The sequence below is a fragment of the Rhodoferax sp. WC2427 genome, assembly GCF_040822085.1.
GTDB lineage: Bacteria > Pseudomonadota > Gammaproteobacteria > Burkholderiales > Burkholderiaceae_C > Rhodoferax_B.
Window position 1 is genome coordinate 2652365 of the sequence record NZ_CP162006.1, and the last position, 52277, is coordinate 2704641.

67 protein-coding genes, 2 tRNA genes and 2 riboswitches (2 of these 71 running past the window's edge) are annotated in these 52277 nt (G+C 64.9%); of the genes, 16 read left to right on the plus strand and 53 right to left on the minus strand.

The features are described 5' to 3' along the window. On the plus strand, positions 1-1080 hold the 3' portion of the coding sequence (locus AB3G31_RS12455; protein WP_367846402.1) for an ABC transporter ATP-binding protein. It extends 369 nt beyond the left edge of the window; 1080 of the gene's 1449 nt are visible here — the last part of the coding sequence; its start codon lies beyond the left edge, outside the window; it ends in the stop codon at positions 1078-1080. A 67-nt stretch (positions 1081-1147) separates the two neighbouring features. On the opposite strand, the gene AB3G31_RS12460 is transcribed toward AB3G31_RS12455, so the two are convergent. Further along, the gene (locus tag AB3G31_RS12460; RefSeq protein WP_367846403.1) at positions 1148-1924 is read right to left on the minus strand and encodes an IclR family transcriptional regulator C-terminal domain-containing protein; all 777 of its coding nucleotides are present in this window, start codon (positions 1922-1924) and stop codon (positions 1148-1150) included. Between the two features lie 124 nt (positions 1925-2048). Between AB3G31_RS12460 and pobA the strand changes: the two genes are divergently transcribed. Continuing rightward, a complete protein-coding gene (pobA, locus tag AB3G31_RS12465) occupies positions 2049-3236 on the plus strand; it encodes a 4-hydroxybenzoate 3-monooxygenase (protein WP_367846404.1) in 1188 nt (395 codons plus the stop codon). Between the two features lie 74 nt (positions 3237-3310). After that, positions 3311-3931: a DUF1294 domain-containing protein gene (locus AB3G31_RS12470; protein WP_367846405.1), complete on the plus strand. Its 621-nt coding sequence runs from the start codon at positions 3311-3313 to the stop codon at positions 3929-3931. A 225-nt stretch (positions 3932-4156) separates the two neighbouring features. On the opposite strand, the gene AB3G31_RS12475 is transcribed toward AB3G31_RS12470, so the two are convergent. Next, a complete protein-coding gene (locus AB3G31_RS12475; protein ID WP_367846406.1) occupies positions 4157-6505 on the minus strand; it encodes a YgiQ family radical SAM protein in 2349 nt (782 codons plus the stop codon). A gap of 239 nt (positions 6506-6744) precedes the next feature. Between AB3G31_RS12475 and AB3G31_RS12480 the strand changes: the two genes are divergently transcribed. Next, the gene (locus AB3G31_RS12480) at positions 6745-8076 is read left to right on the plus strand and encodes an HD-GYP domain-containing protein (RefSeq protein WP_367846407.1); all 1332 of its coding nucleotides are present in this window, start codon (positions 6745-6747) and stop codon (positions 8074-8076) included. A 59-nt stretch (positions 8077-8135) separates the two neighbouring features. Here AB3G31_RS12480 and AB3G31_RS12485 read toward each other — a convergent pair whose 3' ends face one another. After that, positions 8136-9293 (minus strand): acyl-CoA dehydrogenase family protein, encoded by a 1158-nt coding sequence (locus tag AB3G31_RS12485; RefSeq protein WP_367846408.1) that lies wholly within the window; start codon positions 9291-9293, stop codon positions 8136-8138. Between the two features lie 138 nt (positions 9294-9431). On the opposite strand from AB3G31_RS12485, the gene AB3G31_RS12490 reads away from it, so the two are divergent. Together AB3G31_RS12490 and AB3G31_RS12495 are read left to right on the plus strand one after the other, a co-directional pair. After that, on the plus strand, positions 9432-10028 hold the full coding sequence (locus AB3G31_RS12490; RefSeq protein ID WP_367846409.1) for a chromate transporter: 597 nt from the start codon (positions 9432-9434) through the stop codon (positions 10026-10028). Next, on the plus strand, positions 10025-10609 hold the full coding sequence (locus AB3G31_RS12495; protein WP_367846410.1) for a chromate transporter: 585 nt from the start codon (positions 10025-10027) through the stop codon (positions 10607-10609). The genes AB3G31_RS12490 and AB3G31_RS12495 overlap by 4 nt, the downstream gene beginning before the upstream one ends. A 16-nt stretch (positions 10610-10625) precedes the next feature. On the opposite strand, the gene AB3G31_RS12500 is transcribed toward AB3G31_RS12495, so the two are convergent. Further along, complete coding sequence (locus AB3G31_RS12500) at positions 10626-11222, minus strand: hypothetical protein (protein WP_367846411.1); 597 nt, start codon at positions 11220-11222, stop codon at positions 10626-10628. A gap of 113 nt (positions 11223-11335) precedes the next feature. Next, the gene (locus AB3G31_RS12505) at positions 11336-11890 is read right to left on the minus strand and encodes an ABC transporter ATP-binding protein (protein ID WP_367846412.1); all 555 of its coding nucleotides are present in this window, start codon (positions 11888-11890) and stop codon (positions 11336-11338) included. Positions 11891-12092: 202 nt separating this feature from the next. Further along, a riboswitch (TPP riboswitch) is annotated at positions 12093-12211 on the plus strand. Positions 12212-12280: 69 nt separating this feature from the next. Between AB3G31_RS12505 and AB3G31_RS12510 the strand changes: the two genes are divergently transcribed. Further along, a complete protein-coding gene (locus AB3G31_RS12510; protein ID WP_367846413.1) occupies positions 12281-13570 on the plus strand; it encodes a cytosine permease in 1290 nt (429 codons plus the stop codon). Between the two features lie 35 nt (positions 13571-13605). Here AB3G31_RS12510 and thiD read toward each other — a convergent pair whose 3' ends face one another. Beyond that, the gene (thiD, locus tag AB3G31_RS12515) at positions 13606-14463 is read right to left on the minus strand and encodes a bifunctional hydroxymethylpyrimidine kinase/phosphomethylpyrimidine kinase (protein ID WP_367846414.1); all 858 of its coding nucleotides are present in this window, start codon (positions 14461-14463) and stop codon (positions 13606-13608) included. A 41-nt stretch (positions 14464-14504) separates the two neighbouring features. Further along, a riboswitch (TPP riboswitch) is annotated at positions 14505-14612 on the plus strand. Between the two features lie 79 nt (positions 14613-14691). Here thiD and AB3G31_RS12520 point away from each other — a divergent pair. The 6 genes from AB3G31_RS12520 (at position 14692) to AB3G31_RS12545 (ending at position 17885) form a co-directional block, all read left to right on the plus strand. Further along, a complete protein-coding gene (locus AB3G31_RS12520) occupies positions 14692-15717 on the plus strand; it encodes an FAD-dependent oxidoreductase (RefSeq protein ID WP_367850341.1) in 1026 nt (341 codons plus the stop codon). Next, positions 15714-15911 carry a sulfur carrier protein ThiS gene (gene thiS, locus AB3G31_RS12525; RefSeq protein WP_367846415.1) on the plus strand — a complete coding sequence of 66 codons (198 nt, stop codon included), beginning with the start codon at positions 15714-15716 and terminating at the stop codon, positions 15909-15911. Before AB3G31_RS12520 ends, thiS begins: the two co-directional genes overlap by 4 nt. Positions 15912-15914: 3 nt before the next feature. Beyond that, on the plus strand, positions 15915-16715 hold the full coding sequence (locus AB3G31_RS12530) for a thiazole synthase (RefSeq protein ID WP_367846416.1): 801 nt from the start codon (positions 15915-15917) through the stop codon (positions 16713-16715). Between the two features lie 38 nt (positions 16716-16753). Beyond that, positions 16754-17584, plus strand: a complete 831-nt coding sequence (locus tag AB3G31_RS12535) for a thiamine phosphate synthase (protein ID WP_367850342.1) — start codon at positions 16754-16756, stop codon at positions 17582-17584. Positions 17585-17615: 31 nt separating this feature from the next. Then, a tRNA-Asn gene (locus AB3G31_RS12540) sits at positions 17616-17691 on the plus strand. Between the two features lie 118 nt (positions 17692-17809). Beyond that, positions 17810-17885, plus strand: a tRNA-Asn gene (locus AB3G31_RS12545). On the opposite strand, the gene AB3G31_RS12550 is transcribed toward AB3G31_RS12545, so the two are convergent. From AB3G31_RS12550 to AB3G31_RS12655, 22 genes are all read right to left on the minus strand, one after another. After that, on the minus strand, positions 17844-19421 hold the full coding sequence (locus AB3G31_RS12550) for a recombinase family protein (protein ID WP_367850343.1): 1578 nt from the start codon (positions 19419-19421) through the stop codon (positions 17844-17846). The two genes, AB3G31_RS12545 and AB3G31_RS12550, sit on opposite strands and share 42 nt — an antisense overlap. Further along, positions 19418-19735: a hypothetical protein gene (locus tag AB3G31_RS12555; protein WP_367846417.1), complete on the minus strand. Its 318-nt coding sequence runs from the start codon at positions 19733-19735 to the stop codon at positions 19418-19420. Before AB3G31_RS12555 ends, AB3G31_RS12550 begins: the two co-directional genes overlap by 4 nt. A gap of 457 nt (positions 19736-20192) precedes the next feature. Beyond that, the gene (locus tag AB3G31_RS12560; RefSeq protein WP_367846418.1) at positions 20193-21218 is read right to left on the minus strand and encodes a tyrosine-type recombinase/integrase; all 1026 of its coding nucleotides are present in this window, start codon (positions 21216-21218) and stop codon (positions 20193-20195) included. After that, on the minus strand, positions 21208-21624 hold the full coding sequence (locus AB3G31_RS12565) for a hypothetical protein (protein ID WP_367846419.1): 417 nt from the start codon (positions 21622-21624) through the stop codon (positions 21208-21210). Before AB3G31_RS12565 ends, AB3G31_RS12560 begins: the two co-directional genes overlap by 11 nt. A gap of 212 nt (positions 21625-21836) precedes the next feature. After that, a complete protein-coding gene (locus tag AB3G31_RS12570; RefSeq protein ID WP_367846420.1) occupies positions 21837-22067 on the minus strand; it encodes a hypothetical protein in 231 nt (76 codons plus the stop codon). Further along, on the minus strand, positions 22064-24895 hold the full coding sequence (locus AB3G31_RS12575; RefSeq protein ID WP_367846421.1) for a toprim domain-containing protein: 2832 nt from the start codon (positions 24893-24895) through the stop codon (positions 22064-22066). The genes AB3G31_RS12570 and AB3G31_RS12575 overlap by 4 nt, the downstream gene beginning before the upstream one ends. Before the next feature lie 324 nt (positions 24896-25219). Then, complete coding sequence (locus AB3G31_RS12580) at positions 25220-25348, minus strand: hypothetical protein (protein ID WP_367846422.1); 129 nt, start codon at positions 25346-25348, stop codon at positions 25220-25222. A gap of 68 nt (positions 25349-25416) precedes the next feature. After that, on the minus strand, positions 25417-25803 hold the full coding sequence (locus AB3G31_RS12585) for a hypothetical protein (protein WP_367846423.1): 387 nt from the start codon (positions 25801-25803) through the stop codon (positions 25417-25419). Positions 25804-25808: 5 nt separating this feature from the next. Beyond that, complete coding sequence (locus tag AB3G31_RS12590; RefSeq protein ID WP_367846424.1) at positions 25809-26126, minus strand: hypothetical protein; 318 nt, start codon at positions 26124-26126, stop codon at positions 25809-25811. Beyond that, positions 26123-26500 carry a hypothetical protein gene (locus AB3G31_RS12595; protein WP_367846425.1) on the minus strand — a complete coding sequence of 126 codons (378 nt, stop codon included), beginning with the start codon at positions 26498-26500 and terminating at the stop codon, positions 26123-26125. The genes AB3G31_RS12590 and AB3G31_RS12595 overlap by 4 nt, the downstream gene beginning before the upstream one ends. Positions 26501-26820: 320 nt before the next feature. Further along, positions 26821-27273 (minus strand): hypothetical protein, encoded by a 453-nt coding sequence (locus AB3G31_RS12600; protein ID WP_367846426.1) that lies wholly within the window; start codon positions 27271-27273, stop codon positions 26821-26823. Next, positions 27270-27512: a hypothetical protein gene (locus tag AB3G31_RS12605; RefSeq protein WP_367846427.1), complete on the minus strand. Its 243-nt coding sequence runs from the start codon at positions 27510-27512 to the stop codon at positions 27270-27272. Before AB3G31_RS12605 ends, AB3G31_RS12600 begins: the two co-directional genes overlap by 4 nt. Continuing rightward, on the minus strand, positions 27509-27880 hold the full coding sequence (locus AB3G31_RS12610; protein ID WP_367846428.1) for a DUF4406 domain-containing protein: 372 nt from the start codon (positions 27878-27880) through the stop codon (positions 27509-27511). The genes AB3G31_RS12605 and AB3G31_RS12610 overlap by 4 nt, the downstream gene beginning before the upstream one ends. 13 nt (positions 27881-27893) lie before the next feature. Next, positions 27894-28184, minus strand: coding sequence for a hypothetical protein (locus tag AB3G31_RS12615; RefSeq protein WP_367846429.1), 291 nt, complete (start codon positions 28182-28184; stop codon positions 27894-27896). After that, a complete protein-coding gene (locus AB3G31_RS12620; protein ID WP_367846430.1) occupies positions 28184-28645 on the minus strand; it encodes a hypothetical protein in 462 nt (153 codons plus the stop codon). The genes AB3G31_RS12615 and AB3G31_RS12620 overlap by 1 nt, the downstream gene beginning before the upstream one ends. Next, a complete protein-coding gene (locus AB3G31_RS12625; RefSeq protein ID WP_367846431.1) occupies positions 28645-28872 on the minus strand; it encodes a hypothetical protein in 228 nt (75 codons plus the stop codon). The genes AB3G31_RS12620 and AB3G31_RS12625 overlap by 1 nt, the downstream gene beginning before the upstream one ends. Then, on the minus strand, positions 28863-29078 hold the full coding sequence (locus AB3G31_RS12630; protein WP_367846432.1) for a hypothetical protein: 216 nt from the start codon (positions 29076-29078) through the stop codon (positions 28863-28865). The genes AB3G31_RS12625 and AB3G31_RS12630 overlap by 10 nt, the downstream gene beginning before the upstream one ends. A 2-nt stretch (positions 29079-29080) precedes the next feature. Next, positions 29081-29515 carry a hypothetical protein gene (locus AB3G31_RS12635; protein ID WP_367846433.1) on the minus strand — a complete coding sequence of 145 codons (435 nt, stop codon included), beginning with the start codon at positions 29513-29515 and terminating at the stop codon, positions 29081-29083. After that, complete coding sequence (locus tag AB3G31_RS12640; RefSeq protein WP_367846434.1) at positions 29512-30225, minus strand: tyrosine-type recombinase/integrase; 714 nt, start codon at positions 30223-30225, stop codon at positions 29512-29514. Before AB3G31_RS12640 ends, AB3G31_RS12635 begins: the two co-directional genes overlap by 4 nt. 102 nt (positions 30226-30327) lie before the next feature. Beyond that, positions 30328-30573, minus strand: a complete 246-nt coding sequence (locus AB3G31_RS12645; protein ID WP_367846435.1) for a hypothetical protein — start codon at positions 30571-30573, stop codon at positions 30328-30330. Between the two features lie 119 nt (positions 30574-30692). Continuing rightward, the gene (locus AB3G31_RS12650) at positions 30693-31163 is read right to left on the minus strand and encodes a phage regulatory CII family protein (protein WP_367846436.1); all 471 of its coding nucleotides are present in this window, start codon (positions 31161-31163) and stop codon (positions 30693-30695) included. A gap of 74 nt (positions 31164-31237) precedes the next feature. Continuing rightward, positions 31238-31414 (minus strand): Arc family DNA-binding protein, encoded by a 177-nt coding sequence (locus tag AB3G31_RS12655; RefSeq protein ID WP_367846437.1) that lies wholly within the window; start codon positions 31412-31414, stop codon positions 31238-31240. Positions 31415-31476: 62 nt separating this feature from the next. Here AB3G31_RS12655 and AB3G31_RS12660 point away from each other — a divergent pair, with 62 nt between their 5' ends. Continuing rightward, positions 31477-31857, plus strand: coding sequence for a hypothetical protein (locus tag AB3G31_RS12660; protein ID WP_367846438.1), 381 nt, complete (start codon positions 31477-31479; stop codon positions 31855-31857). A 4-nt stretch (positions 31858-31861) separates the two neighbouring features. Here AB3G31_RS12660 and AB3G31_RS12665 read toward each other — a convergent pair whose 3' ends face one another. The 23 genes from AB3G31_RS12665 to AB3G31_RS12775 all read right to left on the minus strand — a co-directional run bounded on the left by AB3G31_RS12665 (position 31862) and on the right by AB3G31_RS12775 (position 49758). Beyond that, positions 31862-32206: a hypothetical protein gene (locus AB3G31_RS12665; RefSeq protein WP_367846439.1), complete on the minus strand. Its 345-nt coding sequence runs from the start codon at positions 32204-32206 to the stop codon at positions 31862-31864. A gap of 22 nt (positions 32207-32228) precedes the next feature. Then, on the minus strand, positions 32229-32606 hold the full coding sequence (locus AB3G31_RS12670) for a hypothetical protein (RefSeq protein ID WP_367846440.1): 378 nt from the start codon (positions 32604-32606) through the stop codon (positions 32229-32231). An 8-nt stretch (positions 32607-32614) separates the two neighbouring features. Then, positions 32615-33133 (minus strand): hypothetical protein, encoded by a 519-nt coding sequence (locus AB3G31_RS12675; RefSeq protein ID WP_367846441.1) that lies wholly within the window; start codon positions 33131-33133, stop codon positions 32615-32617. A gap of 2 nt (positions 33134-33135) precedes the next feature. Continuing rightward, the gene (locus tag AB3G31_RS12680; RefSeq protein WP_367846442.1) at positions 33136-36867 is read right to left on the minus strand and encodes a host specificity factor TipJ family phage tail protein; all 3732 of its coding nucleotides are present in this window, start codon (positions 36865-36867) and stop codon (positions 33136-33138) included. Next, positions 36864-37283, minus strand: a complete 420-nt coding sequence (locus tag AB3G31_RS12685; protein WP_367846443.1) for a hypothetical protein — start codon at positions 37281-37283, stop codon at positions 36864-36866. Before AB3G31_RS12685 ends, AB3G31_RS12680 begins: the two co-directional genes overlap by 4 nt. An 8-nt stretch (positions 37284-37291) precedes the next feature. Continuing rightward, entirely contained in the window at positions 37292-37768 is a 477-nt protein-coding gene (locus AB3G31_RS12690; protein ID WP_367846444.1) for a DUF1833 family protein, read from the minus strand. Next, the gene (locus AB3G31_RS12695) at positions 37765-38133 is read right to left on the minus strand and encodes a hypothetical protein (RefSeq protein ID WP_367846445.1); all 369 of its coding nucleotides are present in this window, start codon (positions 38131-38133) and stop codon (positions 37765-37767) included. The genes AB3G31_RS12690 and AB3G31_RS12695 overlap by 4 nt, the downstream gene beginning before the upstream one ends. Continuing rightward, complete coding sequence (locus AB3G31_RS12700) at positions 38133-40484, minus strand: phage tail length tape measure family protein (RefSeq protein WP_367846446.1); 2352 nt, start codon at positions 40482-40484, stop codon at positions 38133-38135. Before AB3G31_RS12700 ends, AB3G31_RS12695 begins: the two co-directional genes overlap by 1 nt. Further along, entirely contained in the window at positions 40477-40689 is a 213-nt protein-coding gene (locus AB3G31_RS12705; RefSeq protein WP_367846447.1) for a DUF1799 domain-containing protein, read from the minus strand. Before AB3G31_RS12705 ends, AB3G31_RS12700 begins: the two co-directional genes overlap by 8 nt. 185 nt (positions 40690-40874) lie before the next feature. Continuing rightward, on the minus strand, positions 40875-41249 hold the full coding sequence (locus AB3G31_RS12710; protein WP_367846448.1) for a hypothetical protein: 375 nt from the start codon (positions 41247-41249) through the stop codon (positions 40875-40877). Positions 41250-41301: 52 nt separating this feature from the next. Next, entirely contained in the window at positions 41302-42237 is a 936-nt protein-coding gene (locus AB3G31_RS12715) for a hypothetical protein (RefSeq protein WP_367846449.1), read from the minus strand. Further along, positions 42221-42400, minus strand: coding sequence for a hypothetical protein (locus AB3G31_RS12720; RefSeq protein WP_367846450.1), 180 nt, complete (start codon positions 42398-42400; stop codon positions 42221-42223). Before AB3G31_RS12720 ends, AB3G31_RS12715 begins: the two co-directional genes overlap by 17 nt. After that, positions 42387-42740, minus strand: a complete 354-nt coding sequence (locus AB3G31_RS12725) for a hypothetical protein (protein WP_367846451.1) — start codon at positions 42738-42740, stop codon at positions 42387-42389. The genes AB3G31_RS12720 and AB3G31_RS12725 overlap by 14 nt, the downstream gene beginning before the upstream one ends. A gap of 24 nt (positions 42741-42764) precedes the next feature. After that, positions 42765-43379: a hypothetical protein gene (locus AB3G31_RS12730; protein WP_367846452.1), complete on the minus strand. Its 615-nt coding sequence runs from the start codon at positions 43377-43379 to the stop codon at positions 42765-42767. Continuing rightward, positions 43380-43853, minus strand: coding sequence for a glycoside hydrolase family 108 protein (locus AB3G31_RS12735; protein WP_367846453.1), 474 nt, complete (start codon positions 43851-43853; stop codon positions 43380-43382). It lies immediately after the preceding gene. Then, positions 43850-44275 (minus strand): hypothetical protein, encoded by a 426-nt coding sequence (locus AB3G31_RS12740; protein WP_367846454.1) that lies wholly within the window; start codon positions 44273-44275, stop codon positions 43850-43852. Before AB3G31_RS12740 ends, AB3G31_RS12735 begins: the two co-directional genes overlap by 4 nt. Further along, the gene (locus AB3G31_RS12745; RefSeq protein ID WP_367846455.1) at positions 44272-44829 is read right to left on the minus strand and encodes a hypothetical protein; all 558 of its coding nucleotides are present in this window, start codon (positions 44827-44829) and stop codon (positions 44272-44274) included. The genes AB3G31_RS12740 and AB3G31_RS12745 overlap by 4 nt, the downstream gene beginning before the upstream one ends. Continuing rightward, positions 44826-45443, minus strand: a complete 618-nt coding sequence (locus AB3G31_RS12750) for a hypothetical protein (protein WP_367846456.1) — start codon at positions 45441-45443, stop codon at positions 44826-44828. Before AB3G31_RS12750 ends, AB3G31_RS12745 begins: the two co-directional genes overlap by 4 nt. 35 nt (positions 45444-45478) lie before the next feature. Next, entirely contained in the window at positions 45479-45811 is a 333-nt protein-coding gene (locus tag AB3G31_RS12755; RefSeq protein WP_367846457.1) for a hypothetical protein, read from the minus strand. Between the two features lie 86 nt (positions 45812-45897). After that, complete coding sequence (locus AB3G31_RS12760) at positions 45898-48498, minus strand: phage protease (RefSeq protein WP_367846458.1); 2601 nt, start codon at positions 48496-48498, stop codon at positions 45898-45900. A 162-nt stretch (positions 48499-48660) separates the two neighbouring features. After that, positions 48661-48879, minus strand: coding sequence for a hypothetical protein (locus tag AB3G31_RS12765; protein ID WP_367846459.1), 219 nt, complete (start codon positions 48877-48879; stop codon positions 48661-48663). Next, a complete protein-coding gene (locus AB3G31_RS12770; RefSeq protein ID WP_367846460.1) occupies positions 48876-49499 on the minus strand; it encodes a phage antirepressor N-terminal domain-containing protein in 624 nt (207 codons plus the stop codon). Before AB3G31_RS12770 ends, AB3G31_RS12765 begins: the two co-directional genes overlap by 4 nt. A gap of 85 nt (positions 49500-49584) precedes the next feature. Then, entirely contained in the window at positions 49585-49758 is a 174-nt protein-coding gene (locus AB3G31_RS12775) for an Arc family DNA-binding protein (protein WP_367846461.1), read from the minus strand. 110 nt (positions 49759-49868) lie between these two features. On the opposite strand from AB3G31_RS12775, the gene AB3G31_RS12780 reads away from it, so the two are divergent. After that, positions 49869-50249 (plus strand): Arc family DNA-binding protein, encoded by a 381-nt coding sequence (locus tag AB3G31_RS12780; protein ID WP_367846462.1) that lies wholly within the window; start codon positions 49869-49871, stop codon positions 50247-50249. Positions 50250-50252: 3 nt separating this feature from the next. Here the strand turns inward: AB3G31_RS12780 and AB3G31_RS12785 are convergent, their stop codons facing one another. Further along, positions 50253-50873: an SOS response-associated peptidase gene (locus AB3G31_RS12785; protein WP_367846463.1), complete on the minus strand. Its 621-nt coding sequence runs from the start codon at positions 50871-50873 to the stop codon at positions 50253-50255. A 109-nt stretch (positions 50874-50982) separates the two neighbouring features. Between AB3G31_RS12785 and AB3G31_RS12790 the strand changes: the two genes are divergently transcribed. After that, positions 50983-51294 (plus strand): hypothetical protein, encoded by a 312-nt coding sequence (locus AB3G31_RS12790; RefSeq protein WP_367846464.1) that lies wholly within the window; start codon positions 50983-50985, stop codon positions 51292-51294. A 43-nt stretch (positions 51295-51337) separates the two neighbouring features. On the opposite strand, the gene AB3G31_RS12795 is transcribed toward AB3G31_RS12790, so the two are convergent. Beyond that, positions 51338-52277: the 3' portion of a hypothetical protein gene (locus tag AB3G31_RS12795; RefSeq protein ID WP_367846465.1), read on the minus strand. 158 nt of this gene lie beyond the right edge of the window; only the last 940 of its 1098 coding nucleotides appear in the window; its start codon lies off the right edge, out of view — the gene reads right to left on this strand; it ends in the stop codon at positions 51338-51340.

A 52277-nucleotide genomic window follows, 5' to 3' on the forward strand; every position in this document is an offset into this window, starting at 1 on the left:
GCCTTCCACATCTTCTTCGAGCTGGTCTACGAACTGGAGGCCGACCTGAAACTGCTGTTCGGCCTGCTGTTCAACGCCGCCGTGCTGGGCGTGGCCATCGACGCGGGCCTGCCCATCGTCTACGCCGCCGTGTTTGCCGTGCTGCTGCTGCTGCAGTGGCTGGTGCGCAAGCCGGTGGCCGCCGCCTACCTGGCCCACCAGCGCAGCACCAACCGCATGACGGCCCACACCTACAGCGCCTGGGAAAACATCTTCAGCGGCAACCGCTACAACTTCCGGCTCTGGCACAGCGGCTTCAAAACCCGGCTGCGCGACGCGCTGGCAGCGCAGATCAAGGCGATTCTGGCCCGCGAGGGGCTGGCCACCGTCAACGGCATCGTCTCGCTGGTGGCCTTGTTTGCCTACCTGGCCTGGGTGGCGGGCGAGAACGTGGGCAACACCAGCCTGCTGGTGGCCCTGGCCGCCACGCTGCCGCGGCAAATCTCGCTGTCTGGCGACATGCACGGCCTGGCTTCGGGCTGGAACGACCTGGCCGCCGTGTGGACGCGCATCGGCGGTGCCTGCAACGCCATGCGGCCCGCGCCGGATGCGGGTTTTGTGCAGCGCATTGGCTTTGACCGCCTGCACCTGCAGTGGGCGACGGGCGACAGCGCCCGCTGCGACAACCTGGATGCTGCGCTGGCGGTGCTGGCTGCCCGCCCCTGTGGTTGGCTGCAGGTGCGCGGCGGCAACGGCTCGGGCAAGTCCACCCTGCTGGCCGCGTTGAAAACCCGCCTCGGCCACCAGGCCTTCTACTGGCCCACGCACGACAAACTGGCGTTTGCCTTTGCCGCCGGGCTGCCTTCGGACGATGGAGACGACGAGGATGAAGACGGCGACGCCCCCGCCGCCAACGGCTTCTCGTCCGGCGAGCGGCAACTGCGGGCGCTGCAGGAAATTGCCCAGACAACCCAGGCCCGCGTCTACCTGCTGGACGAATGGGATGCCAACCTGGATGCCCGTAACCGCGCAGCCGCCGAAGCCCTGGTGCAGCAGCTCGCCACCCGGGCGGTGGTGGTGGAGATTTCGCACCGCGGCTGAAAACGCCAAAGCTACATTTTTAGTAGCTGCTTACGCCGATAGAATGGGCGTGAGAGGCACTTTTTACCTACAACAAAGGCCGCAGCTCCCGCGCCGCCTCCAGCAGCAGCGGCAGCAGGTCCCGGCGCAACACCTCCTGCTCCAGCCGCTGCGGCGTGGTCACCACGTTCAGGGCGGCAACCGTCTTGCCCTGCAGGTTGCGCAGGGGAATGGCCAGGGCGTGCACGCCGAGTTCGTGCTCTTCACTGGCCACACAGAAGTCGTCGGCGCGCGCTTGGGCGATCTTGGCGCGAAAGGCCTTGGGGTCGGTGGTGGTGTGGGCGGTCAGGCGCGGCACGGTGCGGTTTTTCATCCAGGCGTTGAAGGCCAGCCGGGGCTCGTTGGCCAGCAGCACCCGGCCGGTCGAGGTGGCATGGGCGGGCAGGCGTGCGCCCAGGTGCAGGCCGTAGGCGAGCACGCGCAAGGGCCCGCCGCTGCGGTCGTTGCCACTGCGGGCCACGATGACCACCTCGTCGCCGTCGCGCACCACCGCTGAAAACGACTCCAGCGTCTGCGCCGCCAGCCGGTTCAGCGTGGGCTGCAGCACCCGCGGCAGCTGGGCCGATGCCAGGTAGCTGCCCGAAAAGCGCAACACCTTGGCCGCCAGCCAGAAGTAACTGCCGTCGGTATCCAGGTAGCCCAGGTGCGCCAGCGTCAGCAGGTGGCGGCGGGCTGCGGCACGGGTCAGCCCGGCGCGCTGGGCGGCCAGGGTGGCGTTGAGGCGCTGGCGTTCGGTGTCAAAACTCTCCAGCACCGCCATGCCCTTGGCCATGCCTTCGATTAAATCGGCTTTCTGAATGGCCATTGAAACCCCATCATTGCGCGGTGATCGCACATTGAGGCCGATCATCGCACAGAAGCGTGTTGGACGACTGGCAAATGGAGGCGCTGAAACTTAAGCTTGTAAGCATCAATTTCAGGAGACAAAAATGCGTACCCAGGTTGCCATCATCGGTGCAGGCCCATCCGGCTTGCTGCTCGGCCAGTTGCTGCACAAAGCCGGCATCGCCAACATCATCATCGAGCGGCAAAGCCCCGAATACGTGCTGGGCCGCATCCGCGCCGGCATTCTGGAGCAGACCACGGTGGACATGCTGCATGCGGCGGGCATCGGCGAGCGCATCCAGGCCGAGGGTGTGGTGCACCACAGCATCGAGCTGGTGTTTTCGGGCATACGCCATGCCATCGACGTGCACGGCCTCACGGGCGGCAAGGTGGTTACCGCCTACGGGCAGACCGAAGTGACACGCGATCTGATGGATGCCCGCAGCGCCGCCGGCCTGACCACGGTGTACCAGGCCGCCGAGGTCAGCGTGCACGACTTTGACAGCGCCACGCCACGCGTGCGGTTCCAGAAGGACGGGCAAAACTTCGAGCTGGAGTGCGACTTCATTGCCGGGTGTGACGGCTTCCACGGGGTCTGCCGTGCCAGCGTGCCCGAGGGTGCCGTCACCGAGTACGAGAAGGTGTATCCGTTTGGCTGGCTGGGCGTGCTGGCCGACGTGCCACCGGTGTCGCCCCACTCCATCGTCTACGGCAACAGCGAGCGCGGGTTTTCGCTGTGCTCGATGCGCAGCCTGTCGCGCAGCCGCTATTACGTGCAGTGCCCGGTGGACGACAAGGTGGAAGCCTGGAGCGACCAGCGCTTCTGGGACGAGCTGCGCAGCCGCCTCGACCCCGAGCTGGCCGAGCGCATCGTCACCGGCCCCACGCTGGAGAAAAGCATTGCCCCGCTGCGCAGCTTTGTGGCCGAGCCGATGCGCTTTGGCCGCATGTTTCTGGCCGGGGATGCCGCCCACATCGTGCCGCCCACCGGGGCCAAAGGCCTGAACCTGGCGGCCAGCGATGTGAAATACCTCTCAAACGCACTGATCGAGTTCTACACCGAGAAAAGTGCGGCAGGCATCGACACCTACTCGCAGCGCGCCCTGGCCCGCATCTGGAAGGCCGAGCGCTTCTCGTGGTGGCTGACGACGCTGATGCACAAATTCCCCGACACCGGCCCATTTGGCCAGCGCATGCAGGAGGCCGAGCTGGAGTACCTGGTGAATTCCACCGCGGCATCTACGGTACTGGCAGAAAATTACGTCGGACTGCCACTCTATACAGGCGGGTAAAAGAATGTAACCAACCGTATACACGGCAGAGTACAGGGCCAGAATTCCATCTCGGTACACATTGGAGTGACGAGATGAAAAAGAAGGGAAAGATCCACCAGTGGAACACCACGCGGGGCATGGGGCTGATCCGCAGCCCTAGAACTGGACACGACATCTTCTTCCACATCAAGGATTACCGGGGGTCGACGGCTCCACGCGAAGGTGAAACGGTGTGGTTTGACGAGGTTACCTCGCGCCACTCCAGGCCCCGCGCCATCGAAGTCAGCACCGTCAGCGGCAACGCCGATGTGCATTCCAATCGGCCGCGCCGCTACATCGGGCGCAGGTCCAATACCCGCTCATTTGTGCTGCTGCTTTTTCTGTGGGTTGTTTTGGGGGCCTGGGGGGTGTGGAGTTACCGCCTGCCACTGTGGTTGATGGCGGCCGTGCTGGCCGTGAATGTGCTCACCGTGCTGCTCTACGCCAGAGACCCGCAGGGCACCCGCAACCGCGGTTGGCGCCCTTCGGAATCCCTCCTGCACTTGCTCAGCCTGCTCGGCGGCTGGCCGGGCGCGGGCCTGGCGCAAACCATTCTGCGCTACCGCTCCCACAAGCCGTCGTTCGCCACCCGGTACTGGGGCACGGTGGCGCTGCATTTCGCGATGCTGCTGGGCTGGCTGTTTTGGTTGCAAGCACAGTTGGCTGGCTACTGAGTGGCAGCCCATCCAGGTGAAGGGCATGCATACTGCCTAAATAACAGGCAGCGCAAGCTTTCTCTTTTAAAAACAACGGCTTAACGTTGTCATACAAATAAAGTACAGAGTTACCCCCAAAGTTATCCAGTGCCGACGGGGAGAACTTTGCCGGACACGGCCCCGGTGAACTACTATCAAAAAAATAGCTTCTCACGCTTATGGAATAAGCGTGGAAGCCACTTTTTATACCTTGGACTTGTAGGCCGGCCGGGCGGGTTTGGCCGACTTGCCCGAGCCGTTGTCGCGCGGCGGCAGGCCGGTATGTTGCGTCAGCAGGCGGCCCTTGGTCACGGGCGACGCCTTGGTGGTTACCGTGGTGGAGTTTTTCTTGCGCGCGCTCTCATAGCCGCCATCCGTCATCGGCTGGTAGGTGGGGATGAGGTGGTGCTTGCCGTTGCCGATCAGGTCGGCGCGGCCCATGGTTTTCAGGGCTTCGCGCAGCAGCGGCCAGTTGTTGGCATCGTGGTAGCGCAAAAAGGCCTTGTGCAGGCGGCGGCGGCGGTCGCCCCGCACGATGTCCACGGTTTCGCTGTCGCGGGTGATCTTGCGCAGCGGGTTCTTGCCGCTGTGGTACATGGTGGTGGCGGTGGCCATGGGCGAGGGGTAGAAGGTCTGCACCTGGTCGGCACGGAAACCGTTCTTCTTCAACCACAGCGCCAGGTTCATCATGTCTTCGTCGCTGGTGCCGGGGTGGGCGGCGATGAAGTACGGGATCAGGTACTGCTTCTTGCCCGCTTCCAGGCTGAACTTTTCAAACAGCGTCTTGAACTTGTCGTAGCTGCCAATGCCGGGCTTCATCATCTTGGTCAGCGGGCCCTGCTCGGTGTGCTCAGGCGCGATCTTCAGGTAGCCGCCCACGTGGTGGGTTACCAGCTCTTTGACGTACTCGGGGCTTTGCACGGCCAGGTCGTAGCGCAGGCCGGAGCCGATCAAAATCTTCTTGATGCCCTTGAGCGCGCGGGCGCGGCGGTAGATCTTGATCAGCGGGTCGTGGTTGGTGCCCAGGTTGGAGCAGATGCCGGGGTAGACGCAGCTGGGCTTGCGGCAGGCCGCCTCGATCTCGGGCGATTTGCAGCCCAGGCGGTACATATTGGCCGTGGGGCCGCCCAGGTCGGAGATGGTGCCGGTGAAGCCCTTGACCTTGTCGCGGATGTCTTCCACCTCTTTGATGATGGACTCCTCCGACCGGCTCTGGATGATGCGGCCCTCGTGCTCGGTGATGGAGCAAAAGGTACAGCCGCCAAAGCAGCCGCGCATGATGTTGACGCTGAAGCGGATCATCTCCCAGGCGGGAATCTTGGTGGTGCCGTCATGGCTGCCGTTCTCGTCGGCGTAGGCCGGGTGCGGGCTGCGGGCATACGGCAGGTCGAACACGGTGTCCATCTCGGCGGTGGTCAGCGGAATGGGGGGCGGGTTGATCCACACGTCGCGGGCGGTCACGCCCTCGCCGTGGGCCTGTACCAGGGCACGGGCGTTGCCGGGGTTGGTTTCCAGGTGCAGCACGCGGTTGGCATGGGCGTAGAGCACCGGGTCGGCCTTGACCTGCTCGTACGACGGCAGGCGGATGACCGAGCGGTCGCGCGCGGGCACCTTGATCTTGGCCAGCTCGCGGGCTTGGGAGCGGGCCAGGGCATCGCCCAGCGACGGGCTCATCTTGACCACGGCTTCGGCAGGCAGGCCCTGCGGATTGGCGTCGTCCTTGGAGCAGCTGGTGCCCTGCTCTGCCGCCTGCTCGGAGGTGGTCTGGTAGGGGTTGATGTGCGATTCGACACGGCCCGGCGCGTCTACCGAGGTGGAGTTGATCTCGGTCCAGTCGCGCCCGGTGGGGTCGTCGCTGCGGCGGATGAAGGCGGTGCCGCGCACGTCGGTGATGCTCTGCACCGGCTCCTTGGCGGCCAGGCGGTGCGCCACCTCGACGATGGCGCGCTCGGCGTTGCCGTACAGCAGCAGGTCGCACTTGGCATCCACCACCACGCTGCGGCGCACCTTGTCGGACCAGTAGTCGTAGTGCGCAATGCGGCGCAGCGAGCCTTCAATGCCGCCCAGCACGATGGGCACGTCTTTATAGGCTTCGCGGCAGCGCTGGCTGTAGACGATGGCGGCGCGGTCGGGGCGCTTGCCGCCGATGTCGCCCGCGGTATAGGCATCGTCACTGCGGATCTTGCGGTCGGCGGTGTAGCGGTTGATCATCGAATCCATGTTGCCCGAGGTCACCCCGAAGAACAGATTCGGCTTGCCCAGCGCCTTGAACGGGTCGGCGCTTTGCCAATCCGGCTGGGCGATGATGCCCACGCGAAAGCCCTGCATCTCCAGCATGCGGCCGATCACCGACATGCCAAAGCTGGGGTGGTCTACATAGGCATCGCCGGTGACGATGATCACGTCGCAGCTGTCCCAGCCCAGCTTGTCCATCTCGGCGCGGCTCATCGGCAAAAACTTGGATGTGCCAAAACGGGCCGCCCAGTACTTGCGGTAGCTGGTCAGCGGCTTGGCGGCGCGCGCGAAAAAGGAAACGTCGACGGGGGCGTTCATTCAGGGGGCTTTGTTGGGATTAACCCGCGATTTTAAGGGCTGGGGCGCTTTTGCGCACAATGTGTTTGCCAACAGCCCCAGCAAAAGCCGGTGTATGGCCGCGCCATCCGTGCCACGGACGCCGCCATTTCACGCCCAAATACCACCCGCATTCGGGGCATCAAATCGGTGTTTTCAGGGGGTGATGGCGCCCGTTTTTGTATGCTCCGGCCAGGATCGTCTGTGTTACAAACATAGTTATGTCTGAGACCGTGACCGACTCCCAATACTTCACCAGGGCGGTGTCGCAACTGAGCCCGGGGCGGGGCATGCAGACCAACCGCCCCGTGATGGGCGCGCAGGGCATCAAGATCCTGGACAAAGGGGCCAAAATCACCCCGCGGCTGTACGAACGCCTGGTGCAGCACCACCCGACCACCCCGCTGGACGATGCCATCGACATCGAGGACTCCGTCAACGGCAAGAACTTGCGCGCCGTCGGCGAAGAGTTGCTGGACAGTAACCTGGTGTTCTCGCGCATGGCCGAAGCCCCCCAGGACCGCAAGCTGCTGCTCGACTGCCTGGAAGCCGTGCCGCTGCCGCCCGCCGTCGTCTTTCAGCTGACCGTGGTGCGCGATGTACACCCCGGCCAGTTCCGCTACCTTGTAGCCACCGCACTCACAGCGGTGTGGCTGGGCAACCGCCCGCTGGCGCTGCGCAACGACCTGGTGATGCTGGCCGCCGCCGGATTGCTGCACGACCTGGGCATGATGCACATCGACCCCGTGTTGCTGGAACCCAGCGCTGCAATCAGCCCCGAGCAACGCCGCCAGCTGTACTCGCACCCGTTGGTATCGGTGTTGCTGCTGGAGCGCCACGCGGAGTACCGTGCCGAGATGTTGCGCGCCATACGCGAACACCATGAGGTGCTGGACGGCTCTGGCTACCCCGCCGGGCTGGCGGCTACATCCGTCGGGGCCTGGGGCCGGATCGTGTCGCTGGCGCAGGTGGTGGCGGCGCTGGTACGGCCGGGCCGCAGCCACGCCCTGTTGCGCTTGTCGGTGCTGTTGCGCACCAACCGCCACCGCTATGACACGGTGCTGATCAACCGCATGCTGCCGCTGCTGCAGCGGCCCGACGACAACGCGCCCGAGGCCGACGGCATCGATAACCCGGTGGCCGATCCGGTGCGCCACCTCAAGGCGATTTACCAGACGCTGCTGGGCTGGCCCGCGGCCCTGGCGCAGGACACCCGCTGGTCGGCGGCGCGGCGTGGCGGCATGGTGTTCATAGGCGAGCGCTGTGCACGCATCCACCGCACCATTCTGGAGTCAGGCGTGGCCCCCGACCAGCTGCAAAGCCTGGACGCCGATGCCATCAGTGGGCTGCTGTCCGACGAACTCTCGCTGATCACCCGCGAACTGGCCTGGCAACTGCGCGCCGTGAAGCTCGAAGCCCGCCGCCGCTGGAACGCCGCCGCCCACGAGAAGCTGCCGGACAGCCTGGCGGCATGGGCGCACAAGGTGGAGGCCGTGTGTGCCGATCTGGTCGACCGCACCACCGCGGCCGCGGTGCAGACCGAAAAAATTTAAGCCAAATGGGCCTCCAGCGCTTATTCCATCAGCGTAACAAGCTCCTGAATCAATAGCAATCAGCCCAGTCCCATGGACCGGGTAATCACTTCTTTCATGATCTCGTTGGTGCCGCCGTAGATGCGCTGCACCCGGGCATCGGCGTAGGCACGGGTGATGGGGTATTCCCACATGTAGCCGTAGCCGCCGAAGAGCTGCAAGCACTGGTCCATCACCTTGCACTGCAGGTCGGTGGTCCAGTACTTGGCCATGCTGGCGGTGGCGGTGTCCAGGCGGTCCTGCAGCAGCAGCTCGGTGCAGCGGTCGATGAACACCTGCGCCACCTGCACCTCGGTCTGCAGCTCGGCCAGGGTAAAGCGGGTGTTCTGGAAGCTGGCCACCGGCTGGCCAAACACCTTGCGTTCCTTCACGTAGGCCACGGTCCAGCCAATGGCCGCCTGGGCCGCCGCCACGGCGGTGATGGCAATCTGCAGGCGCTCCCAGGGCAACTGTTCCATCAGGCAGATGAAGCCCCGGTTTTCATGCAGGCTGCCGCCCAGCAGTTGCTCCGGGCCTAAATGCACATTGTCAAAAAACAGCTCGGCGGTGTCTTGCGCCTTCATGCCCAGCTTCTTCAGGCGCTTGCCCACAGTAAAGCCGGGCATGCCGCGTTCCACCAGGAACAGGCTGGTGCCCTTGGCCCCGGCGGCCGGGTTGGTCTTGGCCACCACCACCACCAGGTCGGCGTGCCAGCCATTGGTGATGAAAGTCTTGCTGCCGTTGAGGCGGTAGCTGCCATCCGCTTGCTGGAGGGCGGTGGACTGGATGCCCTGCAGGTCCGACCCGGCGGACGGTTCGCTCATGGCGATCGCGCCCACCATGGCCCCGCTGGCCATCTGCGGCAGGTATTTGGCTTTTTGCGCGGGCGTGGCGTAGTGCAGCAGGTACGGGGCCACGATTTCATTGTGCAGGCTGTAGCCGATGCCGGTAATGCCCGCGCGGGCCAGTTCCTCGATCTGCACCACCGAATACAGCTTGTCGGCCCCCGAGCCACCCCATTCTTCAGGCATGGACGGGCACAGGAAACCGTTGGCCCCGGCCTTGTGCCAGACGTTGCGGTCCACGTAGCCCTGCTCTTCCCAGGCGGCGTGGAAGGGCACGATCTCCTTGTCGACAAAACGGCGAAAGCTGTCACGAAAAGCCTCGTGGTCGGGGCCAAAAAGAGTGCGTTCAATCATGCGGATAGGGGGGGCAGGTGGAAGACCCGGCCAATGTACCGTAGCGCACCACAATGGGGCCACCGCGTAAGCCCTGCGTGCCTGGCCCGCGTCCTCCATTTGGAGGACAAACGCGGGTGCCGTGGCGATAATCCGGGCATGCATCCACCGTCCACCACAACACCCCCCTTCTCCGCCTCCGCGCCGCAACAGCCCCAATCCCCCACCGATCTTTTCCTGTCCTTCACCTGGCTGGCCCTGCAGGGCTTTGGGGGGGTGCTGGGCGTGGTGCAGCGCGAAATGGTAGAGAAAAAGCGCTGGCTGACCCAAGAAGAGTTTCTCGAGGACTGGGCCGTGGCGCAGATCATGCCCGGCCCAAATGTGCTGAACCTGTCGGTGATGCTGGGCGACCGCCATTTCGGCCTGCGCGGGGCGCTGGCGGCCGCCACGGGCCTGCTGGCCCTGCCGCTGCTGGTGGTGCTGGCGCTGGCCCTGGTGTACGCCCAGTACGCCGAGCACCCGGCGGTCATCGGTGCCCTGCGCGGCATGGGCGCGGTGGCGGCGGGCCTGATCAGCGCCACCGGCCTGCGCCTGCTGCGGGCCGTACGCCGCCACGTGATGGGCGTGCCCCTGTGCGCGGTGCTGGGCGTGCTGAGCTTTGTGCCCATCGCACTGCTGCACTGGCCGCTGGCCTACGTGCTGCTGGTCGTCGGCGGCCTGGCCTGCGTGCAAACCTACCGCAAGCTGGCACCATGAGCAGCCTGCACAGCATCGCCATGCAGGGGCAGGACTGGCTGGCCCTGTGGTGGCATTTCACTTCGCTGTCGCTGCTGGCCGTGGGCGGCGCGATCACCGCGGCACCCGACATGCACCGTTTTCTGGTCGAGCAGCAGCACTGGCTGACCAATGAGCAGTTCAATACCTCCATCGCCATCGCCCAGGCCGCGCCGGGGCCGAATATTTTGTTCATCGCCCTGCTGGGCTGGAACGTGGGGCTGAATGCCGGTGGCTATGGTGCGGCCCTGCTGGGCATGGCCTGCACCATGCTGGGCATCCTGGTGCCCAGCACCACGCTGATGTGGTTATCCACCCGCTGGGGCCACCGCAACCGCGAGCTGCGCGCGGTGCGGGCCTTCAAACAAGGCATGGCCCCGATCGTGATTGCGCTGATGCTGGCCACCGGCTGGCTGCTGTCGAGTGCCCAGCACGGGCCCGAGCGCGACTGGCCGCTGTGGCTGCTGACGGGCCTCAGCGCCCTGGTGGTCTGGCGCACCAAGGTCCATATCTTGTGGCTGCTGGCCATCGGCGCGGCGCTGGGCGCGGCAGGCTGGGTGTGAAAACCAGCCCACGCGCCTAGAAGCGCAGCCGGTAGTACACCATCGGTCGGCCCCGGCTGAGGCGCAGCACCACCTTTTCGTTTGGGTTGAGCTGCAGGCCCAGCGCCCCACCCAGTTCAAACTGGATGCCGCGCGCACTGGCGGCGCTGAACTGCATCTCCAGCCGGGTGTTGTAGTTCAGGGGATTGGCCATTTGGCTGGTCACGCCCAACGTCGGGTCGGGCCAGGCACCCAGGTGCTGCCACACGCCGATGCGCACGCGCCCCTGGCCCGCGTCGGCAGACCGCCAGTGCAGGCCCAGGTCCAGACCGCTGGGCGCCGTACGCGTATCGCCCGCCAGGCTTTGGCGCGGGGCTGTGAAACCCATCCCCAGGCCAATGCCCGCCTGGGGCGCGGGGCCGGACCAGCCGGTGACGGTCAAACGGGAATCCAGCCGTGGATCGGCGCGTTGCAGGCTGGGTGCCGACAGCGTGGCAATCTCCAGCTGCGGGGCCGTTGCGGTAGCGGGATCGGCCTCTTGGGCCAGCACCCATCCGTCGCAACACACCAAAGCCAGCGCAACACCGTAGCGTGGCGTCCAAAGTGATTCAGGGCGAAAAGCGGCTACAGGCATGGCGACACACCCTCCAAGATATGTCTGTATTGTGCGGCAATGCCTCGGATTTTTCAGCCCATAAGGTGCAAAAAGCACACCGCCAGCGCCCTTTCAGGGTGCCGGACCGGTGCTTAAAACTCTTTGACCAGTGAGTAGGTCAGCCCGGCCGTCCCCAGCATGTCGATCTGGGCGTTCCAGCCGCCGCCAAAGCGCCAGCCCACCGCGGGCACGATGGCGGGCGAGAAGCCTTTGTAGTTCAGCGGCACCTTGTGGTTGTAGGGCGGTTTGTAGCCGTACAAAATGCCTGCGGACCACTTCAAATACACCTGGGGCTGGCTATCAAAGACGTTGTAGTAGCTCTTGCCCAGGTACAGGTAGCCGCTTTCCTGGCCAAACGAGTTGCTGAACAGCGCCAGGCCGTAAAAGCTGTTGTCGATGGTGGATTCGCGTTCCAGACCGGCCAGATGGACCGGACGGTGTTCTGGGTTGTAGCTGAAATGGGTGGTGTACGGGCTGAGTTCCAGCCGCCAGCGGTACGGCACGGCGGGTGCTTCGGCCGACGCCGTATCGGGAGCGGTGGCCGTTTGGGCCATGGCACTGCAGGCCAGGCCCAGCAAGGCGCAAGCGGCAAAAATGGCTGAAGCGGCTGAAGCGACAAAAGGCCGGGGGGTCAAAAAAACATCCATGGGGTGTTGAAAGAATAGGTTGGCTGGGGAGATGCAAGGCCGTCATCCATCGCGGATGCACACGAACCGCGTACCTGGCTGGCGAGCATTGTAACGCTACGGTTTTAATAGCTGGTTACGCCCATGCTGCCTGCACCAGGGCCTGATTTTGTGTTTAGTTGTAAGCCGCTGCGCTAGAATCCGCCCACCCCGCAGCAGTGCGGGGTTTCGCTAGGGGTGTTGCGGCTTTGGAACCTGTTGTGGTTGTGGGCCTGCGACTGAGAAAAACCCTTTGAACCTGATTGAGGTAATCCTCGCGCAGGGAAGCAAGTTCTTCCACGGCGGCCTTCTCCGGCCACACCCACCGTGCGGTTCAAGCCACCCTGCCTGCATTTTGCATGGAGCAAATGAATGGCATATTCACCGATTTTTCACAACGAAGCCCTGACGCCGATCCCGGCCGCAGGCCGTGTTTTCAGTGGGGCGGCGCATGCTGCCCTGTGGTTCAGCCTGGGCGTGGGCCTGCTGGTGATGCAGATCGGCGCCTACCTGGTGCCCGCCGTGGGCACGCAGCAGGCGCTGCTGGCCATCGTGCTGGGCTCGGTGCTGGGGGCGGGGCTGCTGGCCTGGGTGGCGCGCATCGCCTGCGACAGCGGGCTGTCCAGCGCCGGGCTGATGCATGCCACCTTTGGCAGCGGTTTTGCCCGGTTGCCGGTGCTGCTGAACATCGTGCAGCTGGTGGGCTGGACCACGTTTGAGCTGGTCATCATGCGCGACGGCACTGCCGCCATTGCCCAGCACAGCCTGGGCTGGAACCTCAGCGGCAGCCAGGGTGTGCTGCTGACCACTCTGCTGTGGGGCGCGGTGCTGACCGCCTTGATGGCGGCGTCCATGCTGACCCTGGTGCGCAAGTTCATTGGCCGCTTTGGCCTACCGCTGGTGGTGCTGTCGCTGCTGTGGCTGAGCTGGCAGTTCGCCCAGAAGCTGCTGGCCGCCGACGCGCCCGCCTTCTGGCGCCGCCCGGGCGACGGCAGCATGGGCCTGCTGTCGGCCATGGACCTGGTGATTGCCATGCCGGTGTCGTGGCTGCCACTGGTGGCCGACTACGCCCGCCACGGCCGCAGCGGCAAATCGGCCATGGCCGGCACCTGGCTGGGCTACGCGCTGGCCAATATCTGGTGCTACGCGCTGGGCGTGGTGGTGGTGACGGTGGCCGCACCGGGCACTGACCTGGTCACCGCGCTGCTGCTGGCCCAGGGCGGGCTGCTGGCGCTGGGGCTGATCTTGTTTGACGAAATCGACAACGCCTATGGCGACGTGTACTCGGGCGCGGTATCGGCCCACAGCCTGCACCCCAAGCTGAGCATCCGCCGCTGGGGCCTGCTGCTGGCCATGGGCTGTACTGCGCTGGCGCTGGTGCTGCCCATCCACAGCCTGGAGCCGTTTTTGCTGATGCTGAGCTCGGTGTTCGTGCCGCTGTTCGGCGTGATTCTGGGCCGCCTGGGCAGCCATGCCACCGCCTCGGTGCAGCGCCTGGTGGAGCCGCTGGCCGCCGCGCTGTGGCTGGCCGGCATCGCTCTGTACCACCTGCTGGCCACCTACGCACCGCAGTTCGGCGCGGCCCTGCCCACGCTGGCCGTGGTGTACCTGGCGGCCTGGGTGAGCCGCCCGCTGCGGATTACTTACGCACTACAAAAATAGTAGCTACTCACGCTTATGGAATAAGCGCTAGCGGCTTATTTCTTATAAATTTCTCCGGCGAGCACCTGCATAGCCACAGGCGCAAAGCCGTGGTTCAACGGGCCCTGGCCGTGGCCGGTGTGCACCTGGGCCCCGCCGCGGATCGCCCCCAGGATGTAACTGCGTGCCAGCCCCACCGCCTCGGGCAAGGCCTGGCCCTGCGCCAGGTACACCGCGATGGCGGACGACAGCGTACAGCCGGTGCCGTGGCCGTTGTGGGTGGCAATGCGCACCGACTCCCAGCGCTGGCGCGTGCCATCGGCCAGGCCCAGTACATCGACCACCGCACTGCCCGGCAGATGGCCGCCCTTGACCAGCACCGCCTGCGCACCCAGCGCCAGCAGGTCGGCCACGGCGGGCTCCAGTGCGGCGGCATCTTCCACGCTGCGGCCCAGCAGCAAGGCGGCCTCGTCCAGATTCGGCGTAACCACCGTGGCGCGGGGAAACAGCTGGTCTACCAGCACCTGCACCGTTTCGCGGGCCATCAGCCGGTCGCCGCTGGTGGCCACCATCACCGGGTCGAGCACCACTTTTTGGAGCTGGTAGTGGTCGATGGCCCAGGCCACTACTTCCACCATTTCGGGGGAATGCAGCATGCCGATCTTCACCGCATCCACGCCAATGTCGTCCAGCACGGCCTGCAGCTGGGCTTTCAGGAAAGCGGGGGGTACAGGGTGGATGGCGGTGACGCCCCGGGTGTTTTGCGCAGTAAGTGCGGCCAGCGCCGTCATGCCATAGCAGCCCAGGGCGCTGAAGGTCTTCAGGTCGGCCTGGATACCGGCGCCGCCGCCGCTGTCGGACCCGGCGATGGACAGCAGGCGCAGGTAGCGGGGGGAGCTTGGTGGGTAGGTCATGCGGAAATTATCGGCGAGCGAATGTGATGTAATTCATGCTGCGGATGAAACAGGGGTGTCTGGCTACTGCAATTGCGGCGGCAGGACTGAGAAAGACCCTCATACCCGATCCAGGTAATACTGGCGTGGGAAGATTTCCATCAACGACTGAGCCTCGTTTTGTCCTGCCTTGAATAGGACTTTCACGTGGCTACCAGCCTCTCCACCACCATCCTCGGCGCGGGCCTGATGGGCCGCCTGCTGGCCCTGGCACTGGCACGCGCGGGCCACACGGTGCAGGTGTTTGAAGCCGGGGGGCCCGAGGCAGAAGGCGCAGCCGCCCGGGTGGCCGCCGCCATGCTGGCCCCGCTGGCCGAGTCGGCCATCACCGAATCCAGCGTGGTCCAAATGGGCCAGCACGGGCTGCGGCGCTGGCCGGAGCTGATCGCGCAACTCGACGCGCCGGTGTTTTTCCAGCAAAACGGCACGTTGATCCTGTGGCACCGGCAAGACGCGGCCGAGGCCACACGCTTTGGCCACCAACTGACGGCCACGCGCCAGCAGTTGCCCAGCCTGCCCGCGCCCCAGGCAGTGGATGCCACCGCCATCGCGCAATTGGAGCCCAGCGTCGGCACCCGCTTCGCCCAGGGCCTGTACCTGCCCGGTGAAGGCCAGTTGGACAACCGCCAACTGCTGGCCGCACTGCTGCTGCAGCTGCAAAAACACCAGGTTGTGATGCACTGGCACACCCCACGCGCGCCCCAGGATTGCCAGGCCGACTGGGTCTTTGACTGCCGGGGGCTGGGCGCACGCGACCACTGGCCGGGCCTGCGCGCCGTGCGCGGCGAGGTGCTGCGCCTGCATGCGCCGGGCGTGGAGCTGCGCCGCCCGGTACGCCTGGTGCACCCGCGCTATCCGCTGTATATCGCGCCCAAAGAAGACCACGTGTTCGTGGTGGGCGCCACCGAAATCGAATCCGACGATATGTCGCCCATGAGCGTGCGCTCCAGCCTGGAGCTGCTCAGCGCGGCCTACAGCGTGCACCCCGGCTTTGGCGAGGCGCGCATTCTGGAATCCAGCACCCAGTGCCGCCCCACCCTGCCCAACAACCTGCCCGCCATCCGCCAGCTCGGCGCCCGCGTGCTGCAAATCAATGGCCTGTACCGGCACGGTTTTCTGATCGCCCCGGCCATGCTGGACGCGACCTTGGAATTTATGGAAAACGGGCACTCTGTGCTGGCGCAGCAATGGGGTCTTGCTATAGAAACCGTATGAACGTCCTGATCAACAACCTCCCCCACACCCTGCCCACCGGGGCCACCCTGGCCGACGCGGTGGCGCTGCTGCAGGCCCGGCCGCCGTTTGCCGCCGCCGTCAACAAAAGCTTTGTGCCGCGCGCGCAGTACCCGCAGACCGCCCTCACAGAGGCCGACCGCATCGAAATCATCCACCCCGTCACTGGCGGCTGAAACATGACACACGACCCCCTCATCCTCTACGGCGAAACGTTTGCCAGCCGCCTGCTGCTGGGCACCTCGCGCTACCCCTCGCCCAGCATTTTGGGCAACGCCATTGCCCGCGCCCGGCCCGCCATGCTGACCGCATCGCTGCGCCGCCAGAACCTGGACCACCCGGAAGCGCACAGCAACGGCTTCTGGGACCTGCTGCGCCAGACCGGCGTACCGGTACTGCCCAACACCGCCGGGTGCCATGGCCTGCAGGAAGCCATCACCACCGCCCACATGGCCCGCGAGGTGTTCGACACGCCGTGGATCAAGCTGGAGCTGATCGGCGACGACTACACCCTGCAACCCGACACCCTGAACCTGGTGGAGGCCGCCAGCCGCCTGGTGAAAGACGGCTTCAAGGTGCTGCCCTACTGCACCGAAGACCTGGTGCTGTGCCAGCGGCTGGTGGACGTGGGCTGCCAGGCCGTGATGCCCTGGGCCGCGCCCATCGGCACCGGCAAGGGGCCCATCAACCCCTACGCCATGCAGGTGCTGCGCGAGCGGCTCAGCGTGCCGCTGCTGGTCGATGCCGGGCTGGGCCGCCCCTCGCACGCCTGCCAGGTGATGGAGTGGGGCTATGACGCGGTGCTGCTGAACACGGCCGTCGCCCTGGCCCAGGACCCGGTGTTGATGGCCGGAGCCTTTGCCGACGCCGTGCAGGCCGGGCGCAATGCCTTTCTGGGCGGCGCCATGCTGGAGCAGCAAGCCGCCCAGCCCAGCACCCCGGTGCTCGGCACGCCGTTTTGGCACCACGCGCAGGAATAAACCCCATGCCCCACGACATCCCCACGCGCTATGCCGATATGGCCCTGCCTGCCACGGACGAAGCCCTTCGCCTCAGTGCCTGCCTGCAGCTTGGCTTCATCCCCGCCGATGCCGCCTGCATCGCCCAGGCCTGGCAGGCGCAAATTGCGCGGAACGGCAACGGAACCGACTGGCCCGACCAGCCGCAAGATTTCGGCCTGCGCCCCTGGCCGCGCATGCAGGCCTTTGCGCCCTGCCCGCAGCAACTCGGCCTGTACGCCGTGCTGCCCGATGCCGCCTGGGTCGGCCGCATGGCACGCGCCGGTGTGCCCACGGTGCAGCTGCGCTTCAAATCGGATGACCCGCAGGCTATCGCCCGCGAAGTCGCTGCCGCCGTGGCTGCCGTACAGGGCACGCCCGCCCTGCTGTTCATCAACGACCACTGGCAGGCCGCTGTCGACGCCGGAGCCTACGGCGTGCACCTGGGCCAGGAAGACCTGGACCTGCTGCTGCCGGTCGATCTGGATGCCATCCGCACCGCAGGCCTGCGCCTGGGTGTCAGCACCCACGGCTACGCCGAGATGCTGCGCGCCGACCGCGTCAGCCCCAGCTACATCGCCCTGGGTGCCGTGTTCCCCACCACGCTCAAACGCATGGCCACCGCCCCCCAAGGCACGGCCCGGCTGGCCGCCTACGCCAGGCTGCTGCGCAACTACCCGCTGGTCGCCATCGGCGGCATCGATGCCGATCGCTTGCCCGAGGTGCTGGCCAGCGGCGTGGGCTCGATTGGCGTGGTGCGGGCGCTGACCGCCGCGGCCAACCCCGAGCGTGCCGCCACCGAATTGCACCAGACTATCCAGAAGTTTTTGGCCTGCGCACAGAAACGGTGAATTCCCACGCTATAATTTGAGGCTGCAATATTCCTCGATAGCTCAGTTGGTAGAGCGCCGGACTGTTAATCCGTAGGTCCCTGGTTCGAGCCCAGGTCGAGGAGCCAAAATTTCAAAATGGGCTTACGCCAACCGTAGGCCCTTTTTATTTCAGTTAATGTGAAACAACTTTCATGGCTCGGGGTGCCCTGCACCCGAGTCCATAAAAGCTAAAAGTAAACGTATTCCTCGATAGCTCAGTTGGTAGAGCGCCGGACTGTTAATCCGTAGGTCCCTGGTTCGAGCCCAGGTCGAGGAGCCACCGAACCCCACTATGAACCGTCGGGTTCACACTGCGTAGGAGAGCATCCTCGCGGTATTCCACCACCACCGACGTGTTGCTGACAGTGATCAGCTGCACGAAAGTGCCCATCAGCACCCGCAGCTGCTTGGGATCGGGACAAGCCCGTATCACCTTCTGAATTGTTTCCACTGCCAGTTCTGGATCGATGTCCACCAGGCGGTAGTCTGGTGCTTCGCATGTTTCCAGGTCGTTCAGCGATGCCTCCAGGGCCTTGATGTTTTCTTGGAGCACGTTCAGGCGCTCCATGGTGGCGGGCAAATTCGGGGTGTTTTTACCCAAGGTTTCCACCACTTCATACAGCTTGTCGCGTTTTCCCTCGGCTTCGCGCAGTCCCTTGACCATGGTGCGGCGGCGCACGTCGCGCTCTTGGGCCCACTTTCCGCCGTTCGCCTTGATTTCATCGACCACTTTTTGCACCACGGTGGTGGTCAGCACCCGGCCCAGCAGCTCATTCACCATCCAGGCATCAAAGGCCTCGGCTGGCGCTGCCTTCAAAAAACACCGTGGCTTACCGGTTTTGTGCGCCAGACAGGCGTAATAGCTGTACACCACGCCCTTGCGGCCTGTGCCATTGCGGATCTGCAGCTGCGTGTCGCAAATGCCGCACTTGAGCAGGCCGCTGAAGCCAAAACAGCTTTTGGGCGTTCCGCCGACTTCGTGGGGGGTTCTGTCTTTCATCATGGCCTGCACCTTTTCAAAATCTTCTTTGCTGACGATGGCCGGATGGCTGGCCACGCTGACAACTTCCGCCGCGGGCTTGGCCTGCCTGCCCTTTTTGCGCATCTGGTTAAACAGCCGTTCTCCCATGTAGCTCGGGTTTTTCAAGATCGTCGTGACCGCGTTTTTGCCCCAGGCCTTGCCGTTGCGTAGCAGCCCTGTGCTATTCATGCGCAGGGCAATGGCCTGGGATCCCATCTTTTCAGCCAGCGCCAGGTCAAACATCCTTGCCACGATGGCAGATTCTTCAGGGTGAGGGGCCAGCTTGGACCGCTTGCCCACCTTTTCCACCTGGTAACCGAACGGTGCCCGCCCGCCGACAAAAAAACCTTCCCGCGACGACGTGATCATGGACCGCAGGGTGTCGCGCGAGACGTTGCGGGAATACACCTCGTCCATCATCCCGGTCATCACGCTGAGCATCCAGCCCGCGTCGGTTTCCAGATCCATGTCCTGGTGCACGTACGCGGCCTTGGTGCCCCAATCGCGCAGCTGGTTGGTGTTCTTCAGCGCGTCTTCCAGGTTGCGGCCAAACCGCGACGTGCTCCAGCAGATGAAATGGCTGATCTTGTGGGCTGCGCAATAGGCCAGGGCCTGCTGGAAGCCAGGCCGCCGGTCGTTGGTTCCGGTCTTGCCTTCGTCCCGGAATATCTCCACCACATCCACTTCCAGCGCCTTGGCTTTCACCCGACATTGCTCGATCTGGCTATCCATCGACACGCCGTCGTCTGCCTGCCGTTTGGTGCTGACCCGGGCATAAATAACGGCACGCTTCATGGTGTGATCCTACCGGGGCGGGCGAGTCGGTATATGTGACTTACGCTGATTTCCTCACCAAGGTCCTTCTTGACTTTTCGGCGGATTTCATCAATCGGCAGGCCCATGGCGCCCAGGGCTTCGATGAAGCGATTGCGCTGAAACCGCTGGTAGCTGGAGAAGCGCCGCATCCGGATGGTCAGGCCGTCGTCGCTGTGCAGGTCGCGCTGCATGTCCATGATCCGCCACACGGCCAGGGCATTGTCGAAGCCGATCGCCGCCGTGATCTCCAGCCACCAGCGGGGCATGCCCATCGCCGCGAACTCGGCCACCAAGGCCGCTTCCCTCGCGTCGGACATTGGCGAACCCGATCCGGCGAAATTTGCGAATTTTTCAGAATCGCAGTTAGCGACTTTGGCCGGGGTGCATTCATCCAGGTACCCACCCCCCCGCCGGGGAAGGGGGGGAGAGGGCTGCCGGGCCCCCACCCCCTCGTCCGGAGGCAGCAGATCGAGCTGTGACCACACGCGTGCAGGTGTGGCACTGCGCCTATGCCCCATGGTTTGCACTCCCCGTAGCCAGGGCCGTGCCTGCATTGACTGCGCTTTCTGACAGTACACGCAGTGGACCCCTGGCGAGTCTGGTCGTTCTAAGGGATGTTTTGGAGAGCGGTGCAACTGCGCCCTGCGTCGTCGGGGATGGGGTTAAAGGCATGGTGCGATAAGAGGAATTGGGTAACCGTGTGGTGGGTTCGGGCATGGGTCAGGCCTGGCAGGGGATGGGGTCAGGGGATCAGCGGGGCAAGCGCTTGAGCAGCTCGCTCACCGGCGTTTTCATCTTGGCCAAGGGGGCGGCCTTGTCCATCGTGGCGGTCTTCTTGCGCATGGCCAGGTGGGTGTAGATGCTGGTGCTCTTGGGGTCCACGTGGCCCATCAGGTCTTGCACCTGCAGGGTGGGCGTGTCGTCCTCGGTCAGCTCGGTCCCAAACAGGTGGCGCATGGCATGGGGGTGCAGTTCCCCAGCGGGGATGCCCAGGCGCTTGCCGTAGCGCTTGATCAGGTCGTTGACCGCCTTGCGCGTGAGGCGGCGCTTCTCGCCGATGTGCTCATGGGCCTGCAGCCTGGTGCTGCGCACCGACACGAACAGCACCTTGTCGGCCCGCCCTCCCCGGCCCGTGGTGTCGCGGTCGATGGCCGCCAGATCCTCGTGGCCCAGGTACACCTGCAGCAGCATGGCCGCCTCGCGTGGCACCGGCATGCGGCGCTCGGCCTCGCCCTTTTCGGTGGTGCGGATGGTCAGCCTGGGCTCGCGCTCCAGCTCAATGGTCTGCAGGTCGCCCTCGTTCAGCCGGGTCAGGCCCGACACCCGCAGGCCGCAGCCGATCAGCAGGCTGAGCATGGTGGCATCGCGGATCCCGATGAACGTGCCCATGTCGGGGGCCCACATCAGCTTTTCGGCATTGGTCAGCGAGATGGTGCGCGGCAGCGGTCTGCCCGTCTTGGGGTGCACCAGGGCCTTGCCGGGGTCTTGCGCCACCTGGTGGATGGACTGCAGCCAGGCATAAAAGCCCCGCACCGCCGAAATGTAGGGCTTGCGGCTGCGGGCAATCACGCCCTTTTTGTGCAGCCACAGCCCGCAAAACAGCTGCAGATCCTCGGCGCTGGCATCCACCAGCAGCTTGCCGGCCAAGAACTCCTGCAGACGCTTCAGCGCCGCGCGGTAGGTCTCGATGGTGCGCACCAAGCGGCCCCGGTCGATCTCGATATATGCCAACCACGCATCAATCGCCTGGTCGTCTGCCCATTTTTCAGCGGCCATTGCGAACCTTTTCCCAAAGGGCATAGGCATTTTTACCCGTGGAACGTGGATTCCCGTGGATAGAACTGCAAGTTGTTGATTTGTAAAGGCTTGTTGCCCACGGGTTGCCCTTTTCATCCACGGAATAGCTACTCTTTTGATAGCTAACCCGTGGATGCCAAATTTCGGCTTTTAAAAACCCGTGGATGGCCGCTTTTGCCCATGCCGTCCCTCTCTCTCTCTTTTTTACCAATGAAAAGAGAGATAGAGAGAGGGTCAACGACACAAAACCGCCAAAACCAACCCGTGGAAAGACCATGGCAACCCGTGGATAAAACAGGCCAACCCGTGGAATCTGCAACGAACCCGTGGGGGCATTTTTCTTACAACCACGCGGGGTAACAAGGTTACAGAGGGGTGTATCCACGGGTTCTTGGCGCACTCTCCGACCCCCGGCGAAGGTTTTGGCTATCGGTTGCCCCCCTGATCCTTCCAGGCATCCCCATCCGGGGCCGGTTTTCCTTGGGTGGGGGGTACGGGGGGGCCAGGGGGAACGATGCGCGGGCGGCATCAATCCACCAGTCGCTGCGCGATGGGCCGTGGAGCGCGCCTGGCGGCGCTGTGGGGCTTTGCAGCGGGTCATGCGGCACAGCCCTCCACGCAACTGATCACATCGTCCAGCTGGTTCAGTGCTTCATCCAGTTCACCGACCCGTTCGGCCATCGCCTGAGCGCGGTCACCCTGCTGCAGGCTTTCCGGCATGTTCTCCAAAGCGACTTCCTCTTCGTTGCGCAGATCCTCAAGGAACGAGCGCACGTCGGTCAGGCGCTCGGCCAGCAGCGATAGCCGCTTTCGTCGGTCGCTATTCATGCGTGCTCTCCCACCCGATCCATCGGCACCACCGCGTGCAGCCCGTACTGCCGCAGCATCGGCAGGCTGATCCCCACCATGTGCCCTACCCGCTTGCCGTGCACCGTGCGCTCGAAGGTCATGGGCTCGCCGTCGCCCGCCAGGTCGACCATCAGCACACCGGCCAGGCCCAGCTGCTTTTTCAGCGCCCGGTCGCTCTTGATGGGCAGCTCGTCCCAGAACGCCCGCAGGCCGCTGCTTTGGCTCATGTGGTCCATGATGTGGCCGGTGCGGATGCACAGCACCTCCACCTCGTCTTCAAAATCGAACTTGAAGGGGTAGCGGAACTCGCCGCGGGCAATTTCGCTGAGCAGCTTCTCGATGATCCACACCCAGGGGTGGCGCGTGGCCTTGGTTTCGGCGATGTGCAGGTTCATTTGCTTCGTCAAATCGCCCAGAAAGCCGCCGGTGTCCACGTGGATGTCCAGAAACGCACACAGCAGGTGCCAGCCCATGGCCACGCCCGCATAGTTGTTCACCATGCGCTCGGCCCCGGCATCGTCGGCCTTGGCCAGGCTGCTGCCCTGCAACTCGCCCACCAGTTGCTCGTGCAGCGCCAGCACCCGGCGCTTGTCCTGCACCGCCAGCCACTGGATCCACTGGCGCATGGGGAACATGGGGCAATCCGGTGTGATCATCGGGCCGCGCTTTTCCTTGGTCAGGGTGCTGCGGGCAATCTTGCCCTCCAGCCCGTCCACCGGCACGTCCTCGCCGCTCAGCAGCACCGGGGCGCTCATCAAAAACTTACGCTTCAGGCCGATGCCGCGTGAAGTGCTCTCGTATTGATAGCTCTCTTGCAAGGTGCCGACTGCCTTGGTGCGCAATTCTTGCTTGTTGGTGCTGAACTCACCCCAGGCTACCGGCTGGCTGGTGTAGCTCACGCTGCCGATGATGCGGTACTCGCTTTGCAGCGTCTGGCGGCTGAACTGTTTCATGGCCACGGCCGTACCGATGGCCTTTACCACCGCGCTCTTGCCCGCGCCCTTCTCGGCCTGGATCACAAAGTGCGGCCAGTAGCCCAAAAAGGCTTTCAGGTGCGCGCCCAGCGTCCACACCAGCGCAATGGCGGCCTCGTTGTCGGCAAACGTGCCCTGAAACTGCCGCAGCACCTCCACCCCGTGTGCCACCGTGCCGCTGGGAAACGTCAGGTTGTAGTACGGGCACTGCTCGGTAGGTTCGGTAAAAAAGCAGTCGGTGCCCTCGTTCAGCGCCAGCCGCCCGTCGCGCCAGGCCAGGCCCACAAAGTTGATGGCGTCGCGCGCGCCGATGCTGGCCGCCCGCTCCCACACGTTCACCATACGGCTGAAAGGCGTGGGCGCATACACCGGGCCCAGCTTCTTCCACACCTCGATGTTGTGCAGCCGCTCGTCGTCCACTACCACGCGCTGCAGCACCGGGCCGTGGCGGGCGGTTTGCACGCTCAGGGCAAACATGGTGGTGGGCGCGTTGTCCTTGTTGCCCGTCATGGTGCTTTCGTCGCTGGCAATCGACACCCGGGCCACCGCCGCCACGCGGAAGCCACACACGTCGCCAAAGTCGTGCTTTTCCTCGCCGCTCTCTTCGTCTTTGGTGGTCTTGCCGATCATCTTGGTGAAGTCCGGCTGCACCCGGTACTTCCAATACACCATGTAGTCGTGGTGCGGCAGGTACAGCCGGGGCTTGCCCAGCCGGTCGTCGTTGCCCACCATGCCCGGTATCAGCCAGTCTTGCAGCTTGCGCAGCGCCTTGGCCGTGGCATCCACGCCTTTCAGCTTAAGGTAGTCGTTGATGTCGTTGATGGGCGCATCGTCGTCGTCCACCCAGTCGCCCGCATCCACCATCAGGCAGCTGATATCCAGGCCCGTCAGCACCTCGTGCAGCCGCCAAAACGCCTTCAGCCCGGCGCAATAGCCGGTGTTGGGCCCGGTTTCAAACGGCATGTCGTTGTCCAGGCAGCCCAGCACCTGTTTGCCGCGCAGAAACGTCCAGTCGATGGTGTCCACGTTGCCGGTGCCGCGCAGGCTGACCACCGCCGTGCCGGGCAGCTCGCAGCTCTCGATGCTCAGGGCGTTTATGCTGCTTTCCACCACATAGACCGTCTTGGCCGCTTCCAGCTTGCGCCAGTCGCTGCACCACGGGTAGTGCGCCTTCTCACCCTGGCTCTGCGTCTTCACGCCGCCGTTGTCGGCCGGGTTGAAGTAGCGCATGTCCACCGCCACCACCTGCCCCGTCATCTGGCTGCGCACCACAAAGGCGGCGGCCGGGCCGCCCCAGTTCACCTCGCCGCGCTGCGCCGTCTTGCTGTTGTAGAGGTTCAGCCCCAGCGTGCCGCGGGCAATGGCGTGCTCGATGGCCTTGGGCGCAATGCCCCGCTCCACTAGGTAGTTCAGCACCTCGGCCGACCCCTTCACGTCGCGCAGGCAGTTGTCGGCGATGAACTCGGCCCGGCTTTTCTCCACCGGCGCCAGGCGCGGCTTGCTGCCGATGGTTACGCCGTACATGCTAGCCAGCTCTTTCACCGCCGCGGTGAAGTCCAGCCCGCTGTGCAGCATCAGCAGGTCAATCGGCCCGCCGTTTTCTTCGGTGCGAAAGTCCTTCCACTTGCTGCCCTTGCCGCTGCCTGCCGCGTAGCAGGCCAGCGTGGCCGGGCGGTCGGGGTGGTGTGGGTTCTCAAAGCTGCCCTTGCCGCCGGGGCGCTTAAACCCCAGGCGCAGGGCCAGGTCCGCGCAGTCCACCCGTGCGTTCAGTTCCTTCCCCGCTGCCGCCAGTGGAGATTCGCCGCCCGGGCTCTGTAGGTGTTGTGTTGCCATGCTCTTCTTTTAATAGCTGCTCGTGCACAGCGGGTGTGCGCTGGGTGAATAAATCACCCATAACCGCCGTGCGTTCGTTGATCTTGTGGTGTTGCTTGGCCGCCAGCGCGGCAACGGCGTTGGCGACGGCGTGGTGGTAATTCGTACGGGCATCCAGCCTGGCCTGCCAATCACCTCCCGGTGCCCGGCGCATGTCCCGATGGGTCGCAAGCACGGCGCGGCGCAGGACCACCGGCACCATGCGCCAGTGGTCCATGCACATCAGCAGATGTGCGGGGATCTGGTGCTGGCAGCCGGTGGCGGCGCAGGTGTGGATCCTGGCGCTCATTTGTCGTAAACCGACCGCAGATAGGCCGAATACTCCAGCATCGTCCCGCCCAGGGTGCGCCGCTGGTCGTCCGCGTAGGGGAACGGCTCTCCACAATCCACCCCGGCACGAATGAATGCATTCATCGCCGCAGATGCCGCCTCCAGCTTTGCCACAAGAGCCAGGGCAGTCTTTGCTTTGCGCTCCACGGGGCTCAAAACCGCCGCTCCAGTGCAAAGTGCAGCGTGTGCACCTTCGTCGCCTGGACCTTGGGGATGTAGCTCAGCCGCGCCCCCCAGCCGCCCAGGTCCACATAGGCACTGGGCACCACCGCCAGCAGCGGCCCGCCCAGGTAGCCGGTGATGGCCCCCAGTGTCACCGCTGGCCGTACCAGCCCCCAGGCCGGGCCGTGCCACTGGTAGCCCGCGTACAGGCTGGTGCGGCGCACAGAGTTGTAGTACGCCCCGGCGGTCCAGCCGCTGCGCAGCTCAACGTACAGGCCGGGATTCACCGGGTTCAGGTCGTCCACCGGCTGGTGGCCCACGTGGGCGCTGCCCAGATGCAGGCCCATGGCGGCTATGCAGCAAAGGAGATCGGTCATGGCAATCACCCTTGCAGTCGGTGGCGGGTTGTTCCCACGATGCCAGCCTGTGGAAACGGGCTGGGTACCTGCGTCAAGCGCGGTTGTTCAGGCTCCTCTGGTATCGCCAAAAAACTGGACTTATCCTGGCCAGTGGCCTTGATGTATTCAATTTCCACCTTGGCCGAATCAATCAACACCGAAGCAACCTGCGCCACAGCACGGGCACGGTCGGGCTCCATGGGCTTTTCGCGGTTGCGCAGATCGGCCAGCGTGTCCATCAGGTGTGAACGAAGCTGCTGAATGTGTGGCTGTGCCATTGCAAGGCTGTCGGGGGTCGTCATGTTGTGGTCCTTTGGGCCTCGTCGGCCTCACGTTGAATTCGGTTTACCTGGCGCGTGATGGCGCCCTTGATCTGCACCAGCTTGGCCAGCTCGGGCGACTTGCTGCGGGGGTGGTTGCGGCGGATGTTTTCGCCCCGGCTGATGCACTCCACGCAGTCCAGGGTGATGCGCTCCAAAACGGTGGAGGCTCGACCCGGCTTGAAGACCACTATGTGGTTCTTTGGTACCGGGCCATTGGCTTCTTCCCAAATCAGGCGCGCCACCGGATGCCAGCGGACATGGTTGGCACCCGGCAAGTCGTTCACCTTGCGCTCGAGCACGCCGCAAGAGTTGATGCGGTAGCTACCAATGGGCAACCAGGTATGCGGGCGCACACCTGGACGAAACCGGGTCTCCGCGCTACGCCCGCCGGCCACATAGTGCGTACCTTTGTTCCAGGACTCTTGACCAGCTGAAAACCTTGTGGCCGCGCCGCGCTGGCTACCCGTCAGCATGCGGCCGCTCTCGGGGGATGCCAGGAACTCAGCACTTTTGCCGATACCTATACGGCGCGCCTTTGCAGATAGCACAGCATCTGTACACCCGAGTCTTTGGGCGAGTACCCGAGTCTTGACACGGGGAAAATCTTGGCGGATCAGCGCCAATTGCTCAGAGGTCCACACCCATTTGGGGCGGTTGATGCCTCGGCTTTTGGTCATTGGGCACCGCCTTCCACACCCTCCAACGACCGCTGCGGCCGCACCGCCACCACCGTGGCGTAATGCCCCATCGCCAGCGGCTGCAGGGCTTGCTGCCCAATGGTCAAAACCACCCCGAAAGCCTTGGCACGGGCCACCAGCGCCTTGGCCAACTGCTCAATGTTCTCGGCCCCGTCCGCTGGCGCCGCACCTTCAGGCTGGCCGCAAAACGGGCAAAAGCTGAACATCATGTTGATGTGCTTCGTCTGCAACTTGGCCCCGCCCTTCTTCAGCGGGAACATCGCCGCCTGCTTGAACGGCATGTAGGCCTGGGTACGCATGCCAGCGTTACCCAGCAAAAAGGCATAGCCCTCCAGCGAAACACCATGGTCCGAAGCTTCCGGCGACTGTTCCTTGAAGCGTGCCAGCAGCTTGGCCTCGATATCGGCCCGACAGTTGCAATTGCTCATGCGGCACCGCCTTCCGCCCCAACCACCACCAGCCCCACCGGCACCGCAGGCAGCACCTGCACGCTGGTCACAATCCACTGGCCCGGCTTGGTTTTGGGGTGGCTGATTTCGATGTTTTGCGCCACGGCCACGCGCTCGGCGTGGTTTTGGCAGGTGGCCATCACGTCGATGCGGCCATGGGTGCGGCCCGCGCGGCGGCGCATGAAGACGCGGAAGGGTTTCAACTTGGCGTTGTTCATGCTGCCACCTCCGCAGCCGCCGCCACCACACCCGCCACCGGCTCCACCCTGGCAAAGCCGCGCGTCCAGCCTTCAAAATCCCCTTCCGGCGGCACCACCACTAGGTCCAGTGCCGTGGCCACCTGAAACTCCACCCGGGCACCCTTCGACAAATGCCAGCCAGGCAGCAGCAGGATGGCATCCGCAGTCACCAGCTGGGCCAGCGCGCTGCGCATGTAGCCCACCCAGGTCTCGGGCTGGGGCACGGGGTTTTCGGCGGGGTTCAGCGCCTCATGGCCTGCCCGGCGCAGCTTGTCGGCCATGGCGTGGAAGGCGGGGTAGTTGAACCCCGGCAGGCCCGTCATCGGCCCGGCAATGTAAATTTTCATGGTCCCAATCCCCTTAAATATGTGAATGTTCTGCTACAGAAATACTAGCTACCCGTGACCGCTCATCAGGCGCTAGGCCCTCTTTTGGCTCCAAAAATTCGGGCCGCGAAGTGGCAATCCACCAGCCTTCGCCCGCCGCATACGTCACCAGGCCACCGGCCTGCGCCGCCTCCAGGCCCGCATCCACCGCATAGGTCGGCAAATGCAGGGCCAGCGCCATCCAGTCGCGGCCCACGGCCTTTTTCTGACCGCGCAGCAGGTGCAACACCTGGTCGCGCACGGTCTCAATTCGGTAAATCCCCATCACTCGCTCCCTCGCATTGAAAAATCCATCACCGCTTGCACCTGTTTCTGGTGCTGCGCCATAAATTGCGGGCCCGCCCCCGGCAGGGGCAGCACCAGCTCGTACATCACCGGCCCCACGCCGGGCACCAGCTCGGCCACCCCTACGCGGTAGGCCCCGTTGATCTCGCGGCCCAGCACCTGGCGGGCGTGGCCCCCGGCCTGCCGCTTCTGCGCCGCCTGCCGGGCCAGCAGCCCACCCGCCAGCCGGTAGCCCGCCCCGTCGCGCCATTCGGCCTTTGCGTCCACCACCAGGTCGGCCAGCGCGTCTTCCAGCGCCACCGCGCTGGTGCTCAGCCCGCGCACCAAAGTGGCCCGGTTTACCCAGGTGCCTGCGGCCACCAGGCGCTCCACCAGCACCGCGGCCAGCGGGCGGGCGGTGCACGGGGCCAGCGGCGCCACAGCTTTGGCCGCCGCGCCCATCACCAGTCCCCCATGGACTCGTCAAACTGCGCCCGGGTCATGCCCTTGGCTTTCAGCTTGGCGGCCAGGGCTGCATTCACCCCGGCCAGGATCCAGTTGATCTCGGCCGCATCGGCCGCACGGCGCAGCAGGCCGCCGATGCGGTCCACCAGCACCTCGGGCAGCAGCCACACGAACTCCACGCCCAGCAGCACAAACATCGCCAAACGCCACAGCACTACGCGCATAAGGTTCTCCCGGTGATTTGAAAATGGTGGTGGCCGCGGGCCACCAGTTGCAGCACAGGCCGGGCAGGCATGCGCACACAGGCCAGCGAGCGGGGCACGCCCCACAGGCGCTCCACCTGGTCGATGGCATCGCCTACGCTCAGGGCCGACACCCGGGCCTGGTGGCGGTGGCCGGCACGGTCGATGTGGGTTACTTTGAAAAGCATGCTCATGCCCTCCGCAGCTCGGGCAGCTGGCTCTTTTTGCAGCAGCCCTTCAGGCCGATGTCGTAGGCCCAGTGCTCCAGCTCCGCACCCACATTGGCGCTGGGACCCAGGATGGCGTTCAGCAGCACATGGATCTCGCAGTAGGTGTGCTCGGCATCCATGCGCAGTACCACCATGGCCGCCTGGAAGGTGGAGGGGTCGAAACAGCGCAGGTCCGTCAGGTCAAACGGGAAGCGCGGGCCGTTGTACAAGCCCAGCAAGAACTTGGCAGCCCGGATACCTCCACCGGTGTCGGGGCAGCGCTTCACCAGCTTGTAGATCAGCAACGCTGCGGCCTGCTGCTCGGCCGTGTAGCGGCTCAGCGTGCCCATGCGGTCGCGCTCCAGCAGCTCTTCACGGGTGCGCGGTGCAGCCGCTTGTGCCACCGCCGCGCTCACGCCGCCACCCCACTACCCTGCCCTGCCGAGCCCCGGGCCGCTGCCTTGCGCATGCGCCCGCCTGCCACGTTGTGCAGCTCCTGCTCGTACTCTTCGCGGCACATCTGGGTGTAGATGCCGGTGCTGGCAATCGACACATGGCCCAGCGCCTGCTGCGCCACCTTCAGCGGGTTTTTGCCCCGGCTGCGACGGATGATGTTGACGCCCCGGGTGTGGCGCAGCCAATGCGGGCTCACGCCGGGCGGCAGGCCTGCCACCTGGGTCCAATGCGCCATGCGGGCCTGCAGGCTGCGCACGCTCAGGTGCTCCACGGCCACCTGGGCGATATCGCCATCGGCGCCCCACTCGCTGCAGCGGCCCCACAGCAATGGCGGCTCGCCGTCCCAGCCGTGCGCCAGCGCGGGGCGCATGTCAGCGTGCAGCTTCAGCAGGCGCTCCAGGCACTGGCGCACCGGCTCGGTCACCAGGTACTCGTGCCCCTGCTTGCCCCCCTTGCGCTGTGCCTTGGTCAGCACCAGCCAGCCACTGGCCAGGGCCCGTATCGCCTGCGCCTGGCTCAGGGTGGCCAGCTCGTTCACCCGCATGCCCGTCTCGATCAGTAGGCGCATCCAGGCATGGTCGCGCTGCGCCAGCACATCGCTGCAGCCCCGTGCTGCCATCAGCAGCAGCCGTTGCTCCCCGTCCGTCAAATACCGTTTGTTCATTGCCATCGCCGTGTCCTTTGTTTGTAGAAACCCCATCCAGTGCCAGCCCCAAGCCGCCCAAGGCCGCCGCCAGCACCGCCCCACCCAGCCAGTCGCCGCCGCTCGGCATCACCAGCCAAATCTCTTGGCGCGCTGCAGCCGGTTACGCACCACTGCTGCCGCCGCCATCGCCACGCACCGCCCCGTGACCGGGTGCGCCATCAGCGCGTCGAAACTGGTAAACCGTTGCCGCAACACCGCGCTGCTGCGGTACATGGCCAGCGCCACCGCCTGCTGCTGGTCGGGCACCGGCACTGCTGTCAGGGCCTGCACCAATGCCTGTGCATCCGGGTGGTGTTGAAAAAGCTTTGGCATCCGCGTACTCCGCGTTAAAGGCGGCCGCAATCTCGGCCCCAAACAGGGCCGCCAGGTTCTTGGCCAGCCGGTCGCCGCCCAGCTCGTACCCGGCGGGCACGGCGTGGGTGATCTCGTAGTCAGTCATCGAGCAGGCCCTCCAGCCGGGCCACCAGCGTCATCAGGGCGCCGACCACATCGAAGGCCTCGGCCCGGATGGCGTTCAGTGCATGGCGGTTGAAGTTGTGGTCGATCAGGGCAGAGCGCACCACGCTGAGGAACTCGCCATGCTCCGCGCCCAACTTGCACACCAGCTCCAGCAGCGCCTCGTCGCTGTCGCTGGTGTGCGGCCGCACGTCAAACGCCGCCCGGCCAAAGGACTCGTTCATTGCGTCCAGCACCCGCATGTCGCCGGTCAGGCGGGTGGCCAGCATCACGTCGCGCAGCGTGGGCTGGTGGTGCGATTTCTCATCGGCATCGGCCTTGTTGTAGAGCGTGCCGATACGCATGCCCATCTGGACAGCGAGATCAGCAGTGCCCGCTTTGTCCACCAGGTCGCTGAAAGCTCTAAACGGATTTGCCGTTGGCCCCACTTCGTGTTTGGTCGTCATTGGTGAATTTCCCGCTTCGTTTCACTTGTAGTGGCGGGGCGCATGCGCCACAGTCACGCCATGCACCACGCCGCTCATGCCACCACCTCGGCAACCATTGGTTTTTTCGCCTTGAAACTTTCGGAAAGCCGCAGGCATGCCTCGGCATTGCGGCTGCGGCTTTGGGACCGTGCCGCTGCGTCCAGCTTCTTCAACAAAGGGGGAGGTAACCGCAGCAAGGCGGGTACAGGGGTTTTGCTTGGTTTTTTCACTTGTTGATCTCATGTGATTTCATTGCGATATCAAATGGTATCAAACGATTTCACTTTTGTAAATGTTTTTGTTCGCCGTCAAAAGGCATGAAAATCAGCGACCCTTGAAAGCCATGAAATCTGTGGAAAAAAACGACGATTCGCTGTTACTTCGCCTTCCGGCACCGCTCAAACTGGAGTTGATGCGCCAAGCCACGCTCAGCGGAAGGCGCATCACGGCTGAAATAAACATTCGTCTGCGCGACAGCCTTCAAGCCGCTGCAGAACCGCCACCCGCCCCCAAGGTTCATCCCATGAGTCAGCCCCACGCCGCGACGGTGCTGCACATCAACGAAAAAGGCCCGGGCGAAGCCCTTTCGGAGCTCGACCGGGCCATGCTCCGTGTGTTCCACGGCCTGCCACCCGAGAAGCAACTGGCGCTGCTCTCGCTGTTCAAAAACTAAGTCACTACTGACTAGGCGCAGGCCCCTCCTGCAGCAACACCCAGTTGAAGCGGTGCCCCTCGATCTCGCAGCCGCCCGCCAGTTCCTCCAGCCATATGCCCGGTAGCCGGGTGCGCATCAGCCGCAGGTGCGCATCGCTCACGGCGGCATACACGTAGCGCACCCCCTTCTTTGCAAAGGCCGCCAGTCCTTCCTCGGCCAGCATGGCGTAGAAGCCCGGGCCAATCAGGCTGTGGATGAAAGCCCGGTCGCCGATCTGCACCACCTGCAGGCTGCTGCTGGGGTTGACCGTGCCGGGCCGGTCAAACATCAGCACCGTGAATTCACGCGGCAAAGTGACGGTGCGCATGGTGTGGCCAGCCTTTATGGGTTCAACGCGTGGCCGCGTCTACAAACAGCGCGTCCAGCGCCGCGCCGTCCAGCCCCAGCACCTGGGCCATGGCCGCCACCAGGTTGGAGTCGCGCCGCACGCGGGGGCCAAACTCCCACACTTCCCGGGCCTCGTCGCCTGCCAGGCCGGGCATGCTGGCAATGGCCGTTTTGACGGTGGCCAGGTGCCCGGCGTGCAGCAGGGCCAGGCGGGCCTGCACCATCTCGACCACCTGGGGCACGGCGGGGGATGGAGGGGCAAGGTGCGCGGCTACCTCCTCGGGGGTCATGACCACCATGTCGTCGGTGATCAAGTCATCTTGTGTGCCGTCGGCTTCAAAGGCCCACACCTGGCCATCGGGTGTTTTGTAGTACTGCATTTTTTACCTTAGCTCAATTCACGCCAAGCGGATACGGTCGCTCCGCCGTCCACCAGGACCACGTAGCCGGTCGAAGGCGGTATGACGGCTCGCAGCATGTTGGCACCGTACGCGCTGGTGTAGAGGTAGTCGGTCCCAACCCCGCCGATAGAGAGTTGCGCAGTGGAGCCCGGCACCAGAGAGACCACGACGCATATTTCAATAGGGCGCCCCGGTGACGTGTAGTTGACCGACGCAGCCCGGGAGCCAGTCACATCGCGCCATACCTGCCCGGCCCCGATGGCGTTGGCCGCATTGATATTCCAGTTGCCTGTGGCCCCGCCCCCGGTGATGGTGGGCACATCCAGAGCCGTGCGCACGGCTGCAGCGTTGGCGCTGGCCAGCAGCCCTTGCATGAACGAACTGATGTGGTTGCGCAGCAGATTGAACTTGTCAATCAAGTCCAAGGCATCGCTGCGGAACGTGGCCGGGCTGTCGGTGCTGGCATCCGCGTTGGTGCGGTTTACATCGCTTGCCGGGTAGGTCATGGTCAATATCCTTCTACAAAAAAATCCACGTATTGCGGGTCGGTCAGCGTGCCGTTCAGGCGGAACTGCCAGCGTGGGCCGGGGCTCAGGGCCTGGTCGATGCGCACATAGGTCCAGGTGCCCGACCGGTTGTCCTGGACCACGATGGTGGTGCGCTTCAGGATGCTGTAGCTGCCGCCCAGCGGTATGCGCACGTCGCCCACGCCCAGGCGGTACAGGGTGCCCAGGGTGGCAATCTGCACGTCGTTGATGTACTCGCTCTTGATGGGCGCGTTGATCTGGTAGCGCCAGCTGCGCACCGTGGGCACAGGGCTGGGGGTGGTGGCCGCCACGGTAATGCGCAGCTGGATGTAACGGGTGTTGAACGGTGCCACCGAACTACCCCATGCGCCCCAGGTGCTGCCGTCGGCGCTCACCCGTATCTCCTGCACCAGGGTGCCGTCGGCATCAATCGTGCTGTTCACCTGGCCCGCAATCACGGTGCCAAAGTCGCGCACCGGGGTGGTGTAGGTGATGGGGCTGGTGGGGTTGAGATTCCAGCGCGTCCAGCCCGCCCAGGTGCTGGGCAGCGTGGCCCAGGTGGTGCTGTCCAGCGCTTCCAGAATGCCGCCCTGCACCTGGCAGCCGGTTTTGGTGCCCAGCCACCCCTCTTGTTCTTCAAAAAACTCGTCAAACACGTTGCCCAGCCGCCGGTCGGGCAGCGCAATGGTGCGCACCAGCATGCTGCTCTCGTTACCCGTGGTGTCGATGGACTTGGCCGCAAAGGTGTAAATGCCACTGAGCGGCGCGTTGAGCTCCACCGGGCTGTGCGTGTAGTAGGTGGTGGTGTCTTGCAGCAGTTGCATGCTGGCCCAGTCGGGCGCGGGCACGGTGCCGCTGGTGTAGCGGATCTCGCAGCCCAGCCAGTCGGCGGGCTGTGCGTCCAGCGAGTTGTAGCCAAAGTTGTACTGGCGCGTGCCGTCTGGCTGCACCTGGATGGTGAAGAAGTCGAACGGCTCGGGCGGCACCGACAGGCCGGCCACCTTGTAGCCCGTGGCGTAGGGCGTGCCGGTGTGCAGGTCGCTGAAGGTGCGCAGCTCCAGGTACCACGTCTCGCTCAGCCCGCCCTGCCAGGTGAGGCGGGTGCCGCGGGTGGTGGCCAGCAGAGCTTTGACCCCATCGCCCATGGCGCCCCACAGCTCGGCCTGGGCGTAGCTGCCGGTCACGTCGAAGGTGAGCGTGAGTTCGGTGTAGTAGGTGGTGCCTTGGCGCTTGAGCTGCTCGGTCACCAGCACGCCCGACACCACCGGCCCGCCCTGCAGCAGACTGGTATTGGGCGGCGGGGTGTAGGCCCCAGTCCACACGTAGGTCCAAAACTCCGGGCTCTCGGGCACCAGGGCCACGCGTGCGCCCTCCATGTTGCCCTGCGGGCTGATGTCGGCCACCCGCATCTTTTGGCCTGGGGTGGCCTTGAAGTCGTAGATCCACACTGCGTCCCAAGCGGGGTTGCTGGCGCTGTCGCCCGGTACCGACACGCCGCCAGGCCAGGCGGTGGCCAGTGTGAGCACTCGGCTGCTGCCGGTGAAGGCGGCAATGGGAAAAATGCGGTACTGCCGCTCACCCGCCAGGCGCAGGCCTACGTAGCGGCTGGTGGCGCCGGTGGGCGAGACGGCGGGTACCACGTCGTCCAGCGTGAGGGTGACGGTGCCGCCCGCGTTGCTGGCCGCCTTAAGCCGCCCGCCATAGCCCCACTGGGTGACGTCGTGGCTCACGGCTATCACGGTGCCGCGGCGGAAGGTCATGTGCTCCAGGTCCACCTCGCAGTTCACGGTTTTGCGCAGGTAGATGTTTTGCGCCATGCTGAAGCGGGCCAGGATGGCGGCGTGCGCCTCGCTGGTCACGCCCACCAGCTTCTGGCGGGCGGTGTCGGTGGGCGTGGTGACGCCGGGGGCCAGCACGCGCACGCTCTTCCAGGCATTGCCCCGGTTGCGGTCAAAGTACTGGTACTCCATTTCGTCGGCGGTGGCGCCGGTGTCGTAGTCCACGCTGAAGCTTTTGGCCTTCATGGTGCCCATGTTCAGCACGCTCTCCACCGGGTCGTCTTCGCTGAACCAGACTACGCCCAGCTTGCCGGTGTGCCAGCTCACGGTGCCCATGCCTGCGGCGGCAATGGCATTGAGCAGGTCGCCCACGCTGGTGCTCTCTTGCACAAAATAGTCGAAGGTGAAGCCCTTGGCCGCGCAGCGCACCATGAAGCCCTGCAGCCCGGCGATGTCAATCTGGCTGTCGGCAAACCCCAGCCCGGCCAGCAGCCGCCCATCCGGCCCGTAGATGCCGCGCGCCAGCAGCAATATCAGCGCGCCGGGGTTGCTCAGGCCGTTGCCGCGGTTTGTGGCGGTGGTCCAGGTGCTGCCGTTCCAGTACGGGTGCGGGTTGGCGGTGGCCATCCAGTTCAGCTCGTCCAGGCTGCCGCTGAGTTGGCCACTGGCCTGGATCTGCACGCCCAGGCGGGCCTGGCCTGCGTAGTTGCCGGTGTCGAGCTGGTAGCTTTTCAGCACGGTCCACTGGATGGCATTTTGGGCGGAAGTGGATGTTTCGTTGGCCGTGATCTTGCGCGCCCGCACCTCGTACTGCCCAGCGGGCACGCTGCGCTGCAGGCTCAGGCGCAGCGGCTTGCTGTTGGCGTTGTTGAGCCGCACATTGGTGGGGGTGATGGTGGTGGTATAGCCCGGGCTGACCAGGGTGGATTCGTAGTCGGCCCCATGGCCCACGTGGGTGTACACCGGTGGGGTCACCACGTCGTAGGGTTCGCTGTGCAGCATCTGCCAGGTGCTGCTGCCCACGGCCCGGAATTCCACCTCCAGGATGCACAGCAGGTTTTCATACGCGCCATTGCCGCCCACCTTGAACAGCTGGCCCTCCAGGTCGACCACCAATTGGATGGTGTTCACGCTGGTGGTGCGGGTGACCCATGCGCCAGGGCTGGTGGGAGCGTCCAGCAGGGCCCCGGCCACAGTGTCCACGCTGGATGTGAGTACCGGTAGGCCCGTGTTGCCGCTGGCAAAGCCTTGGTAACTCAGGGTTACGCCCTGGTAGGTGCCAATGGCCGTCTGCCCGATGCGCAGCGTGTCCACGCTGGCGCAGTTAAGCCCTGCGTGGAACAGCTGCCACAGAAACTGCTCGCCGTTGGCAAAGAAGGTGTAGTTTTGTGCGGCCAGGTCGGGCACGCAATAGGGCTGGCCCAGCACCAGGCCCATGGGTTCAAACAGGCGGGAGGTATTGCGCCCACCGGTCAGCGAATAGCTGGGGTTTTCGGAATTGGTTACCGGGGTCAGCGCCTTGGGGCCCAGCAGCTTGTTTATCACCATGCTGCCAGCCATGAAGATCACACCGGCCGCAATGTAGCCAGTGACACCCGAGAACCCCATACCCGTCAGCCACCCACTGGCACCCAAGCCACCGGCGCCGAAAGTGAAATATGCCAAAGCTGCAATCGCCACAAGCTGCAGCACCTGCTTTTGCGGCACCCGACGCGCCTCGATCAGGTGGCCGTGCTTGGGCCGCAGGCGCAGCCAGTGCGCCTCGGCCACCTCCACCCCGCCGATGGATACCACCCACTGCTGCCCGGCAACCACGCCGTGGCGCTGCAAAAACAGGTCCAGGGTTTCACCCGGTACCAGCGCCGCCGCCTGTGCGTCCAGCACCTGCTGGCCCTGGGTGCTCAGCGGGTGCGGGGTGACTACCAGCGCCGTCATGCTGCGGCCCTCCAGGCGTAAAAGCCGTCCAGCCGCATGCCAAAGCGCTGCAGGTCTTCCAGGCGCTGCAGGGCGGCGCTGCCCAGGCCAAAGCTGTTGTGCAGCACCCATACCTGCCCGTCGCGCATGAACACGGTGCCCACATGCCACAGCGGAGCCGTGGGGCCGGGCTCAAACATCAGCACGGCGCAGCCGTCGGCAGGCGTGGCCACCGGGTCGGCCAGGGTGCCCTGCAGGCGGTGGATCTCCCGGGCCTGGCCCAGTGCGCCGCCTGGGCGCTTGCGGTGGGTGGGCAGCTCGACCACGCGGCCAAACACCTGCCACTGCACCTGGGCGGCCAGGTCGGCACAGTCGAACTCGCCCACCAAGTAGGGCGTGCCCACGTAGCGCTGCGCTTGGTCAAAAAGGGTTGGCATGGGGGGTTTCAGTCCGGGAACAGCGCCGGGGCGCTTATGGGGTCGTAGCGCAGCAGCACCGCAGGGCGGCGCAGCAGGTCGTCTGGGCCCATGGTGGCGCTCAGGGTGTGCATGTCCACCCGCACGCCGCTGAGCGGAGCGGTAAAGCTGTAGTCCACCACCCCCGGCGTGGTGCGATGGACCATCAAGATGGTGGCCATGAGTGCCGCACCGGGGGGCAGGCGCTCCAGCTCGGCGGTGAGCTCGCGGCCCACGTTGTCCATCTGCAGCTTGGCACGCGGCACTTCCTTAGCCTTGTCGTTGGGCAGGGAGATGGAAAACGGCAGGCCCAGGTAGGTCGCGCCCAGGGTGACCAGGTTGCGGGTGTCGTTGACCAGGCGCACCGGGCCGCTGAGTGCGGGGTGGTCCAGCTGCAGCAGCATGAGCACGCCCTGCGGGTCGTCTACCGCGTGCAAGTTGCGGGTGGTGGCGGCGCTGGTAGTCACAGGGCGGCCTTCACGTATTCCAGCTTCACGCTGCGCTGCGTGCGGCCCCAGCTGCCGATGCTGGGGGTCAGGGTGCCGATGTCGCCGCCCACAATGCGCGCCTGCACCGTCACGCCGGTGCGCGGCAGCACAAAGTCGAACCAGGCCGCCCCGCCACTGGCATCGGTGTACACCCAGGTTTCAAAGGCGGCTGCGTTGGCGGCGGTGTCGAAGTACAGCATCATGGGCACAGTCACGGTTACATCGGCCTGGGTGCGGCGCTGCTTGGCCACGCCGCGCTCCATCTCGCTGCGCGCCACGATGGGCTGCGCCTGCTCGCCGCTGTCGCGCCAGCCCAGCTTTACGTAGGTAGGGAAGGTGGCCATCAGTTCACCGCCGTTCTAAGGCCGTAACGGCCTTCCATGGAGCGGGCCAGGCTGCCAGAACCGGCGCTCACGTTGTCGGCCAGCATGTCTTCCACCTGGCGCAGCATTACGTCGATCTGCAGGCCGCCGCCGTTTTGCGACTGCTGCACGGTAGCTGTTTGCCCGGCAGTGGGGTACACGTTCACTGTTACCTGCTGCTGGCCACCGCCTCCTGCTGCGCGCACGCCCAGCGAGCCGTCAGCGCCGCGCGACAGCGGCATGATGGCCTCGGGCCCGGCCTCGCCCATCAGGCCCGTACCCTGTGCAAACTTGAACAAGGTAGGCGAGCTCACCACGCTATTGGTAAAGGTGCCGCCCTGGGCAAATGCCTGGAGGCCGTCCATCCAGGCCCCGCCATGGGCCATCGTGGTGGCCGGTAACTGCGGCCCCACATTGGGTGCCCCCATAGGGCTTGTGGCACCCCCAAAAAAGCCGGACACCAGCCCGGTGATCGCACCCTCCAGCGGCTTCAGCCACGGGTTGGTGATGGACTCTGCAATGGCCCGGATCAGCCGCGTCTTGACGGTGCTGGCCAGGGTGGCAGCCAGGGCCTCGGCCGGGTTCTTGCCCGACTCGAAGGCGCGCTGTAGTGAATCGGTCATGTCGCGGCGCAGGTCGTCGCTGAACTGCTTGCTGTCGGCCTCATTTTTCTTGCGCTGGTCGTCGGCCAGCTGGACCTGGCCCAGCTGGGCCGTGAGGTCGCGTTCCTGGATCAGGGCGTCGATCAGGCGCTGTTTTTGGGTGATCTGCTGCTCGTCAAAACCAAAGCCGTCCATGGAGGCCAGGTCTTCCTGTTTCATGGCAATGATGTGGTCCAGACGGGCGGCTTTCAGCGCGTCGATCTGGCCCTTGGTCTTGCCGACCGATTCAATCTGCAGCTCCAGCGTGCTGTTGGCCTTGAGCAGGCCGGCAATCTCTTGCTCGCGGGCCTCGTAGTCTTTGGTGGCGGCGGCCGCGGCGGCCTCGCGGTTCTTGGTGGCTTCGCGCAGGGCATCGGCCTCGGCTTTGGCCGCCTCGCGCATGAAGGGCTGCCTGGCCAGCAGCTCTTGCAGCGCCCGCTGGTAGGTGGCGGTGGACAGCGTGCCCTTGTCGTACATGGCCGCCAGGCGCTGCACGTCCTTCTCATAGCTGGCTGAGTAGCCCGACAGCTCGGCCAGCACGCGGCGCTGGGCCTCAATCTCGGGGTCTACGCGTTCGGCCTTGGGGGTTTTGGGCTTTTCGCGGGCAGCGGCAATGGCGGCTTCGTTGGCCTGGGCTTCTTGCGATTTGCCGTCTGCCGCACGACGCTCCACGCGGGCGGCTTCCTGGGCCGATTGCAATTGGCTTTGCAGGTTGGCAACCAGCTCGGCCCGGGTGTCGTCGGTGTAGCGCCCCGTGTTCTTGCGGGTGGCCAGGGCGTCCAGCTGCGCCTTGATCTTGGCAATCTTGTCGGCGGTGGTGTCCTCGCGGCCCACGTTGAGCATGGCATCCCAGGCCCGGCTGGCCCAGTTGTTCACGCCTTGCCATGCCTTTTGCAGAGTGCCCAGGTTGGTAGTCATGTCGCCGCCCAGGTGGCGGCTCAGTGCCTCGCTGGTGACCTGCATGGCCTCTTGGGTCTTGCCTGCCTTTTCCAGCGACTCGATGTATTTGTACTGTTCGAGGTTCAGGAAGTGATAGGCCTGGTTGTGCTTGGCCGCCCAGGTGGCCACACCGTCGGCCATGCCCGCAAAGTCGCTCAGCACGGCCTCGCGGTTCTTGCTGCTGTACTGGGTAACCAACTGCACCGCCTGGGCCACACTCGTCAGGCTTTGGCTGGTCACGCGCCCGGTGGCCACCAGGCCTTCCATGGTCTCGCGGGTGTTGGCCACGTTGCCGTTGATGGCCGCAGCCGACTCCCGGGCCATTTGGTTCAGCTGCCCGCCCACCAGCCCGGCGTAATTGCCGGTAAGCAGCAGGGCATCGTTCTGGCGCTGGGTTTCAGCATGGGCTTGCACTACGGCAGCAACGTAGCCGCCCAGGGCCACGGTGGCCAGCGCCACGCCGCCCGCCATCAGCGCCAGACCGCCACTGGCGGCCCCGGTACCGACCGCAAGGCGCCCGGCTTCCAGCGCGGCATTGCGCCAATCACCCTGCGCCAGCTCGCGCCCTACCGTGGCGACCGACTGCCCTGCCTTGCCAATCTGCGTGCCTGCGGCCTCGGCCTGCTTGCCGGTTTGGGTGAGGTGGTCGCCCAGGTCGCGTATCTGTTGCGCGCTCAGTTTGGTGCCGTCGCTCAGGGCGGCGGTGCCGTCCAGTTCGATGACGACGCGCAGGCGTTCGGTTTGGTCAGCCATTCAGCACCCCGCGCGCAGCGGCTTCCATGCCCTGCAGTTGGTCAAAGGCCAGGGCGGCATCGGGTACCAAAGGTGTGTTGTGCCGCATCACGACTTCCACGCCGGGGTAGTTGAAGCCCAGCACCCTGCCCTGCGGGGTGAGCACCCACTGGGATACCGCGCATTTGAGGAACAGGCTGACCACGCCCCAGTTGTCTGGCCACACGCGCAGGGGTTCGCCGGGCGGCGGTTCGTCCGGGTCGGTGGCAGGCGCTGGCTCGTCAGCCCAGTCAAAGGCCGCGTCCCAGTCCGCTTCGCTGATACCCAGGGCTGTGCGTTCGTCGTCATCGTGGTCGTCCTCTGGCTGCTGGGCACCGCCGCGCTCTTGGCGCGCCCAGTGCCGCGCAGCCGCTAGGCGTTTTTTTCTGCGGCTACTCCACGGGTGACGGCCAGGAAGGTGCCCACCACGGCGTTCGCCACGCGGGGCTGGGCCAGCAGCGCGGCCTTGTTCTCGGGGGTGAATGGCAAGGTGCTGCCGTCGGGCATCTTGAGGTCGCTGAAGCTGATCAGCACCTTGTCGGCCACTTGCACGTTGGTGAATTGGGCGGCGCCGCTTGCGTCGCTGGCCACCAGGGCATCGCGTTCGGCGTCGGCCATGTTGGGAAACTCGCCGGTGAAAGTGGCCTGGCCATAGGTACCGTTCAGCGGCACGCGCACATTGACGGGCCAGGTGAAGGTGTCGGGCTGGGCCATCACAAACAAGGCGGCAGAGAGGGCTGATTTCATGGGTTGTCTCGTAATGAAGGGGTAAACCGGGGTGGCATGGGCCAGCGGCCTGTCAGGTGAAGGTGAACAGGTAGTGGTCGTTACCGGCGGTGGTGGGCAGCAGCTCAAACTTGGCGGTGGTGAAGATCACGCCCCGGTCGTCGCCCTCGCTCATGTCCACCAGCTGGGCCCGCGCTGCACCAAAGCCCACGCGGTTGCCCACCACGGTGCCGTGGGCGATGGCCAGGGTCTGGGTGGTGGTGGTTTCCAGCTCGCTGTAAAGGTTTTTCACCGCAGCCACCGGCAGCTCGAACTTCATGGACACCGTGGGGCGGCAGTCCATGGGCACGATGTCTTCGGCGTTGGCCAGGTTGCGGTAGGTGTGGGTGCGGACTTCGTCAATCTCGATGCTCGACACCTTCAGCGTGGTGCCGCCCAGGGTGACCACCGTGTTGCTCTTGCTGAAGCCCACGCTCTTGGGTACCACGGGCAGGGTGATGGCGGGCATGGCCAGATCCGCCGGGGTGCTGTACATGCCCATCAGGGCCACCGCCATGCGGGGCACCTTGCCTTCTTCAAACATCCACTTCATGGAGCCGCGCGCAAACGTCATCTTGCGCAGGAAGCCATCTTCGTTGACGTTGAGCGTGGCGGCTTCTTCCCCGGCGCTGATGGGGTTCACCAGCACGTTGGTGCTGGTGGTGGGGGTGACGGCATGGCCGCAGGCCCGCCACACCGCCAGCCACGATGCGCTGAAATTGGTGCCCAACGGGGCGCCCGCGCCCACCAGCGGCAGGGTGAAGCTGCATTCGCGGGTCAGGCTGACCATGAACTTGTCGCGGCTGCCGTAGCCGCCGCTGGCGTACTCAAACTCGTCGGTCACGGCCTTGGCAGCGGCGTCCCACTTGAAGTCGATAGCGGCCAGGTAGTCGGTGGCACCCGCCAGGGTGGCCTCGGTGCCGGGCGTAGCCTCGACCTTGATGCCTACGCCTTTACGCTTGCTCTTCATGCTCGTCTCCCAAAGTTGCAGGCTCTGCAGCCACTATGGCCAGGGTGACCTGGCCGCCTTCTACCGCCACCACGCCGTCGCCCTGGCGGGCATACACGCCGCCGTGGGTGGGCAGCGCAAACGGCGGCTCGGTGTGCACCGTGGCACGTTCAACTTTGTCCATCACTCGGCTCCTTTGCCCTTCCGGGCGGGTTAATCGTTACGCTGATACCCAGCTTGTGTTTCACCAGCATGAGCACCACATCGGCGGCACTGGCGCTGCCCATGCCACTCAAAATGCTCAGGCCCAGCAACATGGGTACGTCGGCCTTCAAGGTGCTGTAGCCGGTTAAAAAAACCACCATGCCCCACATCAGGCTGTGCAGCAGCGCACCCACCAGGGCCCGCAGGGTCAACGCGCCGCCGCCGCGCAGGTGCACGCTCAGGCCCAGCATGGAGGCCCCTGCCCCGCTGAACAGCAGAAACAGCACCCACCACGCCACGTCGTCACCGGCTGCCTGCATAAATTTCTCCAAGCGCTGCATGGCCTAGCCCTTGTTTCCGATTTGTTTCATGGTTTCGCTCAGGGCATCACCCAGCCGCTGGCCGTTGTCTTTGCTGCCCTTGCTGCTACCAAAGAAGTAGCTGACTACCTGCTGGGCATTCGCAGCGGCATAGCCCACTACAGTGCCGATCAGCCCGGCCACCACGGCCACGGCCCCCATGTCCATCTTGGCTTCGCCGATCACAAACCGGTAGCAGCCCAGCAGCACCAGGACCATCAGCATGGCAAAGGTGCCCAGTACCGATATGCCCAGCCAGTACACCTTGGTGTCGCCGCTGTTGGAGTGCCGCGCATCGGCTGTGTCGGCCACGAACACCTTGGCCTCTTCCACCGCCAAGCGCGCCATATCCTCGACGTGGGTGAAGCCCATGGCCTGCATGCGCTCTTGAAACCCCAGCTCGCGGTCCTTCAGGGCCAGCAGTTGCTCGGGGGTGGCGTGGGCTACGGCGCTGCCGATCGCGTCTGCCGTGGCGGCCACATCCACGCCCAGGGCGCTGCCCACCTCGTTGGCGGCCAGCGTGATCAGGGCAGGCACATTGCCGGTGGCGGCCGCGCCTATCCACGGCAGGGCCTTAGTCAACAGGTTGGAGAAGTCCATCTAGTTGTCCTCCGCCGCATATTCCAGCTGCCGCGCGCCGCGGTTGACCCAGCCCGCGCCCTGCGATGGCCAGGCGGAGCACTTGACCCAGAACCGCAGGCGTTGGGCCATGAAGCGCATGAGCGCATCGTTTACGTCCATGCTGGCCAGCTTGGCGGCGCTGAGCGGCCCCCAGTGGCCATCGTCTGCCACGCCGATGGCGGCCTGCAGCTTGCGCACGGCGGTGGAGATGCCGCTATTCACGGCAAAGTCGAAGGTCTGGAAGCGCACGGCAGGATGGGCATCCACCAGCGGTGCCCAAAAGTCGCGCAGGTAAATGGCCTTGGCGCCCTCGCGGGTCAGGGCTTTGATGTCCACGGTGGGGTAGCTGCGCTTGCTGATACCCCAATTGGTCTCGCCGCCGGGGTCGTGGGGGTCGTTGACGTAGCCGCCCTCTGCGCCCATCAGCCGGTCAAATGCCTGGTCAAAGTTCATACGTTCCTCACGGTCAGGTCCAGCACCAGCCAGCCGTAGGGGTGTTCCACCTGGCTGCTTTGCTGGTAGTTGCCCGGCACCACGTCGTCCAGCGGCTCGGGTTTTATGTCTTGGCACCAGGCCAGCAGGTCGGCCAGCAATGCGTTTTCAGCCTGCTCGATGGCCTGCGGCTCGGTGTCTTCGTCCACCGCCAGGAAGGCCACCACCTTGACGTTCATGCTGCCCAGCTCGCCCTCGCGGCCGCTCCAGTTGGCAAAGCTGCCGCCACCGGCGGCGACGATGCACACCAGGCCGGGCACCAGGTCGGCCACCTGCAGGCCTGCCGGGTCTTTGGGCAGGCTGCGCTGCACCGTGCGTCCGGGCATGCGGGCTGCCAGGCTGGCCACCATCGCGGCCAGGGTTTGCTCTTGGATGCCGCTCATGCGCTGGTACCCGCTGCGGTGTCTGCCGCCAGGCCCTTGGCCACGGCGCGGCGCAGGGCCTCGCCGACGTTGCGGCTCTGCTCGGCAAAGGTGGGCTTGACGAACGGGCTGGCCTTGGTGCCCTTGTGGCGGATGGCCCAGGCCAGGCCCTCGTAGCGGTCGCGCAGTTCCAGGTTGCGCAGCACCGCCTTGCGGCTGCCCTTGCGCGGTGTGCGCTGGCCCGCAAAGGCCTTGCTCTGCAGCCAGGCAATGATGGGCCCGGCGGCGGGGTCGTTGAAGCGTGGCAGGCCCCGGCCACCGGGGGCAATGCCGTGCTCTTGGTAAGGCGCATAGTCCACGCCCGGCGCAATCACGCGCTGGAAAGGGCTGGGCGAGTCCATGCGGATCGAGTTGGTCAGCAGGCTTTGAAATTTGGGGGCCTTGGTGCGCATCACCCGCGCCAGCATCTGGCCCTGGGTGTCCAGCGCGGCCTTGGCGGCCGCCTCGACCCGGGGGCCGCGCGCAGCCAGGCGTTCGGCCACCTGGTAGGCGTTGTGGCGGATGCCGCTGGTCATTTTGCTTCCCAGAACAGGCGCAGCAGCATTTCGTGCAGTGCGGCGGGGGTGCTGTTGCGGGGTGTACCGCTGAGGCCGTCGCGCATGGACACGGGCTTGTTGGCCTGGTGCAGCGTGAGCTCGCGCATGGCCTCGGCCTGGGCGCGCAGCAGCAGCAGGCCCCGATCGGCAGCGGCCACGGTGGTTTCGGCCGCTGTAGCACCCAGCACATGCTGGGCAAAGTAATAGAACTTGAAGGTGCTGCCCAGCGCGGCCAGGTGCAACGCGGTGGGCGCGGGGCTGAAGTCCAGCGCATAGGCGGCACCGTCTGACGATGCACACACTCGGGGCGTAGCACCGGGGTAGCCGGGTTCCCATGGCTGCGGGAAACACGCAGTGCGGTCCCACAGGTGCGCCTTGTAGGCGCTGAAAGCAGGCAGCGCGGCCAATGGGTACTGCGCCACGCCCGCGCTCAGTGTCACCTGGCCCAGCAGCGTGCGGGGCCGCTTGGTGGCCATGTCGGGCAGGGCCTGCAGCAAAAACCGGGTCAGATCGGCATAGTCGTCGGCTTTGAACAGGCTCGCGCCGTCGTGCAGACTGCGTTGAAAGTCTGCCGCCAGGTCTGCCAATGCCATCGAGCCCGCCATGTTGCTGCCGCCTTAGGTCTGGTTTACAAAGGGTCGCTGGTCAGCTTGGCATCGGCGCGGCGGATTCGCTCGTCGGCCAGGGCCGTCAGCAGCGTGGTGCGGGGCTTGTCGGCCTGGCCTTCCAGCGCGGCCATCATGTCCAGCGCGTCGTCGCCGGTTGCGGCAAAGCCCGCCACCAGTTCGGGTACCGGCTTTTTCAGTTCCAGCGCCACCAGCTCGGCCAGGGTGGGCAGAGGCGCAGCGGCGAGGGGCGCGGCTTCGTCGGGCACCTCCAGCATCACCTGCTCGCCGGGCGGGATCATCTGGCCGCGGACGTACATCGGGCTGTTGGTGTCGTTGGTAAAAATCTTTTGCATCGAAGGCTCCATGGGGGTTTGGCAAGCTCCCGGCCCGCACATAAGGCGGGCCGGGGGGCAACTAGCGGCGGGGAGTTATGCCGGGGCTAGATGGCGCGTGCAACACGCCCATTGGTGCTGTACAAGATGATGCTGGTGGCCGCGCCCTTGAGCTGGCTGGGCGTGTGGCTGCCCACCCACTGGGTGCCAAAGCCTTCCATGGCGTCGATGAAGGCGCCAGCAGAGTTGCGGGCTTGCTCCAGAGGCGTCATGGACCAGGGCTTGGCCATGCGGAAGCGGGTGTTAAGGCGCTGGCCCACCACAATGCGCGTGTCGCCAAACAGCGAGCCCGGCGCACGGGGGCGGAACACCGGCATATCTTTCACCAGGCCCACGCTGCCGTCGGCTGCCAGGCCGGTCGCGACGCGGGCGGAGTTGGCGCCAAAGGTCTTGGCCTGGCTGAGCGCGTTGTTCACGTTGCCGCTCATCAGGATCATGTTGGCGTTGTAGTAGCGCGTGTCTTCGATCACCGACTTGCGGCCGCCGATGGCGAAGAGCAACGTGTCATAGAACACATCGGTGGCTACGGCACCCTGGTCGGTGTCGAACTTCTTGACGTTGGTGGTGGTGCTGTAGGCCACCGTCAGCGCCGTGGCGTTGGGAGGCGTGTAGGCCGCGCCGGTTTCGGTCAGAAACTGCAGCTCGCCCATGTTGTAGTCCATCACCCAGTACTGGCCAGCGGCCAGGGTGCTGCCATCGGCGGGCACCAGGTACTCGGTCTTGGCCGCGCCGTTCAGCATCACGGTGATGGGGTTCAGCGTGGTGCCCTGCTGCACGCCCTTCAGGTCGTACATGGCGCGCGGCTTGACCACGGGGAAGTTGGCCAGCGGGAAAATCCGCTTGGTGCCGTTGACGTTGGCGGTCAGGGTTTCGGTGCTGACGGCATAGGCGCCCCACTCGTCTGCGCTACCCGCGATTTCGTTCAGGTTCAGCAGTTCCACGTCTTCGCCCACGATGCGGGCCATGTTCAGCACGTTGTCGGCGATGGGGTCAAAGTCGATGTTGGCCGCGGCCATCAGCAGCTTCATTTCGTTGCTGACCTGCATGGCCAGCTTTTGCGGGATGGGCCGGGTTTCTTCGCTGGTCTGGATCACTCCGGCGTTGCGGATGGCCTGGCGCTCGTAGCGGCGCAGGCCCGATGCCACGGCGGCCGTCTGGTCGCGGTAGCTGTAGTTGATGCTGAGCACGTTGGTGAACGGGATGGTGCCCACATCCACCAGGCCCAGGCTCATCAGGTTGTACAGCGACTCACGCACCACCGTGCGCTCAGCAATCTTGGGGATCGCCACGTCACTGATACTGCCCGCGCCTGCGGCCAGGGCTTTGTGCTCGTCGCTGAGCTGCTGGCCGTTGACGGCATCGAACAGCGCCAGGCACTTGTCGGCAAAGTCCTTGTTCTGGGCCAGCAACACGCCACCGGTGCGGTCAAAGCGGCGGTCGGCCTTTTTGCCCTCGGCAAAGCCCAGGCGCTTGTCCACCGTCTCCTGCAGGGCCTTGATGCCATTGCTGCTGTCCACGCTGATCTGGATCGTGCCGCCTACAGGGTTGTAGCCCAGCGTGGCCAGCTTCACCGCGGCGGTCATGCTCTGCGTCTGCTTGATGGCCAGGGCGGCCAGGTGCTTCACCTGGTCGTCGGTGGTGGCGGACGACACCATGGGGGCGTAGTCGTCGGCAAACTTCTTCACGCCCTCGGGGGTCAGGGTCTTGTCGCCGTCGGCAATGGTGTCGCTGAGCAGCTTGAGCTTGGCGGCCATGCCGGTGCGGTCGGCCAGGGTGGCGGCATCGCGGGCATCCAGGGCCAGGCGCACAGCGCCTGCCACGTCTACCGTGGGGGCCGCCAGCTGGATGGTCACATGCTTGCCATCGCCGCCTGCGGCCTTGATCTGTGCCATGGCGGCATCGCCCGCCACTGCCCAGGTGTCCACCACCGCAAGGCATTTGGCCTCGTCATCGGCAGCGGCGGTCAGTTGGATGGCAGCCGCATCCAGCAGCGGCTTGGCCGTCGATTCGGTAAAGCCCAGCTTGATCAGGCGGGCCAGCAGGGCTTGCAAAAATTTGTTCATGGAAAACTCCGAGAGTTCTTTAAGAAGGGATGGGGAGATCGCCGTGCGCACGGCACGGTCGTGGTCGTTGTCGGCGGAGAGCTGCACCGGCTCCAGGTGCTTGATCACGGGCCGCACCGTCAAGCCAGCGCCCAGCAAAACGCAGCCGTACGGCTGTTGCTTTTCGTTGTCTTGCCACTGCTCGTGGTATTCGGCGCTCAAGTAGGTAAAGCCCCGGTCCTGGATCGCGGCCACACCGAAAGGTGTCCACTCCACCAGGGCACGCAGTCGGCCGCCCTCGACCGAAAGCTTCACCACCTTGCCCGCAGCGCCGTCGCTGGGCTTGTGGCTCACGTCGATAAACACGTCCTGGCCCAGCACGCGCTTGTCAAAGTTGGCCACCATCTGGCCCAGCATGTCGTTGGTGATCGCAAATGCGCCGTAGCGCGGGTCGGTGAAATTGCCCGTCCGGGTCAAGGTCACCCACGTCTGCGTAACGCCGTCAGCCAGCGTGACCGACTGGCTCAGGAACCGCACCACGCCGGGCGCATCCCCTTGGGCCAGCAGCATGTGCCGGGCTGCAATTGCAATGATCGAACGCTTCATAAGGCCTCTCATCCGACGACCGGATGGGGCACAGTTTCAAGGGTTCAGCTCGCCAAAAAAAGGGGGGTAAAGTGGCAATTGATTGCGGGAATCAAGGCCAGGGTAAAGCGCGGGATGCTACGCATTCGGTAGCACCCCGCCGGGCCGGTGAGGCCTACTGCATTACGCCTGAAAGCGGGTGTGCCGTGCCACCCGCAGGCCGTCCACCACGTTGGCCATCTGCACGCCTACACCCTCCACCAGCCCGACAAACAGGCCTGCCGACAGCGGGTATTCCGGTGGGCAACCGTGCAGCAGCTCCAACAGGGCGCGGATGCTGGTGTAAGCGCCGTCGGCATCCACGGCGGTGTCGGACAGGGTTTCTTGAAGTTCATCGCTCATGGTGCACCGCCTTCCAGGGCAAGAATCTGCTGCCGCACACCTGGGGCCAAATCCAGCATCGCAGATGCGCGCTGCCCCAGCAAAGCACTGACCATCACGTAGTCGGCATAGGCATCGGTGGCGACACCCAGGCTAGCGGTGTTGCCCAGCTCTTTGCGCAAATCACCGCGCCTCCGCATGAGCCGGTCGCTGTCGCTGGCCCCCAGTCGTTTCCCTCCATGCAGCGGTTCTTGCTGGGTCCAGTGCCGCCACAGCACCTCGTCGCACTCGTCCTGGTACCGGATGACCTTGGGGCGCAGCGCAGCGGTCAGCTTGCCAGGGTTGAGGGAGTACAGCCAGCCGGGGAGCTTGCGGAGAGGTTGACAAATCATGGTGCGAGGCTTTCCGTCCTCTGCAACTGTGGTGATTTCCACCATAGTTGACCCGAATTTCTCAGCAAGTTTGACGTACTGGCTGCGCCAATCGAGGCCCATGGCGGTCACCAAGGGCTTCATGACCACGTAGGGCTGCGCATTATGCTCAACCAAAACCAGGGTGTCCTCGTGGAATAGCACGGGCATCAGCTGTACCGGCTCTGATTTCTCTATAGCCGATGCTGGGTGTTGGGTATTAGAATTCATGGGCTTGGTTCTTTCATTGGTAATGGGGTTCTGGGCACTCGATGCCCCGGCTGTTGACGCAGCCGGGGCATTTTCTTTTGTGGGCTCACTTCGCATCTTCAGCCCTCTTTTCGAGCTGTTGCCGCCTGGATTCCTCCAGCCGGGTAACGATTTCAGCAGTCAAGCTGCGGGAGTTATCTACCGCCTCATGCTTGAGCCACTTTTCCAAGTCAACGGGCATGCGCAGCGAATAGGGCTTTCGTTGTGGTGGTTTCTCCATTTGTTCCTTTCACACACTGTTGTTCGTGTGGATGAAGTATAGATTCCACATTTGATGGATGTCAAATAGATTCTTTGTCAAGATTCCAATTGGCATCCACAATTTCGGCCATGACCGATCGACACCAATCTCCCTCGTATCCATTACGCATTTCCAGCGAACTCAAATACCAAGTAACTAAAGCGGCTTTTGCGATGGGCCGCAGCTTTAACGCAGAGGTCACAGCCCGCCTTCAGAGCTCCTTTGCATCACCCATTCCAGATCTACCTGCAGAGGTGAAAGCAGCGGTGGAAGCTGAGGCAAAAAGTAGAAATTGCACAGAGAGTGAGGCGCTCACACGACTGGTGCTGGCTGGCCAATCGAAGGGCGGCACGCTGTTGCAGATCACCCTGACCCCACAGACCACCTACCAGCAGCTGAAAGACTTGCTCAAAGCAGGCGAAACCATCATTCCGCCCAACGCCGCGTTGGTGGTCGAAACCAAGCGCTAGCCGCTACGCCTGGGCCACCAGCTCGCCCGGGTACATCTGCATGAAAGCCATGCTGTCCTCGGCCGGGGCGTTCAGCCAGGCACCGTAGGCATCCTCCTGCAGGATGACCACCATGCGCTTCTCGTCTTCGGTTTTATGGAAATTGCGCATCAGCGCATGGTCCGCCGCGTTGATCGTCAGCATGGTGTAGCTGCGCACAATGCTGCCGTCGGGTGCCTTCCACCCGGTCCACAGGCCTGCGATGCCCATGGGCTGTTCGTCTGCCCGGGAGATGCGGGTGGCGATGGCTTTGCCGCTGCGCCAGTCGGGCTCGTAGATCGCATCGGCCGGAATGATGCAGTGTCGCCCCAGCCGCCAGGCATCGCGGAAGCTGGGTTTCTCGGCCACGGTTTCGGTGCGCGCGTTGTAGGTGAACCGGGTGCCTTTGGTGTCGTCTGCCCAGTGCGGCACCATGCCAAACAGGCCCGGCAGGGCTTCACGCCCATCTTCCTCACGCGGTCGCCGGATGAATAGGCCTTGCTTGCCTGGCCACAAATCGGCCACGCCCGCTTCCTCGGGCATGTCGCACCCAAAATGTTTGCGGAATTGCTCGCGCTTTTTTACGGCTTGGTAGTGGCTGCACATGGCAATATCGTAGCGCCGTGGTTTACTGTATATTTAACCAGTGTTCTGTGAAATTACATCCCTGCGAGACAAAGGCCGCCGACTTCGGGAAGCCGAATGGCCCCAGCCCGTGCGCGCCCACCTGGTCATTGCCGACAGCGATGCCAAACACAACAACTTCCGGCGCCACCTGCGCTTCGCCACCTTGTACGAGCGGGTGGGCGGCAGCTCATGGCGCACGGTGGCAGTGATGGCCGACCCGGTAATTCTGCGCACCGTCGGCAATGGCATGCTGCTGGCAGGCGTGGAGGTGGAGCTGCAGGAAGCCCGCACCCACGAATATGCCCAGCTTTGGCTGTGCCGCCCTACCCACCCCGGATCGCCACCACTGTCCCCCTTGGACTACCAGCGGGAGCTGGAGAAACTGCTGCCCACGTCGTAGCAGGCCGTTGAATATCCATCAAAATTCATAGCTGCCTGCGCAGTCAGGCTCTGCGCAAGAGCCTTTTATTCACTGCATACAGCGGGCTGCGAATCATGCCCTGCGATAGCTTTCCCTCGTCCCACAGCGTGGCCTTTTGCTGGCCCAGAATGCCCTCGCGCACATCGGGCGGCATGCGGCCCATGGCATCGGTCACGGTTTCCTTGCCCGCCGCGTCGGCAGTGGTCAGGTCCGACGCAAACACGATGTTCACAAAGCTGAGTGTGTTGGGGTGTGCGGGCCAGGGGCAGCGGTCGGCGCTGGGGTACACGCCCTGGCCCAGGCCGTACAGGTTCTGCGCGGCCAGCAGGTCGCAAATGTCGGGCTTGGGGTGCTGCGGGCTCAACAGGTACTTGAAGCCCACAAAGCCCGGCGTTTGCGCGGCGCCCTGCATGTAGGCGGTGCCGTGGGCGCGGTTGGCTTCGGTGCGGAACACGCGGGCGGCCTTCCACACTTCAGCCTGATCATTGCCGGCCAGCAAATCGGCCGCGCGGGCCACCTGCCCCACGGTGCCGCCCTGGAGGCGCGCCGACACATCGGCCGGTACCGGCTGGCCGCTGTACATGAACTGCGCCGCCGCGCGCTGCGCGTCCCAGCCCTGCACCACCGCGCTGTTGATAGCCCGGCCTAGCACTTCTTTGGCCCCCTGGTCCAGCCGCCACACCCGGTCGCTCAGCTGCAGTCCGTCGGCGGCGCGGAAGTTCAGCACGAATTTCACGGCATCGGTGGCCACACGCATGGCCGCATCGCTGCCCAGCACCGCCTGTGCGCCCGCCTGGCCCGTAGCCGCCACCGCTGCCGGGGTGTACGGCTGTACGCCCAGCGCGGCCGCCTGCTCCAGGCCCTGGGCCATCAGGGTGTTGCGCTGGTGGCCCAGCGCGTCGATCACGTCGTTTACCTGGCGCAGCAGATCCTGCAGGCGCTCCAGCGGCACCAGGTCGCCA

Bases quoted from the DNA above. Each gene is read 5' to 3' on its own strand.
- AB3G31_RS12535 (WP_367850342.1), top strand. From the start codon at position 16,754: ATGGCCCTGCCTGCCACGGACGAAGCCCTTCGCCTCAGTGCCTGCCTG.
- AB3G31_RS12665 (WP_367846439.1), bottom strand. From the start codon at position 32,206: ATGCGCACCGTCACTTTGCCGCGTGAATTCACGGTGCTGATGTTTGAC.
- AB3G31_RS12740 (WP_367846454.1), bottom strand. From the start codon at position 44,275: ATGAGCGGCATCCAAGAGCAAACCCTGGCCGCGATGGTGGCCAGCCTG.
- AB3G31_RS12495 (WP_367846410.1), top strand. From the start codon at position 10,025: ATGAGCAGCCTGCACAGCATCGCCATGCAGGGGCAGGACTGGCTGGCC.
- AB3G31_RS12755 (WP_367846457.1), bottom strand. From the start codon at position 45,811: ATGCAAAAGATTTTTACCAACGACACCAACAGCCCGATGTACGTCCGC.
- AB3G31_RS12500 (WP_367846411.1), bottom strand. From the start codon at position 11,222: ATGCCTGTAGCCGCTTTTCGCCCTGAATCACTTTGGACGCCACGCTAC.
- AB3G31_RS12760 (WP_367846458.1), bottom strand. From the start codon at position 48,498: ATGAAGCGTTCGATCATTGCAATTGCAGCCCGGCACATGCTGCTGGCC.
- AB3G31_RS12520 (WP_367850341.1), top strand. From the start codon at position 14,692: ATGGGCCGCCTGCTGGCCCTGGCACTGGCACGCGCGGGCCACACGGTG.
- AB3G31_RS12590 (WP_367846424.1), bottom strand. From the start codon at position 26,126: ATGACGACCCCCGACAGCCTTGCAATGGCACAGCCACACATTCAGCAG.
- AB3G31_RS12680 (WP_367846442.1), bottom strand. From the start codon at position 36,867: ATGACGGCGCTGGTAGTCACCCCGCACCCGCTGAGCACCCAGGGCCAG.
- AB3G31_RS12530 (WP_367846416.1), top strand. From the start codon at position 15,915: ATGACACACGACCCCCTCATCCTCTACGGCGAAACGTTTGCCAGCCGC.
- pobA (WP_367846404.1), top strand. From the start codon at position 2,049: ATGCGTACCCAGGTTGCCATCATCGGTGCAGGCCCATCCGGCTTGCTG.
- AB3G31_RS12570 (WP_367846420.1), bottom strand. From the start codon at position 22,067: ATGAATAGCGACCGACGAAAGCGGCTATCGCTGCTGGCCGAGCGCCTG.
- AB3G31_RS12765 (WP_367846459.1), bottom strand. From the start codon at position 48,879: ATGAGCGATGAACTTCAAGAAACCCTGTCCGACACCGCCGTGGATGCC.
- AB3G31_RS12735 (WP_367846453.1), bottom strand. From the start codon at position 43,853: ATGAACTTTGACCAGGCATTTGACCGGCTGATGGGCGCAGAGGGCGGC.
- thiD (WP_367846414.1), bottom strand. From the start codon at position 14,463: ATGACCTACCCACCAAGCTCCCCCCGCTACCTGCGCCTGCTGTCCATC.
- AB3G31_RS12585 (WP_367846423.1), bottom strand. From the start codon at position 25,803: ATGACCGATCTCCTTTGCTGCATAGCCGCCATGGGCCTGCATCTGGGC.
- AB3G31_RS12770 (WP_367846460.1), bottom strand. From the start codon at position 49,499: ATGAATTCTAATACCCAACACCCAGCATCGGCTATAGAGAAATCAGAG.
- AB3G31_RS12745 (WP_367846455.1), bottom strand. From the start codon at position 44,829: ATGACCAGCGGCATCCGCCACAACGCCTACCAGGTGGCCGAACGCCTG.
- AB3G31_RS12475 (WP_367846406.1), bottom strand. From the start codon at position 6,505: ATGAACGCCCCCGTCGACGTTTCCTTTTTCGCGCGCGCCGCCAAGCCG.
- AB3G31_RS12605 (WP_367846427.1), bottom strand. From the start codon at position 27,512: ATGAACAACGCCAAGTTGAAACCCTTCCGCGTCTTCATGCGCCGCCGC.
- AB3G31_RS12460 (WP_367846403.1), bottom strand. From the start codon at position 1,924: ATGGCCATTCAGAAAGCCGATTTAATCGAAGGCATGGCCAAGGGCATG.
- AB3G31_RS12710 (WP_367846448.1), bottom strand. From the start codon at position 41,249: ATGAAATCAGCCCTCTCTGCCGCCTTGTTTGTGATGGCCCAGCCCGAC.
- AB3G31_RS12575 (WP_367846421.1), bottom strand. From the start codon at position 24,895: ATGGCAACACAACACCTACAGAGCCCGGGCGGCGAATCTCCACTGGCG.
- AB3G31_RS12485 (WP_367846408.1), bottom strand. From the start codon at position 9,293: ATGATTGAACGCACTCTTTTTGGCCCCGACCACGAGGCTTTTCGTGAC.
- AB3G31_RS12650 (WP_367846436.1), bottom strand. From the start codon at position 31,163: ATGACGACCAAACACGAAGTGGGGCCAACGGCAAATCCGTTTAGAGCT.
- AB3G31_RS12720 (WP_367846450.1), bottom strand. From the start codon at position 42,400: ATGGACAAAGTTGAACGTGCCACGGTGCACACCGAGCCGCCGTTTGCG.
- AB3G31_RS12600 (WP_367846426.1), bottom strand. From the start codon at position 27,273: ATGAGCAATTGCAACTGTCGGGCCGATATCGAGGCCAAGCTGCTGGCA.
- AB3G31_RS12695 (WP_367846445.1), bottom strand. From the start codon at position 38,133: ATGGCCACCTTCCCTACCTACGTAAAGCTGGGCTGGCGCGACAGCGGC.
- AB3G31_RS12670 (WP_367846440.1), bottom strand. From the start codon at position 32,606: ATGCAGTACTACAAAACACCCGATGGCCAGGTGTGGGCCTTTGAAGCC.
- AB3G31_RS12660 (WP_367846438.1), top strand. From the start codon at position 31,477: ATGTTTTTGTTCGCCGTCAAAAGGCATGAAAATCAGCGACCCTTGAAA.
- AB3G31_RS12730 (WP_367846452.1), bottom strand. From the start codon at position 43,379: ATGGACTTCTCCAACCTGTTGACTAAGGCCCTGCCGTGGATAGGCGCG.
- AB3G31_RS12560 (WP_367846418.1), bottom strand. From the start codon at position 21,218: ATGGCCGCTGAAAAATGGGCAGACGACCAGGCGATTGATGCGTGGTTG.
- AB3G31_RS12775 (WP_367846461.1), bottom strand. From the start codon at position 49,758: ATGGAGAAACCACCACAACGAAAGCCCTATTCGCTGCGCATGCCCGTT.
- AB3G31_RS12640 (WP_367846434.1), bottom strand. From the start codon at position 30,225: ATGGCAATGAACAAACGGTATTTGACGGACGGGGAGCAACGGCTGCTG.
- AB3G31_RS12470 (WP_367846405.1), top strand. From the start codon at position 3,311: ATGAAAAAGAAGGGAAAGATCCACCAGTGGAACACCACGCGGGGCATG.
- AB3G31_RS12610 (WP_367846428.1), bottom strand. From the start codon at position 27,880: ATGAAAATTTACATTGCCGGGCCGATGACGGGCCTGCCGGGGTTCAAC.
- AB3G31_RS12490 (WP_367846409.1), top strand. From the start codon at position 9,432: ATGCATCCACCGTCCACCACAACACCCCCCTTCTCCGCCTCCGCGCCG.
- AB3G31_RS12580 (WP_367846422.1), bottom strand. From the start codon at position 25,348: ATGAATGCATTCATTCGTGCCGGGGTGGATTGTGGAGAGCCGTTCCCC.
- AB3G31_RS12615 (WP_367846429.1), bottom strand. From the start codon at position 28,184: ATGGGGATTTACCGAATTGAGACCGTGCGCGACCAGGTGTTGCACCTG.
- thiS (WP_367846415.1), top strand. From the start codon at position 15,714: ATGAACGTCCTGATCAACAACCTCCCCCACACCCTGCCCACCGGGGCC.
- AB3G31_RS12700 (WP_367846446.1), bottom strand. From the start codon at position 40,484: ATGGCTGACCAAACCGAACGCCTGCGCGTCGTCATCGAACTGGACGGC.
- AB3G31_RS12480 (WP_367846407.1), top strand. From the start codon at position 6,745: ATGTCTGAGACCGTGACCGACTCCCAATACTTCACCAGGGCGGTGTCG.
- AB3G31_RS12685 (WP_367846443.1), bottom strand. From the start codon at position 37,283: ATGCCAACCCTTTTTGACCAAGCGCAGCGCTACGTGGGCACGCCCTAC.
- AB3G31_RS12505 (WP_367846412.1), bottom strand. From the start codon at position 11,890: ATGGATGTTTTTTTGACCCCCCGGCCTTTTGTCGCTTCAGCCGCTTCA.
- AB3G31_RS12510 (WP_367846413.1), top strand. From the start codon at position 12,281: ATGGCATATTCACCGATTTTTCACAACGAAGCCCTGACGCCGATCCCG.
- AB3G31_RS12780 (WP_367846462.1), top strand. From the start codon at position 49,869: ATGACCGATCGACACCAATCTCCCTCGTATCCATTACGCATTTCCAGC.
- AB3G31_RS12630 (WP_367846432.1), bottom strand. From the start codon at position 29,078: ATGCTTTTCAAAGTAACCCACATCGACCGTGCCGGCCACCGCCACCAG.
- AB3G31_RS12675 (WP_367846441.1), bottom strand. From the start codon at position 33,133: ATGACCTACCCGGCAAGCGATGTAAACCGCACCAACGCGGATGCCAGC.
- AB3G31_RS12750 (WP_367846456.1), bottom strand. From the start codon at position 45,443: ATGGCATTGGCAGACCTGGCGGCAGACTTTCAACGCAGTCTGCACGAC.
- AB3G31_RS12620 (WP_367846430.1), bottom strand. From the start codon at position 28,645: ATGGGCGCGGCGGCCAAAGCTGTGGCGCCGCTGGCCCCGTGCACCGCC.
- AB3G31_RS12550 (WP_367850343.1), bottom strand. From the start codon at position 19,421: ATGAAGCGTGCCGTTATTTATGCCCGGGTCAGCACCAAACGGCAGGCA.
- AB3G31_RS12645 (WP_367846435.1), bottom strand. From the start codon at position 30,573: ATGCCAAAGCTTTTTCAACACCACCCGGATGCACAGGCATTGGTGCAG.
- AB3G31_RS12785 (WP_367846463.1), bottom strand. From the start codon at position 50,873: ATGTGCAGCCACTACCAAGCCGTAAAAAAGCGCGAGCAATTCCGCAAA.
- AB3G31_RS12725 (WP_367846451.1), bottom strand. From the start codon at position 42,740: ATGCAGGCAGCCGGTGACGACGTGGCGTGGTGGGTGCTGTTTCTGCTG.
- AB3G31_RS12715 (WP_367846449.1), bottom strand. From the start codon at position 42,237: ATGAAGAGCAAGCGTAAAGGCGTAGGCATCAAGGTCGAGGCTACGCCC.
- AB3G31_RS12625 (WP_367846431.1), bottom strand. From the start codon at position 28,872: ATGCGCGTAGTGCTGTGGCGTTTGGCGATGTTTGTGCTGCTGGGCGTG.